The sequence below is a fragment of the Bradyrhizobium sp. LMTR 3 genome, from assembly GCF_001693485.1.
GTDB lineage: Bacteria > Pseudomonadota > Alphaproteobacteria > Rhizobiales > Xanthobacteraceae > Bradyrhizobium.
This window is the reverse complement of sequence record NZ_MAXC01000043.1, coordinates 172,479-228,296: the sequence shown is the minus strand read 5'-3', so window position 1 is coordinate 228,296 and position 55,818 is coordinate 172,479. Positions and strand designations below refer to the sequence as shown.

The window sequence follows — 55,818 nt, the reverse complement described above, 5'->3', positions numbered from 1 at the left end:
CTGATCATCGGCATTCTGCCGGTGATTTTCGCCTTCGTGATCGGCACCTCGCTCGGCCTCGTCGCCGGCTATGTCGGCGGCCGGCTCAACACCGCCATCATGCGTACGGTGGACGTCTTCTACGCTTTCCCGTCGGTGCTGCTGGCAATCGCGATTTCCGGCGCGCTGGGCGCGGGTATCGTCAATTCCATCGTCTCGCTGACCATCGTGTTCGTGCCGCAGATCACCCGCGTCGCCGAAAGCGTTACCACCGGCGTGCGTAACATGGATTTTGTGGAAGCCGCGCGTGCCTCCGGCGCCGGACCTTTTACCATCATGCGCGTGCATATGCTGGGCAACGTTCTCGGCCCGATCTTCGTCTACGCCACCGGCTTGATCTCGGTGTCGATGATCCTCGCCGCCGGCCTGTCATTCCTTGGCCTCGGCACAAAACCGCCGGAGCCGGAATGGGGCTTGATGCTGAACACGCTGCGCACCGCGATCTACATCAATCCCTGGGTGGCGGCGCTGCCGGGCGTGATGATCTTTGCGGTGTCGATCTGCTTCAATCTTTTGAGCGACGGCATGCGCAGCGCCATGGACATCAGGAACTGACGCAATGAGTGAGACGAGCTCGTCAGTTGGACATCTGGAGCAGGTCGAAGACATCGGCGGGGCGGCGCAACCGCTGCTGCAGGTCACTGGCCTGACCAAACATTTCCCGGTGCGCGGCGACCTGTTCAGCCCTCGCAAAACGGTGCGCGCGGTCGATGATGTGTCGTTCTCGATCGCCAAGGGCGAAACGGTCGGCATCGTCGGCGAATCCGGCTGCGGCAAGTCGACCACGGCGCGGCTTCTGATGCACCTGATGAAGCGCGATGCCGGCGACATCGTCTATGACGGCATGCAGGTCGGCCGCGCGCTGTCCCTGCGTGAATTGCGTCGCGGCATGCAGATGGTTTTTCAGGACAGCTACGCCTCGCTCAATCCGCGCCTGACCATCGAGGAATCGATCGCCTTCGGCCCCAAGGTGCACGGCATGGCCGACGCAGCCGCGCGCACGCTGGCGCGCGAGCTCCTCGGCAAAGTTGGCTTGCGTCCCGAAACTTTCGCCAACCGCTACCCGCACGAAATTTCCGGCGGCCAGCGCCAGCGCGTCAATATCGCGCGTGCGCTGGCATTGTCGCCGCGGCTGGTGATCCTCGATGAAGCGGTCTCGGCGCTCGACAAATCGGTCGAAGCCCAGGTGCTCAATCTGCTGGCCGATCTGAAGCGCGAATTCGGCCTGACCTATCTCTTCATCAGCCACGATCTCAACGTGGTGCGCTACATCTCGGACCGCGTGCTGGTGATGTATCTCGGTGAGGTGGTCGAGCTCGGCCCGGTCGACAAGGTCTGGGATGCGCCGGCACATCCCTACACGCGGGCGCTCTTGGCGGCCATGCCGTCGTCCGACCCTGATAACCGCACCGAGACGCCGCCGATCTCAGGCGATCCGCCCAATCCGATCGACCCGCCGTCGGGGTGCAGGTTTCATACCCGTTGCCCGTTTGCGGAGCCGCTCTGCGCAAATGCGACGCCAAAGCTCAGCGATGTCGATACAATGGGCCATCAGGCGGCGTGCTACATGGCCATATCCGGCTCCGGGCACAGCCGCGCACCGGCCAAAGAAAATGCCAAGAAAAATGACATGGGAGTAACCGCTGCATGACAAGACCCGATCCCAAGCAGGTCAAGGTAATGACCGACGTCGCGGGCGTGCCGCAAGATGCGGAAGTTTCCGCCCGCATCGCCAATTCCATCGGCCCAGCCTTTGACGGGTTTGCGCCCATTGCCGGCACGCTGCCGATGGATCTTGAGCCGGCGAGCTTCCTGCTGGTGCAGAACGCGAAGGTGTCGAAATGAGCGGCGAACCGGCCTTGATGTCAGCGGTCGCGGTCGCCAAGGCGATCGCCGGCAAGAAAGTGTCCTCGCGCGAAGTGACGCAATCCTGTCTCGACCGCATCGCGCAATGGCAGCCGCGCGTCAACGCCTTCATGATGATCGAGGCGGAGGAGGCACTCGCCGCGGCTGATGCCGCTGACGCCGCGCTCGCCAAGGGTCAAAATCTCGGTCCGCTGCACGGCGTCCCGATGGCGCACAAGGACATGTATTACGAGGCCGGCAAGGTCGTCACCTGCGGCTCCAAAATCCGGCGCGATTTCGTCGCGACGACGACCTCGACCGCGCTGCAGCGCCTGAAGGACGCCGGCTCCGTCAGGCTCGGCTCGCTGCAGATGGTCGAGTTCGCCTACGGGCCGACCGGCCACAACGTGCATTACGGCGCGGTGCGTAACCCCTGGAATGTCGATCACATCACCGGCGGCTCGTCATCCGGCTCGGGCTCCGCAGTCGCGGCGCGGCTGACCTTTGCCGCGCTCGGCTCCGATACCGGTGGCTCGATCCGGATGCCCGCGCATTTCTGCGGCGTCACCGGGTTCAAGACCACGGTCGGCCTGATCAGCCGCGCCGGCGCGATGCCGCTGTCGCAATCGCTCGACACCGTCGGGCCGCTGGCGCAAACGGTCGAGGACTGCGCGCTGCTGGTGGGATTGATGGCGGGCACCGATCCCGAGGATCCGACCACGTCCAATCGGCCGGTGCCGAACTACATGGCCGCAACCACAGGGTCGCTCAAGGGATTGAGGATCGGCGTACCGACTGCTTTCTATGTCGACGATCTCGATTCCGAAGTGGCGCGCGTGCTCGACGAGACCATTGCCACCCTCAAGCGCGAGGGCGCCGAAATCGTCAAGGTCGAACTGCCGGACCAGCGCCAGCTCACGGCCGCCTGCCAGATCGTGCTCGCCACGGAAGCCGCGGCCTTCCACAAGCGCTGGATGATCGAGCGTCCCCAGGATTACGGCGGCCAGGTGCTGATGCGGCTGCAGAACGGGCTCGCCATTCCGGCCGTGACCTATCTCGAAGCGATGCGCTGGCGCGGTCCGGCGCTGGCCGCCTACCTCGCGGCGGTGGAAGGAGCCGACGCCGTGATCGCGCCGGTCGCGCCGATGCCGGCGGCGACCATTGCCGAGAGCGATGTCGGCAACAGCCTGGAAGCGGAAGCCGTCATCCAGCGCATCACGCGCTTCACCCGCCCAATCAATTATCTCGGCCTGCCGTCGCTTTCGATTCCCGCGGGCTTCACCAAGAAGGGGCTGCCGGTCGGCACGCAACTGATCGGTCGCCCCTTCGATGAGGCCGGGCTGGTGCGGATCGGCGCGGCGTTCCAGCGCGCTACCGACTATCACCAGCAGGTACCAAAATTGGCATGAGCAACCTCGTCGATATCCGCGACCTCAACATCCGCTTCACCGGCGAACGTACGGTTCATGCCGTCAACGACATCTCGCTCTCGCTTGGCGAGGGCGAGGTGCTCGGCCTGCTCGGCGAATCCGGTTCGGGAAAAAGCGTGACGCTGCGCGCGCTGATGCGGCTGTTGCCGAAGAAGCGGACGCAGATTTCGGGCACTGTGAAGGTGTTGGGACGCGACGTGCTCGCAATGAACGACGAGGAGCTGTCGGCATTTCGCGGCCAGACCGTCTCGATGATCTTTCAGGAGCCCGCGCTGGCGCTCGACCCCGTCTACACGATCGGCCGCCAGATTGCGGAAACCGTGATCCGCCACGAAGGCAAGAGCGAAAAGGAGGGACTCGCGCGCGCGCTGGAAATGCTGGAGGTGGTGCGAATTCCCTCCGCCAAGCGACGCTTAGCGGCCTATCCGCACGAAATGAGCGGTGGCATGCGGCAGCGCGCCATGATTGCGCTTGCACTGGCCTGCAAGCCGAAAATACTGCTGGCGGACGAGCCGACCACGGCGCTGGACGCCACGGTGCAGATTCAGATCCTGCTGCTGCTCCGCGAATTGCAGCGCGAGTTCGGCATGTCCGTGATTTTCGTGACCCACGATATCGGCGTCGCCATCGAAATCTGCGACCGCGTCGCGGTCATGTATGCCGGCCAGATCGTGGAGCAGGGCCGCTTGCGCGACATCGTCCGCACCCCGGTGCATCCCTATGCCAAGGGGCTATTGGCCGCGACCGTCCACGGCGCAAAACGCGGCCAGCGGCTGGAGACCATCCCGGGCACGCCGCCCTCGCTCGACAAGGCGCCCGTCAGTTGTTCGTTCGCGCCACGCTGCACGGTTGCGCAGCCGCGCTGCAGCGAGCGTCTGCCGCCGAATGTGCAGGTATCGCCGGATCGAATGGCGCGTTGTGTGCTGGCAGAGCCGGAAGTTTCTGCTGCGACCTGAGAGGGTGGAGACTCCCTCTCCCGCTTGCGGGGGGAGGTGTAGGCGGCCTACGGCCGCCGTCCTTGGTTTAAGAACGCCGATGCGTAGCATCGGCTATGGGTGGGGGTCTCGCCGCGAGTCACGCCGTTCGTGTGGAGAACATCCCCACCTGCGTATCATCCAATCTCGCGGCGCCAGGTCCCGGCTCAGCGTCGCGTCACGCGTGCCGCGCCGCGTCCGGGACACGAGAATAATTCAGCCACCCAACCCGGGATCGGCCCATTGCTCGATCTGCGCTGGTCCCACGACCTGCTTCGGCTGATGCGGATTGAGCGTGCCGGCGCTGGCGGACCAGCCCTTGGCCAAAATTTGCATTGCAAACAGCTTGGCGTCGATTTCAGATTTGAAGGTGCGGGTCGAGCGAGCCATGCTCTCCGCAGTATTGTCCGTCTTGTCCGGACCAAAAGTCACATACCAAATATCGCTCTGTTTCATGCCGACATAACGCGGGTGACACACAAAAGTTCACTTCGCAGGTGCAGTTGACCGGCGCGCGGATTGCGGCTCGTCACATCGGACAATCGTGGATAGGCTGTCGTACGGCTTGCGCCGCAAAACCCGGGGGCTTCCCATGCAGATTTCCAACGAAGGCATTCTCGTCATTCTGTTTGTCGGCCTGGTGGCCGGCTGGCTCGCCGGCAAGATCGTGCGCGGCACCGGCTTTGGCATCATCGGCGACATTCTCGTGGGCATCGCCGGCGCGCTGCTTGCGAGCCTGCTGTTTCCCAAGCTCGGCATCCGTCTCGGCACCGGACTGGTGTCGGAGATCGTCTACTCCACCATCGGCGCCGTCATATTGCTCTTCATCGTCCGGCTGTTGCGGACTGGCGGGCGGTTCTAGCGCGGCGCTATTTCGCGCGGGCCACCGCATCTGCGATCCACTGCAGGAGGGCCGTGTCTTGATCAGCGGCGACATGCCGAGCATCACGCCAAGCTCTGTTCGGCAACCTCAAGCATCGCCAGGCCCGGCGGACTGCACCCACGGCATCGCCCGTTCCGCCGGCCTGCCGGCGGGCGTGGTAGGCGCCGGAAGCGGTGTCCTTCTCGATGCCAAGGGCGAGACCGGCCGGGTCTCGATTCGGTGATTCTGGTGCCGTTTCCGCGCCAGGCGAAGGCGGAACCCGTCAAATTAGCGGCCCAATCACGCGCATGCCGCCTCCAGCGTCATGGGGGTGAACTGGATCGGGGTTAACGTGACTTAAATAGACGGTGTCCGAAAACATCGGTAAAAGCTGCACGTCACCTGATCCTTTTGGAGAGACACGCATTTATGGCAGCCGCTCCCGGCGTCCGGCGTTCCGAACTTGGTGAGGCGCTGCGCGCCTGCCGCAACGCCTTTATCGGCGTTGGCGTCATGAGTTGCATGATCAATCTGCTGTACCTCACCGGCTCGATTTTCATGCTGGAGGTCTACGACCGCGTGCTGCCGAGCCGCAGCGTGCCCACCCTGGTCGGCCTCGTGATTCTCGCCGCCGGACTCTACATCGCCCAGGGCGGTCTCGACCTGATCCGCGGCCGCATTCTCGGACGTATTGGAACCGCGCTCGACGAAGCCATCAATGCGCGCGTGTTCGAAACCGTGGTGCGGCTGCCGCTGATGGTCGGCGCCCGTAACGAAGGCCTGCAGCCCTTGCGCGATCTCGACAATGTCAGGTCGTTCCTCGGCAGCATGGGGCCGGGCGCGTTCTTCGATCTGCCGTGGCTGCCGTTCTATCTGGCGATCTGCTTTCTGTTCCACTGGCTGCTCGGCGTCACCGCTTTGGTCGGCGCCGTCATTCTGGTGGCGCTGACGCTGATCACCGAGTTCCTGTCGCGCACACCGGCGAAGGAGGCGATGACGCTGGCCGCGCGGCGCAGCGATCTCGCCGCCACCAGCCGGCGTAACGCCGAAGTGCTGGTGGCGATGGGCATGTCCGGACGGCTGATGAGGCGCTGGAGCGAGGCCAACGAGACCTATCTGGCGGGCAATCAGCGCGCCAGCGACATCGCCGGCGGCCTCGGCGCGGTCGCCAAGGTCCTGCGCATGATGCTGCAATCGGCGGTGCTCGCGGTCGGCGCCTACCTCGTGATCCATCAGGAAGCCACCGCCGGCATCATCATCGCGGGTTCGATCTTGAGCGCGCGGGCGCTGGCGCCGGTCGATCTCGCCATCGCCCACTGGAAAGGTTTTGTCGCCGCGCGCCAGAGCTGGCATCGGCTTTCAAAACTCCTCCAGCAAATGCCGCCGGCAAATGAACAGACGCTGTTGCAGGCGCCCACGAAGCGGCTGTCGGTCGAGGCGGTCAGTATCGTGCCGCCGGGCGACCAGCGCGTCATCGTGCAGGACGTCAGCTTCGCCGTCGAGGCCGGGTCCGGCGTCGGCGTCATCGGTCCGAGCGGTTCCGGCAAGTCGTCGCTGGTGCGCGCGCTGGTCGGCGTCTGGACACCCGCCCGCGGCAAGGTGCGGCTCGATGGCGCGGCGCTCGACCAATGGTCGTCAGACGTGCTCGGCCGCCACATCGGCTATCTGCCGCAGGACGTCGAATTGTTCGCCGGCACCGTGGCGCAGAACATCTGCCGCTTCGACCCCGAGGCGAAATCGGAGGCGATCATTGCCGCCGCCAAGGACGCCGGCGTGCACGAGATGATCATCAAGATGCGCGAAGGCTACGATACCCAGATCGGCGAGCAGGGCACAGCGCTGTCGGCCGGGCAGGCGCAGCGTGTGGCGCTGGCGCGCGCGCTCTATGGCAATCCGTTCCTGATCGTGCTCGACGAGCCGAACTCCAACCTCGACAGCGAGGGTGACGAGGCGCTGACCCGCGCCGTGCGCGCCGCCCGCGAGCGCGGCGCCATCGTGGTCGTGGTGGCGCACCGGCCGATCGGCATCGAGGCCGTCGATCAATTGCTGGTCTTGAAGGACGGCCGCGTGCAGGCGTTCGGTCCCAAGGAAGCCGTGCTCGGCCAGGTGCTGCAGCGCGTCCCGTCGCCGCCGATCAAGATCGTGTCCGAAGCGGGAGCTGCGAAAAAATCATGACCGCGGACCTGAAAGGCGCGCGCCGCTCGATACGCTCGCATCTCATCGTAGGTCTGGCGCTGATGCTGGTCATTGCCGGCGGGTTCGGCGGCTGGGCCTCGACGGTGCAGATCTCGGGCGCGCTGATCGCGCCGGGTTCGGTGGTGGTCGATTCCAACGTCAAGAAGGTGCAGCACCCGACCGGCGGCGTGGTCGGCGAGGTCAGGGTGCGCGACGGCGACGTGGTCAAGGCGGGCGATGTCGTGGTGCGGCTCGACGAGACCGTGGTCAAGGCGAGCCTTGCCATCGTGGTCAAGACGCTGAACGGCTTGTGGGCGCGGGCGGCGCGGCTGGAGGCCGAGCAGCGCGGCCTCGACAAGATCAAGTTCCCGCCGCAGCTCTTCGATCGTGCCGACGATCCAGATGTCCGCGACATCATCGCGAGCGAAACCAAACTGTTCGAGGTTCGCGTGTTCGGGCGCGCCGGGCAGAAATCGCAATTGCGCGAGCGTGTTGCCCAGCTCAACGAAGAGATCGCCGGCCTCACCGCGCAAGAACAGGCCAAGGAAAAGGAAATCGCGCTGGTCGAGAAAGAGCTGGTCGGCGTCCGCCAGCTCTACGAGCAGCGCCTGATCCAGATCTCGCGCCTGACGATTTTGGAGCGCGATCTCGCCCGGCTGTCGGGCGAGCGTGCGCAATACATCGCCGCGCGCGCGCAGGCGAGGGGCAAGATCACCGAAACCGAACTGCAGATCATCCAGATCGACAAGGACGTCGTCAGCGAAGTCTCCAAGGATCTCCGCGAGACCAACGACAAGATCGGCGAGTTCGTCGAGCGCAAGGTCACCGCGGAGGATCAACTGCGCCGGATCGACATCCGCGCGCCGCAGGACGGCGTCGTGCTGCAGTCGACGGTGCACACCGTCGGCGGCGTCATCACCGCGGGCGACGCCATCATGATGATCGTGCCGAAGGCCGACGATCTCTCGGTCGAGGCCAAGGTCAATCCGCAGGACATCGACAAGCTGCAGATCGGCCAGAAGACACTTCTGCGGCTGTCTGCCTTCAACCAGCGCACCACGCCGGAACTCAACGGCGTAGTGACCCGCGTCTCCGCCGACGTCACCACTGACCAGCGCACCGGCCAGAGCTACTACACCATCCGCGTCTCGCTGCCGCCCGACGAGGTCAAGCGCCTCGGCGAGGTCAAGATCATTCCCGGCATGCCGGTGGAAGCCTTCGTGCAAACCGGCGACCGCACCATGTTCTCCTATCTGATGAAGCCGTTCAGTGACCAACTGATGCGCTCGTTCCGGGAGCGGTGAGGGTTGTCGCTGCGTAGGTTCTGTCGTCCCTGCGAACGCAGGGACCCATAACCACCTGATTTGGTTGTTGAGCCGAAGCCGTCGAACAGCGTGTCTCCAAAAAAACGCCGCGGCGTATGGGTCCCTGCGTTCGCAGGGACGACGTCTTACTTCGACAAATTCTCCAGCAGCAAATTCAACGCCGTGCTCGCAAATTGCTGCATGTTCGCCTGCCGGTCGGCGCTGCCGGTCTCCAGCGTGAACGCTTCGTTTTGCGGACCCGCGACCGCCACGCAGCTATGGCCCGCGGCATCGCCGTAGCGGTTGCCGGTTGGTCCCGTCGCGCCGGTTTCCGACAATCCCCAGTCGGTCGCAAAGCGCTGGCGGACTTGGGCGGCGAGCAATTTCGCGTATGGTTCGGATGCCGAGCGAATGCCCGTCATCGCCTCGTCCGGAATATCCATCAGCAGCCGCCGCGCTTCGCGGGTATAGACCACGGCGCCGCCGAGAAAATAGGCCGATGCGCCCGGCACCGACAACAGCGCCGCAGAGATCAGCCCGCCGGTGGAGGATTCCGCCACCGAAATCGTCTGTTTCCGCGCGATCAGTTGGGTCGCGATCTTTTCGGCGATCGTAACAAGTTCTTTCATTTCAACTCCTGCGCGCACGCCATTGGTCCAGTCATGCCTTCCTAACACAGGAGGGTTACGCTTGCCGAGTTGCGGCACGCGAGCCGCCCTGATTGAATGCCTCAAACAACTGCGTCGACGCGGCCATACGAGGAAACACCATGACGTCGCCGATCGCGGGTGGCGTGGACTGCGACCTGCATCCCGCCGTTCCGCATCTGACCAGCCTGTTGCCCTACATGAACGACTACTGGCGCGACCAGGTGACCACGCGCGGCATGACCGACTTGGTCTCGCAATCCTATCCCACCCATTCGCCGATCTCGTCGCGGCCGGACTGGCGGCCGGCGCAGGGCAAGCCGGGCGCCGATCTGGCCGACATGCAGAAGCAGGCGCTCGACCGGTTCGGCGTTCGTTTCGGCATCTGCAATCCGCTCTATGGCGTGCAGATGGTATTCTCCGAGGACATGCAGGACGCGTTCTGCCGCGCGCTGAACGACTGGCTGGCCAAAGAATGGCTCGACAAGGACGATCGGCTGCGCGGCTCGATCGTGATCCCGCCGCAAAGCGTCGAGAAGTCGGTCGCGGAGATCGAACGCTGCGCCAAGGATCAGCGCTTCGTCCAGGTGCTGATGCTGGCCATGGGCGACATGCCGCTCGGAAAACGCGCTTACTGGCCGATCTACGCCGCCGCCGAACGGCTCGGCCTCACTATCGGCGTTCATGCCGGCAGCGCCTATCACAACCCGCCGACCTCGATCGGTTGGGGCTCCTACCACATCGAGGACTACGTAGCCCAAGCGACCGCGTTCCAGACTCAGCTCACCAGCCTGATCGTGGAGGGCGTGTTCGCCCGCCATCCGAACCTGAAAATGGTGATGCTCGAATCAGGCTTCACCTGGCTGCCCGCCTACCTCTGGCGGCTGCACAAGTTCTGGCGCGGCATCCGCATGGAAACGCCGTGGGTCGATCGCGCGCCACTGGAGATTGTGCGCAGCAACATCCGCTTCTCGCTGCAGCCGGTAGATGCGCCGCCGGATCCCGCAACCCTGAACCGCCTGTTTGACCATATGCAGTCGGACGAATTGCTCCTATTCTCGACTGACTATCCGCACTGGCAATTCGACGGCGACGAGGCGCTGCCGCCGGGATTGTCGTCCGATCTGGTGCGCAAGATTATGATCGATAATCCGCTTAAGACCTACGGCCGATTGGAATTTGCGAAGGAGGCGACGCCGTGAACATTCAGTTCCGTGACCGTCCGGAGCCGTCAGCGTCTGTCAGTGTCAAATCAGCGATTGCCGATTGCGACATCCATCCGGCGCGCGCCACCAAGGACGAGCTTTTTCCGTTTATGGCAAAACGCTGGCATTCGCATCTCGAAACCTACGGCATCCAGGCCTATCACGGCATGATGGAGGGCCCGCCCTATCCGAAGGCGCAGCCCAACGCCTCGCGCCGCGATGCCTGGCCGCCGGAAGGCGGGCCACAGGGCTCCTCGCTGTCCTTCATGCAGAAGCAGCTTCTCGACCCGTACAACGTCGCGCTGGGCGTGCTCAATCCGCTCGCCACCGGGCAGGGCCTGCGCAACCAGGATCTGGCGGGCGCGATCTGCGCCGCGATCAACGACTGGCAGATCGAGAAATGGACCAGCAAGGACAGGCGCCTGAAGGCTTCGATCGTCGTTGCCAATGAGGACGGTCCCGCCGCCGCTACTGAGATCCGCAGGCGCGCGGGCGATCGGAATTTCGTGCAGGTGCTGCTGCTCAGCCGCAATGTCGAGCCGCTCGGCCAGCGGCGCTACTGGCCTGTCTACGAGGCCGCGCAGGAGATCGGCTTGCCGGTCGGCGTCCATGCCTTCGGCTTCGGCGGCAATCCGCTCACCCCGTCCGGCTGGCCAAGCTTCTACATCGAGGAAATGGTCGGCCACTCGCAGTGTCAGCAGACCGCGCTGGCGAGCCTCGTGCTCGAAGGCGTGTTCGAGCGCTTCCCGAAACTGAAGATGGTGATGATCGAGGCCGGCTTCGGCTGGGCGCCGTCGCTGGCGTGGCGGCTCGACAAGACCTTTGAGAAGCTGCACAGCGAGGTGCCGCATCTCAAGCGAAAACCGTCGGAATATATTCGCGACCACATCTGGTGGACGACGCAGCCGATGGAAGATCCGGAGCGCCGCGATCACCTGTTCCAGACCATCGAATGGATCGGTTGGGACAAGCTGTTATTCGCCACCGATTACCCGCATTGGGACTTCGATGAGCCGTCGCGCGTGTTGCCGGCCGGCGTCAGCGAAGCTAACCGCGAAGCGTTCTATCTAGGCAACGCCAAGAAGCTGTACGGAATTCCTTGATGGTTCGGCACGTCATTGCCCCGGTGGACGAATTGCCGCCGGGGACACGAAAATTCCTCGACATCGACGGCCGGCCGATCGCGATTTTCAACATCAAGGGCGAGTTCTTCGGCCTGCTGAATCGCTGCCCGCATCAGGGCGCGGCCCTGTGCGAGGGCCCGTTGATTGGCCTCGCGCAATCCTCCAACCCCGGCGAGATCGAGTATACAAAACTCGGCGAAATCATCCGCTGTCCCTGGCACGGCTGGGAATTCGACATCCGCACCGGCCAATCCTACTGCGACCCGAAACGCTTCCGCGCCCGCGCCTATCCCGTCAACGTCGAGCCGGGAGCCGCCGTGGTGAAGGGCCCGTATGTCGCCGAGACTATCGCCGTGTCGGTCGAAAGCGACTACGTGGTGGTGGATCTGTAGCGGCCGTCCGCTTCGAGGATGCAAATCCGGATGTGTAATTGCACGTCAGGAAATCCCAAGATTCCCTTCTCAGGCCCTTCGAAACGTCCTGGCTCATTGCCGATGCAATTGAGCATGCGTCGGTCATTTACACGCGGAACGCCGCGCGGCTGGTTCGGCAGCATCGGTTCGATGGCGGCCCGTTCGTAACCGCTGAGTTAGTAGCGCATGACTCGAGGAATCACGGCTACAGCGGTACGATCAACCCGAACTGGCGCCAGTAGCGCTGCCGCTAGTGCTCTGAATTGACTTCCCCTTTCGGCGACATGGCGACGTCGCCGGACCTGTCGTCGACTTGCTCCTGTCGCGAATGTGACGAAACAGACTGCGTCGCGGGCCAGCCCGCCTACCGTGCGACGGAGTGAGCTGGTAGTCTTGCAAGAGCGGAGGGCCGGTTGCCGGCAGCTCACCTGGCGGTGATAGGCCGGCGCAGCCAAGCGCGGCGTTGATGACAGGGAGTGACAAGATGATACTCAATCCGGATCATGTTACTATCGCAGTGGCAGACGCTGGCCCCGCGATCGAGTTCTTCGCGCTCTTTGGTTTCAAGAAGGATCACGTCGCGACGATCGACGGCGGCCTTCCCGCTAGGTATATGGGCATGCCGGACATGAAAGCGCAGCATATCACCCTGGCACTCGAAGGAGCGGTTCCTCATTTCGAAATCCAACTGCTTGAGTTCGACCCGCCCTCAGAGACCGATCCGGGTGCGCACCCGACGAACCTGCGAAAAAGGGGCTTCAATCACCTTGCGTTCCGCGTCGACGACATTGAGGCAGCCACCGCGCACCTCGTGGCCAACGGCGTAACCGTGCTGAGCGACGAGATGGACTACATTAGCCGAAAACTGCGGCTCTTCGAGGGTCCCGAGGGCATCACCCTCGAGTTGGTACAGTGGGGCGGCCCAGTCACTTCTGGCTAGGGCCTCTAACTAGCGATCCGAAGTCACCCTGAGCAGCCGTGCTGTCGCCTTCTGGCCCATCGCGTTATTTCGCGGCTCTGCGGAATTTGGTTGCTATCGGGGCATGGCGGACATCGATCAAGCCGCACCGATCAATCTCGATTAGTAGGTGCGCGTCCTAACCCGCGTACGGCCCGCCTCACCTGCAAGCACGCTCGGCGTGCAAAGCCGTCGGCTGTGGGCCCGCCTATTGGGCTTCCGTGTCCTTCCGCGGGGTGCTAGCGTTCAAACCGAACCCACTCTTCTGGGGGGGAAATATCGCCATGCACGAATTTGGGTGGGCCTGTATTGCTTTTTCCGACCGATCTGACCTCATTTCTGGAGCTCATCCGCCAACACGGCGATGCTGCCTACAGCCTGATGTTCGCCTATGCGGCCTCGCATAGCCTACTGCTAGCGCTGTTTGCGGGCTATGCCGCTCATTCGGGCGTGTTGGGTCTTGGTAAGCTCATCGTGGTCTGCTGGTTTGGCAGCTTCGCTGGCGACGTGATTCGCTTCTGGATCGCGCGACGTTATGGCGTCCGCTGGTTCGAACGTTTTCCGCGCATCGAGCGCACGCTGCAGACCGCGGCCCGGCTGACGGACCGGCACTACGGCTGGATGATTCTGCTTCATCGGTTCCCGCACGGTATTCGCGGGGTCGCGGGTTTCGCCTACGGCATATCGCGGCTGCCCTGGTCCACTTTCCTGGCACTCAACTTCGGCGCGGCGGGCCTTTGGTCCTGCACCGTTGTCTCGGCCGGATATGCGTTCGGTCAGTTCTCGGAGAAGTCCATCAGCAATGCCTCATCGGGGCTGGGCATCGTGATGTTGGTCGCGTTCCTCGGCCTGTCCTGGTTGCTCAGCAGGAAGCTCGATCAGATCGCAGAGCGGTACTGAAGCACGGTGCGCTCGCCTGTAATGATGTCGATGGGACGTACATACCGCCTCAGGTGCCGACGAATCCCCGTCGCAGCAATCCGGTCAGCGCGCCGCGCAGGCTGGCTTCATTGGCGATGTTGCCGCGAGATGTGCTGAAAAGCCGAACGACCAGCCGCTGATATTGTTCGGCCGTAGGTTCAAGGCGCGCCAGCACGGTCTCGCGGAATCGCGAGACCGTTGATATGTCGGTCCATCCCAACCCTTCCAGATGAATCTGATATCGCCAGCCCGCAAGCTCGAGGGCGTTGCCGGCCGGACCCGAGAAGCGCACCGAGGTCGGCGACACCGCGAGCAGGCGACACGACAGGATTTTCCCTTCGCCCGACAGCCAGGCGGGCTCATCCGTTTCGAACACGTCGCCAGGACGGGGCAATTCGAAGCAGACGAGAAGCGCGATGAAGGCGATCAGCATCGCGATGCCGGTCCACAGCAAATTGAAGAAGTCGAGCGACGAAATCTCGCTGGCCGCATAGGGCGAGATGAACGCCCAAATGATGCTGGCGGCAGAACTTGCAGCGATCAGTCCGAAGATCGCTGCAAGCCTCCAATGCACGCGTGGCGTCGAGCGGTCGCCGCCCTTGTCGGTGATCTTGAACGGGCGGCCGAACGGCTTGACGATGGCGCTGAAGAGCGTTGCGGTCACCGCAAAGCAGGTGACGGCGTGGGTGGCCTCCATGAATAACGGCAGCGTTCGCCCGCGCGAGATCCAGCCCATGTAGATGATTTGACCAAGCAGCGCCGGCACGCCGTAGCGCAGGAAGGTATGGTAGTCGGCTTCGAAGGCGGGCAGGCCGCCGAACCAGTAGATCGTCGGCGCGATCAGCAGCAACACCATGAATGGCTTGCTGAGCCAGTTCAGCACCCCGTGAAAATAGTGCCAGCGCTGGGTGAAGCTGAAGCCGCGGCCGACCAGCGGGCCATTGCGGAGCAGGGCAACCTGTACGGTGCCAAGACACCAGCGCGCGCGCTGGGTGATGTACTCAGGGATGCCTTCGGCCGAAAGACCGAAGCTGAGCGGTTCGTTCAGCCACCAGGTACGGTAGCCGTGCACGAGCATCGTGTAGGTGAGATTGATGTCTTCCGAAATCGCTTGCTGCGGGAAGCCGCCGATCTCGTCAAGCCGGTCGCGGCGAACGACAAAGGAAGTGCCGACGCAAAACGAGCAGCCCCACGCGTCCTTGGCGGGCTGAAAGACGTCGAAGAAGAAGCGTTGATCGTCGACCCAGCTCTTCCCGGCGAGCAGATTGTGCTGGATCGGGTCGGCGTTATGGTAAAACTGCGGCGTCTGCACGATCGCCACCTTTGGATCGGACAACAGCAGACCGACCGTACGTTTCAAGAAATCCCGCCGTGGCGCAAAATCGGCGTCGACCACCAGGATGACGGGCGCATTGGTCTCGCGCGCGGTCGCCGTCAGTCCGTTATTGAGATTGCCGGCCTTGGCGCCGTTGTTGTCTGGCCGCGTCACATGACGAGCACCGACTTTTTCGCAATACTCCCGCAGCCAGTCGCGCCTGGTGTCGTCGAGCACCCAGACCGTCGCATTGGGATAATCGAGCGCCAGCGCGCTGAGGATCGATCGTTCGAGGATTTCGAGCGGCTCGTCGTAGGTGCAGATGAAGATGTCGACGGCGGGGAAGCCACGCGATCCGGATAGTTCACGTTGCGCCGCGTCGGCCTGCGCGGAGCGATCGGTGCTGCGGAACAGGATGACGATCGAGATCAGCGTGTAGAGAATGGCAAGAAATTCAAACGAAATGAACAGCCGTGGCCACAGGCTTTCGGCCGACAGCGCAAACGGCGGCAACGTATCGTTCCATCGCCAGAGCGCGTAGAGGATCAGAAGGGCTGAAGTCGTGATGCCGAACAGGATACGGTCCTTGGCATGCAGCGGATCCAGCAGCCGCGCCATCACCAGAAGCCCAAGGAAGATTCCCATATCGATGGTGAGGATCGATAGGTCATCGCCGGCGCTCGGGAACATCATCGTATCTTTTCCCCGGTGAACGGATTCCAACCCGTTTCGGCCAGCGCCGCCCACGCCGTCGCGCCGAGGTGCGGGCGGCGGTAGTAGAAGAAGTCGGGCACGGTGCCGGTGGGATCGATCGACAACCCCGTCGTCAGTCGCGCGGTGCGCGCGGCGTTGAGCAGGCCGGAGCGTGTTTGATCGGCCTTCAAATTGGCCAGCAGCCGATCGCTCTGCGGCGTGTCACCGCTGATCCGGTAGGCCAATGCCGCCTGCGCCGTTCCCTCGACCCAGACGCCGTCGCGGTCGCCGTTGAAATCGAAGCCGCCGTCAACCGCCAGGTGAGCTTGCGCGAAATCAAGCGTGCTTCGCCAGGCCGCAGGCGCATCCGGCACGGCCATCCATGGCCAAAGCTGAGCGTCGAGCGCGAGCAGGCCTTCATCCGCAGGACTGCCGTCGGGCTTCGTGCCGAGCAGAAAGTGATTTCCGCGGAAGCTACGATCGAGCAGCCGCCGGGCCTGCCCGGCCGCGTCGGCGTATTTTGGCTCGCCGGTCAGGCGGAACAGCCAGCTCGCGGCGGCGTGGACGTCGGCATTGTGCTCGGTCGACATCCAGGTGAGCCTGACCTGCTGCGGATCGTAGCTATGAACGCCACCGCAGAACCCATCGCCGCAGGCGGTCGTGGCGATGATCCAATCGACCAGGCTTCTGGCGTCGGCGAGATACTGCCGATCGTGCGTCGCCTGGTGCAGCGTCAGCAGCGCCAAGGCCGCCCATGCAACGTTGCCGGTCGAGGTGCCGTCCTGCGCCGCATCCTCGGCCCAGATCCTGGCGTGCTCGTCCCACCATCCCGGCAGATTCGGAGCTCCGTTGCCAACCGGGCCCGCACGATAGGCGTTGCGAACCCGATGATCGTGAAAAGTCCGGTCCTTGCGGGCTGCCCGGCTCAACGCGTTAGCGATCGGTTTGGCATCCGGCACGTTGCCGCAAGCGATCAGCGCAATGACGGCGAGCGCGTTGTCATAGACAAACGCCGTCGTGGCAATGCCCGCCGGCAGGTTTGCTTCGCCAGCGCCGGGTTCATAACTGCGGATGAAGACGGCATCGGCCTCGCCGGTCAGCGGTGCCACCGCCTTGTTCAGCCCGGCGCAAAACGGGCCGCCCTTTTCCGGCTGCTTGCTCGCAGCCGGCGTCGAACCCAGGACCATTGCACACAACGCCATTCCGATCGCGCGCTTCATCGCGATACGAGCGTGCCGGTGCGGGACCACCAATTTTCATCGGCCTTCGGTGCCTCCGGCTGGGCCATGCCGGAACGGCGTGTATCCGCATCGATCGGGTGGCTTTGCGCGGTCTCGCTGTTGTCATCATGCGCCCACGAGGCCATGAGATTGCCGATCCGCCGCCAGGTGACCGACATCGACGGCACCACGCCGTTGTCGCGCGTGACGGTGACCCACTGGCCGACCGCGCAGGCCGCAGCATCCGAAGCCTGCGTTTCCTGCACCGGCGCGTCAGCCTCGTTCGCGCCTTCAGGCGTAATGATCGCATAGAGCTCGCGCCGTTCGGTTTGCGGAAACGGCACGGCAAAGCGCTCATCGACCTTGTCGCTGGTCTTCGGCAACACCGCGCTGACGATTCCGGTACGGAACGTACTTCCGTCGATGCGGACACGGGTGCCGGGCATCATGTTCTGGCCTTGCCGGTACGAGAAAATGGCAACCACGAAGCGTTTGTCGCAATCGACGACGGAGCTGATGGTATCGCCGGCGCTGACGTGACGCCCCATCGCAGCGCCAATGGTCAGCACCTTGCCGGAGCCGCGGGAAAGGACGTCCGCTCCTTCCAGGCTCGCAAGCCGCTTCTGCTCGGTGTCGATCAGGCGCTCCAGGTCGCCGAGGACGGCAGATTGCTGCCGCTCCTCGATCTCCATGCGCTGGGCGTCGAGATCGATGTCCCGGCGCTTCTGCGCCAGATTGTTGAGCACAACCAGTTCCTCTCCGACATAGATACCCCCGTTCAAGGCATTGAGCTGCGCAATCTTTTGATTGAGCTTGGCGCGTTCCGCGTCCGCATTGTGCATGGCCGCGGCATATTGCTGCGTGGTCGGTCTGAGCATGTCCATACTCGCCGTATTGCGCGTCACCATGTTGCTTTGCCGATCTACCAAAACCTTCTTTTCGCCGCTCTGGGCATTGGATTGCGACACGCGGGCGCGCAGCTCCTCGATCTGCGACTGGAACTGCATCTTGAGCTGCTCGGTTTGGCTGGCGAGTTCGGCCTCGAGGGAAGCAACATAGGCGCGGTCGGATGCGCCCTTTGCCCGCGTCGCGTCGAGCTTCTGGCGCGCATCGGATGATTTTTCTTCCAACGAGATCAGCGTGCTGCGGTCGAGCCTTGGATTGCTGATCTGCGCCAGTCTGTCGCCGTCGCGAACGTCGTGGCCGGGAAGCGCCGTCACCGTGTCGATCTCGCCGCCGATCGGTGCGGTCAGCAGCGTCACCGGCGCGTTGACAACGGCGCGGTCGGATTGATCGGCGGTAATCGGCGGAGCCACGGCCGTAACCATTAATGCCGACAAAAGCCCGGCCACGCCGATGGCGGAAACTCTCAGGATTGCCGGATGTCGTTGGCCGGACGATGGATTGCTCATCAGCTCTCTCTCGGTTGGTGGCGCCCGAAAGAGCGCTTCCTCAGGAATCGGCCCCCCGGTTCCATCCGGGTTGCCTTTGTGAACTTGCACTGCAAACAGTGCGGAGCTCGTTTGGTTCAAGTTGTTCTTGGGAAAAAGCTGCAGAAATGATCGACGGGAACCGCCCGATCAACTTGCATTGCGCGCGATCACATCCGCGACATCATCGACAAAGATCAGCCCCGATATCATTATCGGGATTTCTCCATGCATGACGCCATGATTGTTTCGCGTCGCTCGCCATGCCGAAGAATGCTATTCGCCTGCCCCTTGCGCCATCGCCTTGCGCTCCCGCGCATACCGCACCAGCGCCGCGAAACGATAAATGCCGTGCACGAACTTGCCATAGGGCATGGTGACGAACAGCGAAAACACCACGCCGAGATGCAGCGCCAGCAGCGGTCCCATCGCTGCCGTCTCGCGCAAGATCAGCAGCGCCATGCCCGTGAGACTCGTCAGGAACAGCATCGCGATGAACGCGACATCCATGCCGTAACGCGCTTCATCGACCAGGATGGAATCGCGCTTCCATCGTTCAGCGAGCAAACCGATCGGCCCAATCAACAGCCCGATGCCGCCGATCGTGCCGAGAACCACCGGCAGATCCCACCACGGATACGGCGCCTCGCGCGCCAGCAGATAGTGATAGAGCGTTGCGACGCAGGTCGAGGCAAAGCATAGCGCAAAACCGTAGAAGGTGAGGTGATGATAGAGCCGGCGGCGGTCGGTCGGGCGGTCGTCCTCGTTGAAGCAGCCGACGCCGCCGCCATCGAGATAGCGCAGTTCGCCGGCGTCGCGGATGGCCTGCAGCAGCGCGCGTGCATCGGTCTTCATGCCGATGGGCTCGCCGATGTCGCGCCAGAAGGCGCGCACGCCCATCGCCAGCGCTGCGATCGCGTAAAGGAACGCCGCGCCGAACAGGGCTGCCATCGCGTTGTGCGGCATCAGCTTGTAGAACGCGCCCGGCCCGGTATGGATGCCAAACAGCACCTGGCGATCGTGTAAAGCAGCAAAGCCGAAAATGAACGCGGCGACGCTGAGCGCGGCAACGAGACTGATGACAAGTCCGTTGCGCGCGAACGTGCCCGCGAAGGCGCGTGGCCATGCATAGGCCGCATAAGATTCCGCGCGCGCTACCGCGAGCGTCCTCGGCACATTGACGTTGAATTCATGCGGCGGCGAGAATTGGCAATCGGTGTAGCAGGCGCCGCAGGCGTGGCAGAGATTGGCGAGATAATTGAGATCGCCGTCGGAAAAGGCGCGGCGCATTTCCATCGCCGGAAACACCGCACAGAGGCCCTCGCAATAGCGGCAGGAATTGCAGACCGTCATCAGGCGGTCGGCCTCCTCCAGAATCTTCGTTCCGTGCATGATGCGCTGCTTCCTGCTCCCGCGGCCAACCCGGCTATTTCGTCAACCCCTTGCCCTCCAGCCACTTCTGGATCAGGGCGGCGACCTCGGCGTTGTTCTTGTCCATCATCACCATGTGCGAATTGCCCTTGATGCCTGCTTGCGGCAGATCGACGACATCGACGCTGCCGCCCGCCGCCTTGATCGCGTCCGCAAACGCAAGGCCGTTGGCGCGAATCTTCGGCCAGCGCGAATCCTTCTCGATATAGTCGCCATAGACGATCAGCGTCGGAATGTTCTTCAGCACGTCGACCTTGGCGGGATCGCCGACGCCGGCCGGCTCGATCGCAATCAGCGCTTTGACCTTGTCGGGCCGCGCCTGCGCCACCTTGAAGCCGAAACTGCCGGCCTGGCTGTGGAACAGAATGATGGAAGGGCCGACGCGGTCGATCTCGGCGATATAGGCGGCGATGATGGCATCATCCGTGGTGGTCCAGCGCGGCACATTCTGCTTGACGAAATTCTCGTAGCCCTCGTTCGGAAACTGATTGCCAGGCAGCAATTTTCGCTTCGCCGGATCCGGATCATAGGAGCCGGCGCCGTCGCCGATCCGAAATCGCTCGAACGGATTGGCGGTCGTGAGGAATACCGGCTCGCTCTTGAAGATATCTGGATATTGCGCCCAGCCGGCGCGGCCGCGCTCGACCGCGTCCGAATTGTAGACGGCCCAGCCCTTGCGCAGAAAATAGTTCAGCCAGCCCTCGCGCCCGTCGGGCGTCGTCTCATAGGTGACGCCGGTGAGCCCGCCGCCATGCCACATCAGAAGTGGATAGGCGCCCTTTTCGTTCGCGGGCAGAAAATACTGCACATACATCTGCTCGACCTGATAGGTGCCGTTGGGATCGACTTTTGCCGGCACACCGCCGGGGGTGAAGGTCACTTCCTTCACCGGCTTGCCGGAAATTTCGACCAGCCGGCCGCCGACATGGAACGAACCCATGTCGCGTAGCGCGATCGGCTCGGCGGCGTGGGCCAGCGTCGCGTTCATCAGAACGACTGCAGCAGTAGTGATCGCAAGCCGCATCACAAGTCCTCCCTTCGTTGTTCTCTCCCTCTCCCCGCAAAGGGCGGGGCGAGGTGGGCTGAGCGCGCATCTAGTTCCGCGCATTCTTCGCCGCTTCCCGTCCCGCGACCCGACCGAACACGCTGCCGATGGTCATCCCGATGCCGGCCGCATAGCCCTTGCCGAGTACGTTGCCGGCCATGATCTCGCCGGCCGCGAACATGTTGGCCGAAGGCTTGCCGTCCTTCATCACCATGCGCGCCTGCCTGTTCACGCGGGTGCCGAGATAGGTGAAGGTGATGCCGGGCCGCACCGGATAGGCGAGGTAAGGCGGCGTCTCGATCCGGCGCGCCCAATGCGTCTTCGGCGGCGTGATGCCTTCAGTGCGGCAATCGTCGAGAATGGTGTGATCGAACGTGCCGGGCTTAACCGCGGCGTTGAATTCGGCGATGGTTTTCTCCAGCGCCGCTGGATCGAGTTCGAGCTTGGCGGCCAACTCGGCAATACTCCCGCCTTCGATCGGCGGAAACAGCGTCGGCATAAAACTGTTGCGAACGGAGGCATCGAAGATGATGTAGGCGATCTGGTCCGGTTGCGCGGCCACCAGCCGCCCCCAGATCGCGTAACGCTTCGGCCAGATATCCTCGCCCTCGTCGTAGAAGCGCCGGGCGTGCTTGTTGACGACGATGCCGAACACGACCGAGTCGTGGCGGGTGATGATGCCGCCGTCGAATTTCGGTGCGCGAGCGTCGATCGCAACCGCGTGGCATTGGGTGGGATCGCCGATGTCCTGCACGCCCTTGTCGAGCAGCATTTTCAGGATCGAGCCGCGGTTATAGGGCGTGCCGCGGATCAGGAAATTATCCGCCGCCTCGCCCCAATATTCCTTCAGCCATTCGATATTGGCCTCAAAGCCGCCGGCGGCGGCGACCAGTGCGGAAGCGCGGATTTCGCTCGTGCCGTCGATCGGCTGCTTCAGTTTCGCGGAAAGAAACATGCCGTGTTCGATATCGAGGTCGATCACCTCGGCATCGTAGACGATTTCGACGCCGAGTTTTTCCGCGGTGAGATAGAGCGCGTTCAGCATCGCCCGCCCGCCGCCGAGGAAGAACGAGTTGGTGCGGCCGAGGCTCAGCGTGCCGCCGAGCGAGGGTTGCCAGCGCACGCCCTGTTCGACGATCCAGTTCAGAATGTCCTTGGACTCCCTGATCATGAATTTCGCCAGTTCCTCGTCGGTCTGACCGCCGGTCAGCCGCAACAGATCGTCCCAGAACTCCTCTTCCGTGTACGGCCCGGTGAGAATGTCGGTCGCGGCATCGTGCGCGCAGCGCATGTTGCGGGTGTGGCGCGTGTTGCCGCCGCGATAGAACTTCGGAGCGCCTTCCAGCACCAGCACGGAAGCGCCTGCGCGCCGGGCGCTGATGGCGGCGCAGAGAGCAGCGTTGCCGCCGCCGATCACCAGCACATCGAACTTAACTGTCAAATCGGCCATGCGCTCTTGTTGTCGTTGTTGGCCTGGAATCAAACCGGCGCTCGGCCAGGCAAATCCATCCGCCCGCGATTTTCTAGCCTGATGCAGCGGCCGCGTCACGCCTCTCGTGCGCCTGCATCAGTAATCAGCATAGCCGCATGCGACGATGTCGCATGCACCTGGCTAAGCGGAATATCAGCACACTCAGGAACGGTTCTGAACGGAGGCGAGCAGCCATTGCCGGAAGGCCGCGAGCTTTGGCGGATCGGCTCTACCCGCCGGCGAGACCAGATAGAATCCGGCATCGACCGGGAAAGCCATCTTGAAGGGAACGACCAGGCGTCCCTTGGCGATGTCCTCCTGCACATAGGCGGTGCGGCCCATGGCAACGCCGAGGCCGTCGATCGCGGCCTGCACCGTCATGAAGATCATGTCGAAGGTCACGCCCGGCTGTTTGGAAAAATCGCCCGGCAGCCCGGCCGCCGTCAGCCACAGCCGCCAGTCGTCGCTATTTGCGTTGCTGGTGTGCAGCAGCACGTGATCCCGGAGGTCTTCGGGGCATTTCAGCGGCTTGTTCCCCTTGAGCAGTGCCGGACTGCACACCGGAAAGAGTTCGTCCGCCATCAGCCAGTCGGCGCGAACGCCAGGCCACTGGCCGCGGCCGTAGCGGATCGCAGCATCGACCTTGTCGCGCTGGAAGTCGACGAGATTGATCGAGGTCGTGATGCGAACGTCGATCCCCGGTTGCGCTTCCTGAAAAGCCGTGAGGCGCGGCAGCAGCCATTTGGCGGCCAGCGAGGCCAGCGTCGACACCGTCAGCACATGGTCGTCGTCTTTGCGCAGCAGGCGGTCGGTCGCGAGCCGGAGATCGTTGAAAGCGGCGCGGATGCCGGGAAGGTAGTCCTGCGCTTCCGCCGTCAGCGTCAGCGAGCGGTTCTGACGGACAAAGAGGCGAACCCCGAGCTCTTCCTCCAGCCGCTTGATCTGGTGGCTGATCGCGGTCTGCGTGACGTTCAGCTCGGAGGCGGCCTGCGTGAAGCTCAGATGCCGGGCGGCTGCCTCGAAGGCGCGCAGGCCATTCAGCGACGGCAGTCTGCCGGTCATTCCCGATTCTCCCTAATACATGAGTTTATATCATCCGAAACGGTACAAAGTGTCGTTTGTGAACGGCCCCGGAAGCGCAGATATTAGCGCCAACAGATTACTACAGGAGCCGAAAATGTCTACTTACACGCATGAATCGATGATAAATCATCATGGACCTGGGATTTTGAGCCAATTGGCCGAGAAACTCCATATCTGGCGGCAGCGCTATCAGTCCCGCCGCGAACTGGCCAAGTGGTCGGAGCGGGAGCTGCACGACATCGGCGTCTCCTGGAGTGACGTGGCCTACGAGGCCGAGAAACCGTTCTGGCGGGCTTGAGTAGCAGCCGGCCGGCGCCGCCTCGTCTGGGGGGCGCCGGCCATTTTCATTGAGGACCGACGGGAGCGCGTGATGAGCAGGCTGCGTTTCGACGATCTCAGGCAGTATTCGGACGTGCTCCGCTCGCGGCACGGCCAGGCCGTGACCGTGCGCTTCGTCGAACCGCGCGATGCCGAGGCGCTGCAGAACTATTTCCGCGCGCTCTCGACGCGCTCCCGTTACAACCGCTTCCTCGGCGCCGCCAGCGAGCTGCCGCCGTCCGAACTCGAACGCTTCATCGATGTCGGCGAAGCGGACCGGTTCAGTGTGGTCGCGACCATGCCGGTCGACGGCCGCGAGACCATCGTCGGCGAAGCGCGCTATGCCTTCGACAGCCAGACTGCTGCAATCGAATTCGGCCTGTCGATCGACGATCGCTGGCAGGGCCATGGCATCGGCAGGGCGCTGTTGAAAAACCTCGAATGCCGCGCGGCCGCGTTCGGCGCCGAGCGCATCTTTGGCGACACGCTGCGTTCCAACGATGCCATGATCGCGCTCGCCCGCAAGTCCGGCTACGGCTTTACCAATACGCCCGGCGACTGGAGGCTGACGCGCTTCCAGAAGGATATCCAAAATCACGTTCGTATCGAACCGCAGGAAATCCTATGCGCCAGTTGGCGGCTCGCCGCCGTCTCTCCCAGCGCAATGTCCTCGCTTGCGGTTTGATCACTGAGCCCGGTTCTGGCCGCTCCAGAACCGGGCCATTTTCTTTAGATCCTCCAGCCGATTGATAAACCCTCGAGCGCGGTCTAGCCTCCGCGGCAAAGGCGTGAGCCATCCGCGCTTGCGCATATGCAGGGAGGGGGCGGCCATGGCAGTCGACGCCGGATTCGTACGGAAGATATTTACCGGCCTTGAGCAGGGCGACGGCGCCGGCTTCTTCGCCCATGTCGCCGATGACGTCGACTGGACCGTCATGGGCACGCACCCGCTCGCCGGCCACTACAAATCGAAGGCCGATTTTATCGCCGGCACCTTCGCCAAGCTTGGTAAGGTCTTGCCGAACGGCGCTCAATTGCATGTCGACGAGCTGATCGTGACGGGCGATGTGGCGATCGTTGAATTGCACTCGGAAGCAACTGCGAAGAACGGCTTCCGCTTCGACAACCATTATTGCTGGGTCTGCTGCTTCAAGAACGACACCATCGTGCGCGTGCGCGCCTATCTGGACTCGGTGATGGTAGCGCGGCTGTTTGCGGAGAATCCGATCTAGTTCATAGCCCGGATCAGCCAACGGGTCGCGAATGCGCGCCCGATGACAGGCTCCGCGACATCCGGGAGCAATCCTGCCGCTCCGAGGGTTCCCCCGGATTCGCTCCGCTCCATCCGGCTACAGGGTGCCCTCTACGCGCCCCTGAACACCGGCTTGCGTTTGTCGATGAAGGCTTGCACCGCCTCCTTGTGATCGGCGGTGGTGGTCAGGCGGACGAGGCGCTCGGCCTCGTGGTCGCGCGCGGTGGCGAAGTCGAATTGCAGCGCTTCGTCGAGATTGTCCTTGATGTAGCGCAGCGCGAGCGTCGGGCCGTCGGCCATGGATCTGGCGAGCGCAAAAGCCTCAGTCTGCAACTCGTCGTCGGGCACCACGCGGTTGACGAGACCGATCGCCTCGCATCTGGCGGCATCGACCTTGTCGCCGGTAAACATCAGTTCGCGCGCCCGCGACGTGCCGACCAGCCGCGTCAGCAGCCAGGCGATGCCGTAGTCGCCGGAGAGCGCCACGCGGACATAGCCGGTGGAGACGAAGGCGGATTGCGCCGCTAGTCTGATATCGCAGGCCAGCGCGAGCGCGAGGCCAGCGCCGACCGCGGGGCCGGGCAGCGCCGCAATCGTCGGTTTGCGCACCGAGGCAAGCGCGCCGGTAAGCAGGCGCTGCCGCTCCTGCAGGTCGGCGACCTTCTCGTCATCCGCCATTTCGAGCTTCTTCTTGTCGCGATGCGCGCCCATGCCCTTGACGTTGCCGCCGGCGCAGAACGCGGTGCCCGCGCCGGTGAGCAGGAGCGCTCCGACCTCGGGGTTTTCGCCGCAGGCCTTGATCATGCTGCGAAGCGCCGGCGTCAGCGTATCCGAAAACGCGTTGCGCGCTTCGGGGCGGTTCAGCGTGATGATGGCGACGCGGTCGCGGATCACGCAGAGCAGTTCCTCGGTGCCGGTGTCGATTTTGGTTTCGGAGGTCATGGCTTTCCCTGTTCCTGTCTCGTCATTGCGACTGTTGTAGGGTGGGCAACGCGAAGCGTGCCCACCATTCGACCTTGCGCTCAGCCGATAGATGGTGGGCACGGCGCAAGCGCCTTTGCCCACCCTACGCTTTCATGCCTCAAAACTTCTCCACCCAGGGCCGCAATTCCACTTCCCACGTCCAGGCGCTGCGCGGTTGCTGCAGCACGTTCCAGTAGCTCAGCGCAATCGCGTCGGGATCGAGCATCGAGTCCGGCCGATCGGCGGGCTCCGTACGCGCAGCGCTGCGGATGCCGCCGTCGATGACGAAATGCGCGACATGGATGCCCTGCGGCGACAATTCGCGCGCCATGCTCTGGGCCAGCCCGCGCAGTGCAAACTTGCCCATCGCGAACGGCGCCGACTGCGGATAGCCTTTCACGCTGGCGGAGGCGCCGGTGAACAGGATCGCGCCGTGCTTGTTCGGCAGCATGCGTGTCGCCGCCTGCTGGGCTACCAGAAAGCCGCCGAAGGCGGAGACCGCGATCGCATTCGCAACTTCGGCCGGAACCAGGTCGGTGAAGGCGCCGCGTGCGCGGCCGCTGGCGTTATAGACGACGAGGTCGGGCGTGCCGATCTCGCGTTCGACCATGCCGAACAGCCTCTCGACTTCCTCGGCTTCCGTCGCGTTGCAGGCAAAGGCGCGGGCGCCGGTCTCGGTGCAGAGCGCGCCAAGCTTCTCGATCTTGCGCGCGGCAAGCGCAACCTTGATGCCTTCGCGCGCGAACAGTCGCGCCAGCGATGCGCTCAATCCCTCGCCGACACCGACGATCAGGGCAATCTTGTATTTTGGCAATTCCATGGGCGCGGTCCTCGAATGGTGGGGATTAGGTAATCTAGGCACCCGATTCCGCCTGGCAATCGTCCGCCATGGCGGCCCTCCAATTATGGTTGTTGACGGCACGTCCGCCCGCGTTATCGATAGTTGACCAACATCGGGCGGAACGAACAAGGGCTAAAAATGCATCCACTCATGCAAGACCGTGCAGCCGCATCAGCCAATCAGCCCGGATTGCTCGCACCTGATACGACGGGGATGAATTTCTACCGCGCCGATCCGGCGTTGACGGATCTGCTGCGCTTGCATCTGCCCGATGCGCTGTTTCGCCATATCGAGCCGCATCTCGACCGGATCGGCGAACTGGCCGGCGGCTATCTCGACGAATGTGCGCGGCTTGCCGACCGGCATACACCGGTGCTGCACCAGCGCGACAAGTTCGGCCGCGATATCCAGTATATCGAATATCACCCGGCCTATCGCGAGCTGGAGAAAGCCGCGTTCGGCGAGTTCGGCATTCACGCGATGTCGATCCGCAAGGGCATCATGGGCTGGCCGGATAAATACCCTGTCGTCGCCAAGCATGCGTTCACGTTCCTGTTCAATCAGACCGAATTCGGCATGGGCTGTCCGATCAACGTCACGGATGGTTGCGCGAAACTGCTCAACAATTTCGGCAGCGACGCGTTGAAGGCAAAATATCTCGACGGCCTGACCCAGACCGACATGAGCAGGCTTACTCAGGGTGGCCAGTTCATGACTGAGAAGGAAGGCGGCTCCGACGTCGGCACGCTGACGACGCGGGCCGTGCAGGAGGGCGATCACTGGCGGCTCTACGGCGAGAAATGGTTCTGCTCCAATGCCGACGCCAAGGTGGTGATGCTGCTGGCGCGACCCGAGGGCGCAGGCCCCGGCACGCGCGGCGTCGGCCTGTTCCTGATGCCGCGGTATCTCGACGACGGCTCGCAGAATCACTACCGGATCGTTCGCCTGAAGGACAAGCTCGGCACCCGTTCGATGGCGTCGGGCGAGATCAAGTTCGAGGGCGCGATGGCCTACGCCGTCGGCAAGCTCGACCGCGGCTTCGTGCAGATGGCCGAGATGGTCAACTCCTCGCGGCTGTCCAACGGCGTCAAGTCCACTGCGCTGATGCGGCGCGCGCATCATGACGCGATGACGGTCGCGAGAAATCGCGTGGTGTTCGGCCAGAGGATAATCGATCTGCCGCTGGCGCGGCGGCAATTGATGAAGATCATGCTGCCGACCGAGCAGGCGCTGTCGATGAGTTTTCTCACGGCCGACGCGCTCGATCGCGCGGAAGCCGGCAGCCAGGACGCAGCGGCGCTGCTGCGCATCCTAACGCCGACGCTGAAGTTCCGCGCCACGCGTGACGCGCGAAAAGTCTGCGGCGATGCGTTGGAGATGCGCGGCGGCATCGGCTACATCGAGGAGTTTGCCACCGCGCGGCTGCTGCGCGACGCCCATCTCGGCTCGATCTGGGAAGGCACCGGCAACATCGTCGCGATCGACGCGCTGACCCGCGCGGTCGGCCGCCACGGCGCTGACGCCGCGCTCGCGGCCGATCTGCACGCGCGCCTCGACGACAGCACCAACGTGCCGCAGGCCTGGCGCAATCGCTTAGGTGAACTGACAGACCGTGCGGTCGGCTTTGCCCGCGAGGTCGCCAGCCGGACCGACAATGAGGGCGATGCGCGGCGCGCCACCAGCCTGCTCTACCATGTCGCCAGCGCCGTTGCGCTGGCGTGGGAGGGCGGGCGGATTCACGAGATGCGCGGCGACGCCAGGCGGCTGTTGTTGTCGCGGATGGTGGTCGACCATCGCGTCCTGCCGAGCGATCCGTTCCGGCTTGCGGAAAATGCCACCCAGCGCGCGATATCAGGCCATCTGCTCGGCGAACGCAGCGTCGGCATGGCCGAGGTTGGCGAATTGCTTGTCGCAGCGTAGGCTGCGGCCAGTACTGGTTCAAAAAATAACAGAATTGAAGGGGAAGCACCGATGAAGGCCGCCGTTCTGCATGAAGTCAACCAGCCGCTGGTGATCGAGGATGTCAGCGTGCCGAATCCCGGCCCGCGCGAAGTTCTGATCCGCACGCGCGTCGCCGGCCTCTGTCATTCCGACCTGCACTTCATGGAAGGGCTCTATCCTCATCCGCTGCCCGCCGTGCTTGGCCATGAATCGGCAGGCGTGGTCGAAAAGGTCGGCTCCGACGTCACCTATGTAAAACCCGGCGATCACGTCGTGACCTGTCTTTCGGTGTTCTGCGGCACTTGCGATAACTGCACCACCGGCCGCACCGTGCTCTGCACCGACACGACGGTGAAGATGCTGCCCGGCCAGTCAAACCGGCTGTCCTGGGCGCGTGAGGAGAAGCTTCATCAGTTCCTCAATCTCTCGTCGTTCGCCGAGCAGATGCTGGTGCACGAAAACGCCATCGTCAAAATCCGCAAGGACATGCCGCTGGAGCTGGCCGCCCTGATCGGCTGCGGCGTCATCACCGGCTATGGCGCGGTCGTGAACACCGCAAAGGTGCAGGCCGGCGAAACGGTGGCCGTGATCGGCTGCGGCGGCGTCGGCATGGCCGCGATCAATGGTGCTGCGATCGCCGGCGCCGGCCGCGTCATCGCGATCGACACCAATCCGGCCAAGCTGCAGTTAGCCACCAAGCTTGGCGCTACCGACATCGTCGATCCCTCTCGCGGCGACGTGGTTCAGCAGGTGCGTGAACTCACCAATGGTGGCGTGCATCATTCCTTCGAGGTGCTGGGCCGCAAGGAAACCGCCGAGCAGTCCTTCGCGATGCTGGCGGCCGGCGGCACCGCGACCATCGTCGGCATGATCCCGTTCGGGCAGAAGATCGAGCTGCACGGCTTCGACTTTCTACGCGAGCGCCGCATCCAGGGCTCGTCGATGGGCTCCAACCATTTCCGCGTCGACATGCCCCGCCTCGTCGAATTCTACATGCGCGGCAAGCTGCATCTGGAGGATTGGATCTCGGCCAAGCTGAAACTCTCGGAAATCAACGAAGGTTTTGCCAACATGAAAGCCGGCAAGACGCTACGCAGCGTGATCGTGTTTGATAGCTAATGCTGCTTGTCGTCGCCCGGCTTGACCGGGCGATCCAGTACGCTGCGGCGGCACGGGTGTGCCTCAACTACCGGCTCGGGTTACTGGATGCCCCGCTTGAAGCGGGGCATGACAGTGGTGGGTAGGTTATCAACGCGACACGTGCGCCGACACCGCCAGCCACTTGCCATTCTGCTTCGTCCAGCAATCGGTATAGCGCCCATGGGCCTGCTGGCCGTCCGCGGTCGTATAGCTGGTCGCGGCGTGGATGATGGCGAAGTCGCCGAGCACACGGATTTTGACGTCGTGCGCGCGCAGGTTTTTGATCGCTACCGGCTTGGCGGTCTGTTGCAGGAATGCGGCGCGGTCGACCAGCGATTTGTCGGGATTGGAGCAGTAGAAATCGGCTGCGAGGATTTCGTCAAAGCGCTTGACGTCGGAATTCTGCACGGACGCGACATAGTCGTGGTTCAGCTTTGTCAGCTCGGCGAGGTCGTTGTTCATGATTTCCTCCTGTTCTTGTTCTCAGTGCAGAGCCGCTGTTCTCGGCCAGCGTTTGATCGCGAGGCGGGCGAGCGAACCAAGCACGTAACCCGCAAGCGAGAAGGCGACTGGCGGCAAGAGCGCCTTGAGATCAAAGATGGCTCGAGACAGGAACTGTTCAAGCGCGGGTGGCGCCAGCAGAAGATCCAGGTTTAGGAAAACAAGCGGCGATATCACCAGCAACGCCAGACGCAGCCGGTGTTTGGCAAAGATGCATAGTACCGCAACGACAACGGTCGTGGCGCTGAGCAGGCCATAGGCGATCGCAAAGCCGAGAGCGTGGCGGATGTTGAAACCGGTGGTCAGCAACAGACCCCAAACAAGGCCGGCGATTAGAAGCGCGGTGTCGTCGATGCGCCGAAAAAGTGGCAGATACCCCAGTGCCAGGAATGCCAGGATCGACAGGACGGGCCACGCCGCGACGAAGGTGCCATGCATCAGCCCCCACAAATGGAATGTTGGCCAGCCGAGCGCGGCATAGGCGTAGCCAAGCGGCCACATCAGCAGGAAGCCGGCAACGACAGCGACGACGCTTCGAATGAAAGTTCGCATGGCGCTTTCAACCGGACCGCTTCAGCCTCACAGCGAGGAGATGCGCTTGCGCGCAACTCTCCGGCACGGGGGCTTCAATCATCAAACATTGGCGGCGGCTTGAAGCCGCCGAATTCGCGCTCGATCAGCTCGGCCAGATTCAGGGGAGTGCGATCCTCCAGCCACGGCCCGACGATCTGCACGCCGACCGGCAATCCGTCCGGTGAAAAGCCGGTCGGGATCGCGGTCGCGGGCAGGCCGGGTAGGGTGGCGATGCCCGGCCACGAAAGCTGATCTGGATAGACGTGCTCCTTGCCGTCGATTTTGATGCGGCGTTTTTCCTGGTCGTCGGAATGGTCGTGCGGATAGGCCGGGGTCGGCATGATCGGACAGATCACGGCATCATAGGTCTTGAACAGTTCGCGCCATTGCGCTCGCAGGCGTGCGCGCGCGACGTCGTCCATCAACCAGCTACGATGGCTCTGCGCCATGCCGCGCAGACGTTCGGCGGCGAGGCTTACGTCGCTCTCCGGCAGCGCGGCCGCCGCGGCCTGCGCGCCGGCATAGATCTCCGGCGGGAAGGAGGCGGCGAGAAACGACATCAGCATTCGCATGTAGAGCCGGGACGTCTCGGCAAAGTTCGGCAGCAGCGGGCTGTTGTGATCGACCTTGGTGCCGGCCTTTTCGAGGTTGGAAGCGAGCTTGTGGATCGTGCCGCGCACCACCTCATCGGTCGGCATGACCGGGTCGGTATCGACCACCAACACGCGAAAATCCTTCAGCGCGCCGTGGCGCGGCTTCGGCAGGGCGAGCTGGTAGCCCTTGCCGGCCACCAGCGGATCGGGACCGGCGATGGTGTCGAGCAGCAGCGAGAGATCGGCGGCGCTGCGTGCCATCGGGCCGATCACGGCAAGGTCGCGGTCGAGCGGTAGCGGCTGGAATGGCGGCGGGGTGTGACCGCGCCCCGGCACCAGCGCAAACGTCGGCTTGTGCGCGTAGACGCCGCAATGAAAGGCGGGCACGCGCAGCGAGCCGCCGATGTCAGACCCCAGCGACAGCGGGCCGTAACCGGCCGCGAGCGCCGCTGACGATCCGCCGGACGAGCCACCCGGCGTGCGGCCGAGATCGAACGGGTTGTTGGTGGTGCCGTAGACCTCGTTATAGCTCTGCCAATCGCCGAGCCCGAACGGGACATTGGTCTTGCCGAGGATGACGCCGCCGGCGTCCTTGACGCGCGAGATCGACAGCGCGTCTTCCGTCGGCGTGAAATCCTTCTGCGCCGGAATGCCCCAGGTCGTCGGCAGCCCCGCGATATTGTAGGACTCCTTCACGGTCAGCGGGATGCCAAGCAGCGGCTTCTTCACGCCGCGCGCCAGTTCGGCGTCGGCGGCGCGGGCGGCGGCAAGGCCGCGCTCGAAATCGCGAACGCAAATCGCGTTGATCTTCGCATCGTGCCGCTCGATCCGGCCGATTGCATCCTCGGCCAGTTCGACCGCAGAAACCTTTTTCGCGGCAAGTGCTGCGGACAATTCAACGGCGGTCTTGAAACTCCATTGCGATTTGGCCAAGGCGTACGCTCCGCTCTGTTTTTCGAATACGGCGCGGATGATGCTCAGTTTGGGTGCGTGCGGCAAGAGCAATGGCTGTACAGCGGCAGCCCTCTCTTGCCGGTACGCTACCGGTTCGCCTTTGTGTCTGCGTTGTCCTTTGCCTGTTGCAGGAATTGCATCAGCAACCGGCTCACTTCGCCGGGCTGCTCCTGCTGCACCCAGTGGCCGGCGCCGTCGACAAGATGGCAGCCGATCATGTTGGTGCAGGCTTTCGACTGCATCGCCTCATAGACGCCGGGGCGCTGATAGGTGCCCCAGTCCTGCTTGCCCGAGATGAAAGCGGACGGCACGTCGATGGTGCGGCCGGACCATGTCTGCAATTCCGGCACGAACGCGCGCGAGGTGCCGCAGCGATACCATTGCAGCCCGCCCTGGAAGCCGTTGCGTTCGTACTCGGCGCTGTAGAAGGCGAGCTCACTGTCGGGCAGCCACGTGTTGGCAGCGATTTCGGCGGCCGACGGCATTTCCTCGGCAACGGTGGCGGCCATGTCCTTGGCGAGATCCATCACATAATAGGTCGGCAGCTTTGCGATCTCTTCCGCGCTCCAGGACTTCAGCGGGTGGGGCTGGTTGGCTTTCCAGTCGGCGCTCTTGTGGTGGTAATAGGCACGCAGGAAATCATGCACGCCCTGCGGCGCGCGGTGCATGTCCCTGTTCGCCTCGCGCGTCGAGTAATACCACTGGTAATGTTTTCGCGGGCGCGGCAGCGCGGCGAGCGCGCGGTGGATGGGATCATCGGCCGGCTTGGCGGGCTCGTGCACCGTGTTGAACGGCAGCGATGGAGGCCCGCCGAACGGTGCACTCATCATGACGACCGAGCGAAACACGTCGGGCCGTATCAGCGCGCACCAAGCCGCGACCGACGAGCCGAAATCATGCCCGATCACGGCATCGACGCTTGCGTAGCCGAACGCCGACACCAGCCCCAGCGCGTCGCGCACCAGATTGGTGAGGCGGAACGAGGCGAGGTCGCCGTCATAGTCCGGATCCCATCCGCTGGTGCGGCCATAGCCGCGCTGGTCCGGCGCGATCACGTGATAGCCGGCGCCGGCAAGGACCGGCATCACCTTGCGCCAGGAATAGGCGAGTTCGGGAAAGCCGTGCAGGAGCAGGAGGCACGGACGGCCGGGTGTCTCGAAGCCGGCTTCCAGCACGTGCATGCGCAAGCCGTTGATGTTGTCGATGGTGCGGGAGCGGATCGAAGGGGGGAGCGGGATGTCGGGGAGGGTGGGCATGGCTTTTCCTTATGGTGCGCGGTCGGCCAAGTCTTGTCATGCCGCGACTGTAATGGCGCGAATGTCTGCGACAAGCCACGAATGATTGACGCGCTCTCTACCCTACCCTGGAGGGGTTCGAGACGAGCGAAGCTCGCTCGTGGGTCGGCTCACAGCGAGCGAAGCGAGATGTGAGGCGGGGTGGGGTGATCTCTCAACACGGGCAGCGCCCGATACGAAAGACTGTCACCCCATCTCGGTTCGCATTTCATGCGAACCGATCCTCCCCCTCCAGGGTAGGATAAGAGCGCTACCCCTTCGCCGCCGGCTTCGGCCAGTACCGGTCGCGCAGGTGGCGCTTCACCAGTTTCCCCGTCGGCGTGCGCGGCAGCTCGGCTTCGAAGTCGATGCTCCTGGGGCATTTGATCGGCGATAGATGTTTTCGGCAGAATGCGATCAGTTCGGCCTCGAGATCCTTGCCGGCTTTTGCCATGTCGTGCGGCTGCACCACGGCCTTGACCTCTTCGCCCATTTCCTCGTTCGGCACGCCGAACACGGCAACGTCGGAAACGGCCGGATGGGTGATCAGCACATCCTCGGTCTCCTGCGGGTAGATGTTCACCCCGCCGGAGATGATCATGTAGCTCTTGCGGTCGGTGAGATAGAGAAAACCTTCTGCGTCGAGATAGCCGACGTCGCCGAGCGTCGACCAGCCCTTGGCGTTGTAGGCTTTCTTGGTCTTCTCGGGATCGTTGTGATAGGTGAAAACAGGCGCGTCGGCGAAATAGACCGTGCCGATTTCGCCGGTCGGTCTCTCCTCGTCGTTCTCGTCGAGGATTTTCACCTTGCCGACCACGGCGCGGCCGACGGTGCCGCGATGGGTCAGCCATTGCTGCGAGGTCGAGACCGTGACGCCGTTGCCTTCGGAGCCGGCGTAATATTCGATCAGGATCGGTCCCCACCATTCGATCATTTTCGCTTTCACGTCGACCGGGCAGGGCGCCGCGGCGTGGATCGCGCCCTTCAGCGTCGAGACGTTGTAACGCGCCCGCACCTCGTCCGGCAATTTCAGCATCCGCACGAACATGGTCGGCACGAGCTGCGACTGCGTGACTTTGTACTTCTCGACAAGCCTCAAGAATTCCTCGGCGTCGAAGTGCTCCATGATGATGGAGGTGCCGCCGAGCGTGATCGCCATCATGTTGAAGCGCAAGGGAGCTGCGTGATAGAGCGGCGCCGGCGACAGATAGATGCTGTCGGACGACATGCCGCACATGTCGGCGCAGAGAATTTTCAGGAGCGGATTCGGCACGTCGATCGCCTTGCCCTCGAACTCCTTCTTGATGCCCTTGGGCCGGCCGGTGGTGCCGGACGAATACAGCATGTCGTAGCCGGCGACCTCGTCCGCAATCGGCGTCACAGGCATCGCGATCGCTTCCTTGTCCCAGGAGCGGAATCCCGGCGCGGGCTCATCTACCATGAAGAACAGCGGCTCGCCGGGTTCACCCTTGATCAGGCCTTTGACCTTGTCGGCGCATTGCGGCGTGGTGATGAAGACCTTGGCGCCGCAATCCCTGACGATATAGGCGATCTCCTCCTCGGTGAGATAGCGGCTGATCGCGGTGTAATAGAGCCCGGCGCGTTGCGCCGCCCAGCAGATCTCCATGACTGCCAGGCGGTTTTCCATCAGGAACGCGATGTGGTCACCGGCCTTCAAGCCGAGCTTGCGGAACAATTGCGCGCCCTGGTTCGATAGCTCGTCAAGCTCGCGATAGGTGATCGCCTTGCCGGTGCCGGCCATCTGGTAGGCGATCTTGTTCGGCTGGGTGCGGGCGTGGATGGAAGGGTGGGACACAAACGTTTCCTCGGTGTGATTATTATTTTTGTCGTCCCTGCGAACGCAGGGACCCATAATCACTGATGTAGACTTTGAAGTGAGCTGGAGCTCCAGCTCGGCATAACCACGTGCACCTGTGGTTATGGGTCCCCGCTTTCGTGGGGACGACACCATTGATGTGGCGCTTCTGTACGAACGCGACTTACAGCCTTTCCACGATCGTCACGTTCGCCATGCCGCCGCCTTCGCACATGGTCTGCAGGCCGTAGCGCTTGTTGTTCTGTTTCAGCGCATTGACCAGCGTGGTCATCAGCTTGGTGCCGGAGCCGCCGAGCGGATGGCCGAGCGCGATCGCGCCGCCATTGACGTTGAGCCTGTCAGGATCGGCGCCCGTCGTCTGCAGCCACGCCACCGGCACCGCCGCGAAGGCTTCGTTGACCTCGAACAGGTCGATGTCATTGATCGACATGCCGGCCTTTTCCAGCGCCCGCTTGGTGGCGTGCAGCGGTGCATCCAGCATGATCACGGGGTCGCCGCCCATCATGGTCATGTGATGGATACGCGCCAACGGTTTTACGCCGAGCGACTTCAGGCCCTTCTCGTTGACCACCAGCACGCCGGAGGCGCCGTCGCAGATCTGGCTGGCGCTGGCGGCGGTGTGCTTGCCGTTCTCGGCAATCAGCTTGACGCCCCTGATGCCGTCGAGGCTGGCGTCGAAGCGGATGCCTTCGTCGATATGGTGGGTGTCAGTCGAGTTGTCGGCGCGGGTGATCTGCAGCGGAACGATTTCATCCCTGAACTTGCCGGCTTGCGTCGCGGCAATCGCGCGCTGATGGCTGTTGTAGGAGTACTCGTCGAGTTGGTCCTTGGAGAGCCCGTACTTCTCCGCCATCATTTCCGCGCCGGTGAACTGGCTGAACACGATGTTCGGGTATTTCGCCTCGATGCCCGGGCTCTTGTAATGACCAAAGCCGTTCTTGGCCGGCAGCGACGAAGCAAGCCCCATCGGTACGCGCGTCATCGATTCCACACCGGCGGCGATCACGATGTCCATCGAGCCGGCCATCACCGCCTGCGCCGCAAAATGCAAGGCCTGCTGCGACGAGCCGCACTGCCGGTCGACCGAGGTGGCGGGCACGCTCTCAGGCAGCTTCGAGGCCATCACCGCGTTGCGCGCGATGTTGTTGGATTGTTCGCCGGCCTGCATCACGCAGCCCATGATCACGTCCTCGATCTGGGCCGGGTCGACACCGGTGCGGTCGACCAGCGAATTGAGCACGGAGGCGGCGAGGTCGGCCGGGTGCCAGCCTGCGAGACGTCCGCCCTTGCGGCCACCGGCAGTGCGTGCGGCGGCGACGATATAGGCCTCGGCCATGTCTGTTCTCCCTGAATGTTGTTTGTGGCTTGGAAAGATGGGCCGGATTTAAGGGGGGCAGCGGGATTTAGTCAATCAATCAATTAACTCTTGAGTGCAGTCGCGGCATGCGCTTATGTGCGGCCAGATTTCCCGCCCTCAGCAGTGATGGGATCACCGTTGAATACCAGCGTACCGGCCAGGCTCCCGAGCGGCAAAAATACCACCGCCGAGAAACTGCTTGTGGCGGCGAGCGAGCTGATGATCGAGCGCGCCTCGATCGAGGTGTCGCTGTCCGACATTGCGCAAAAGTCGGGCGTCAACGCGGCGCTGGTGAAATACCATTTTGGCAACAAGGACGGGCTGTTGCTGGCGCTTCTGGCGCGGGATGCCGCGACCGAGATGTCGCAGCTCGAATATCTGATCAGCCAGCCGATCTCGCCGACGGCAAAGCTTCGCCTGCATATCGGCGGCATCATCCGCGCCTATCACCAGTTCCCCTATATGAACCGGCTGATCCACTATCTCCTGCACGAGAGCAGCCCGGAAGCCGCCGACGAAGTCTCGCAATTCTTCGTCGCACCCTTGCTCGACTTTCACCGTCGACTGCTCGCCGAAGGCATCAAGGCCGGCGAGTTCCGCAAGGTCGATCCGGTCATGTTCTACACCAGCCTGATCGGCGCCTGCGACCACCTGTTCTTCGGCCGCCATGCGATGTCGCGCGCGACCGGGGTCGGCCCGGTCACCGACGAAGTCTGCCGCGATTACATCAAGCACATGGAAGCGCTGATCTGCGGCGGAATGCTGGAAGAAGAGAAGAGGCGAATAGCGAGTAGCGAATAGCGAATGGATCCACTCGCCATTCGCCAACTAGAGAAGAAAACATCCAAGGAAAGGTTCTCAAAATGCAGTTGAAAGACGTTGCCGTTCTCATCACCGGCGGTGGCTCCGGCCTGGGCGCCGCGACCGCCCGCGCCATGGCCGCGAAGGGCGCCAAGATCGGCGTGCTCGACCAGAACAAGGAGAATGCCGAGAAGGTCGCGGCCGAAGTGAAGGGCGTAGCCCTTCATGCCGACGTCACCAGCGAGGAGCAGATGAAGGCGGCGATCGCCAAGGCGGAAGCCGCTCATGGCGTCGCGCGCGTGCTGATGAACTGCGCCGGCATTGGCGGCTCGCAGCGCGTGGTCGGCAAGGACGGTGTCTATCCGCTGGAAAAGTTCGTCCGCATCATCAACGTCAATCTGATCGGCACCTTCAACGCGTTGCGATTGTTCGCCGAGCGGCTCGCCACCGCGGCCCCGGTCGGCGAGGAGCGCGGCGTCGTCATCAACACCGCTTCCGTCGCGGCCTATGAAGGCCAGATCGGCCAGATCGCCTATTCCGCCTCCAAGGGCGGTATCGTCGGCCTCACGCTGCCGGCGGCGCGCGATCTCGCGAGCCTGAAGATCCGCGTCAACACCATCGCCCCCGGCATCTTCTTCACGCCGCTGCTGATGGGTCTGAACGAGGAAGCCCGCAAGAGCCTGGGCGCCCAGGTACCGCATCCGGCCCGCCTCGGCGAGCCCGACGAATATGGCGCGCTCGCGGTGCACATCGTCGAGAACGCGATGCTCAACGGCGAGACCATCCGCCTCGACGGCGCCATCCGCATGGCGCCGCGGTAGGGCGATGCACTTCTTCCTTCTCCCCTTGTGGGAGAAGGTGGCTTCGCGAAGCGAAGACGGATGAGGGGTTCTCTCCGGCTGGCAACCCCTCACCGCATCGAATGCACGGCTGATGCCGGTGTAGCCCTCTCCCACAAGGGGAGAGGGCGCAGCAATGAGCGCCGCAATCCGCAGATGCAGGGAGAAGGCATCAGGGCCTTTCTCGAGAAGCGAAAGCCTGTCTATATCAGGCGATGACAACAAGATCCGCAAAAAGGACAAGAATTCCGGGAGACGCAATATGAGTGGGAGTGCAGCAAAGGTGCTGACAAAGCCGGCCTTCCGCAAGATCGAATGGCTGCCGCGCGATATCGCGGTGGAGCGCCGTCCCGATGGCGTCATCATCCTGAAGTCGCGCATTCCGCTGCAGCCTTACGAGAAGCACATTCCGGCGTCGCTTTCGAAATGGGCGAAGCAGGCGCCCGAGCGCATCTGGCTGGCGCAACGCGGCGGCCCGGACCGGCAATGGCGCAAAGTCTCCTACGGCGAAGCCAAGCGCATCGTCGACGGGCTGACGCAGGGCCTGCTCAACCTTGGCCTCACGGAGGGCCGTCCCGTTGCGATCCTCTCGGGCAACTCCATCGAACACGCGCTGATGACGCAGGCGGCGATGCAGGCTCGCCTGCCGGCCGCGCCGGTGTCGCCGGCCTATTCGCTGATGAGCCAGGATCATCTCAAGCTCAAATATCTCTTCGACCTGATCAAGCCTGCGGTCGTGATGGTGCAGGACGGTCCGACCTTTGAGAAGGCGCTCAGGGCGCTGGATCTCAACGGCGTCACCGTCGTGCATGTCGCGCGACCCTGCGAAGGTATCAAGAGTGTGTCGTTTGCCGAACTCGCCGCAACGCCGGTGACGCAAGCGGTCGAGGACTCGATTGCGAGGATCACGCCAAAAACCGTCGGCAAGCTCTTGTTCACCTCGGGCTCGACCGGCATGCCGAAGGCCGTCATCAATACGCAGGAGATGATGTGCGCCAACGCGGCGATGATGATGCAGGTGCGCCCGCGCGACCCGAACGGGCCGGTTTCCACCTATCTCGACTGGATGCCCTGGAATCACACCATGGGCGGCAATGCGTTGTTCAACCCGGCGCTGATCGACGGCGGCACGCTCTACATCGACGACGGCCGGCCGATACCCGGTCAGTTCGACGAGACCATCCGCAATTTGCACGAGATATCGCCGACCTATTACGCCAACGTCCCCGCCGGCTATGCCGCGCTCGCCGCTGCGATGGAGAAGGACGACGCGCTGTGCCGTAGCTTCTTCAGGAACCTGACCGTGATGGCCTATGGCGGCGCGCGGCTGCCGGACGATCTTTACGACCGTATGCAGGCGCTGGCGATGAAGACCACCGGCGAGCGCATCGTGTTCTACACCGGCTGGGGTTCGACCGAGACTGCGCCGACCTCGACCGGCACCTATTGGGACACCGAGCGTGTCGGCCTGATCGGCCTGCCGTTTCCCGGCGTTGAGCTGAAGATGGTGCCGTGCGGCTCCAAATACGAATTGCGCCTGCGTGGCATCAACGTCACGCCGGGCTATTTCGGCCAACCTGAATTGACGAAGAAGATGTTCGACGAGGAAGGTTTTTACTGCATCGGCGACGCCGGCGTGTTCGTCGATGAGAGCGATCCGCTGCAGGGCATCATCTTTGCCGGCCGCGTGGTTGAAGACTTCAAGCTCACGACCGGCACCTTCGTCCATGTCGGATCATTGCGCACCGATGCCATCGCGGCCGCGACGCCGGTGGTGCATGACGCGCTGGTCACGGGGCAGGATCGTCCGTTCATCGGACTTTTGGCCTGGCCCAATCTGCACGCCTGCCGGCAGATCGTGGGCAATCCCGATGCGACGTTTGAGCAGGTGGTCAAGCATCCCCAGGTGATCGCCTGCCTGAAGCGTGGCTTGGAAGCGCATAACGCTTCCGCCACCGGCAGCAGCATGCGGATTGGCCGGGCGATGCTGATGGCCGAGCCGCCCTCGATCGATGGCAATGAACTCACCGACAAGGGCTACATCAACCAGCGCGCCGGCCTCGAACGCCGCGCCGCGATGGTGGAGAGGCTTTACGCCGACAAGCCGGGAGACGACGTGATCATTTTGAACTGATCGTAGGATGGGTAGAGCGCAGCGAAACCCATCATCCGAAACCGACTCTCTCCACTCGTCATTCCGGGATGGTCCGAAGGACCAGACCCGGAATCTCGAGATTCCGGGTTCGATGCTCCGCATCGCCCCGGAATGACGGGGAATAGAACAATGCGAAGCAACTGAGGTAACCCGCCATGAACTTCGATTTCTCCGACGAACAAAAACAGATGCGCGACGCGGCGCGGAAATTCCTCACTGAGAAGTGCCCGCCAAAGGCCGTGCGCGAGGTGCTCGACGGCAAGGCGCCGTATGACAAGGAGTTGTGGAAAGGCCTCGCCGAAATGGGCTTCCTCGGCGTCGCAATTCCCGAACAGTTCGGCGGCGCCGGCGCGGGCCATCTCGAGCTTTGCGTGATCGCGGAAGAAATGGGCCGCGCGAATGCGCCGGTGCCGTTCTCCTCCACGGTCTATCTTGCCGCCGAGGCGCTGCTGCTGGCCGGCTCCGACGCGCAGAAGCAGAAATGGCTGCCGAAGATCGCTTCCGGTGAGGCGATCGGCACGCTGGCGCTGTTCGAGGGCAAGGGCAATCCGTCGCCGGAGGCGATCAAGCTGCAGGCTTCCGGCGATACGCTGAACGGCGTGAAGAGGCCGGTGCCGGATGCCGCGATTGCCCATTTCGCCGTCGTCGCCGCGCGCACCGGTTCGACCGGGCGCGATTCCGATATCTCGCTGTTCCTGGTCGACCTCAAGGCCGGCGGCGTCGAGGCGAAGCCGCTGACCAATATCGATCCGACCCGCGGGCAAGCCGAACTCACCTTCACGAAAGCCAGGGCCGAACCGCTCGGAGCGGCCGGCGAGGGCTGGAGTATCCTCACGCAAGTGCTCGACCGCGCCGCGGTGCTGCTCGCGTTCGAGCAGGTCGGCGGCTCCGATCGCGCGCTCGAAATGGGTCGCGACTACGCGCTCGACCGTATCGCGTTCGGCCGGCCGATCGGCTCGTTCCAGGCGGTGAAGCACATGCTCGCCGACATGTACGTCTCGGCGACGCTGGCGCGCTCGAATTGCTACTACGGCGCCTGGGCGCTCTCGACCAATGCGTCGGAATTGCCGGAAGCCGCAGCGGCTGCGCGCATCAGCGCAACGCAGGCGTTCCAGCACTGCTCCAAGAACAACATCCAGGTCCACGGCGGCATGGGGTTCACCTGGGAGTTCGACTGCCACATGTACTACCGCCGCGCCAACGCGTCAGCGCTGACGCTCGGCAGCCTGTCGTACTGGGAAGATCAGTTGATCGACCGCATGCGCAAGAAGAATGCGGCGTGAGCTTGTGAGAACGTAGGATGGGTAGAGCGCAGCGAAACCCATCAGAAGTCGGACGGCAAAAGAGATGGGTATCGCTTCGCTCCACCCATCCTACGAAGCAGGATGCGACCGAGGATTGAAACATGAACTTCGACGACACTCCGCAGGAAGCCGCGTTCCGCGCCGAGGCCCGCGCATGGATTTCCGGCAACGCGCCGAAGCAATATGAGGAAGAACTTCGAAAGTCCTCGCTCGGCCGCACCGTGCTGAAGGGCGCCAACATTCTCGAGGTCGCAAAGGCCTGGCAGAAGAAGAAGGCCGATGCCGGCTGGGCCTGCCTGCACTGGCCGAAGGAATATGGCGGCCGCGGCGCCTCGCCGATCGAGCGGGTGATCTGGCAGCAGGAAGAGGGACCGTTCGGCAAACTCTCCGGCATGTTCATCATCGGCCATGGCATGTGCGGCCCGACCATGATGGCCTATGCCGGCGAGGAGCAGAAACGCAACTATCTGCCGCCGCTCGCTTCCGGCGAGAAGATCTGGTGCCAGCTATTCTCCGAACCCGCCGGCGGCTCCGACGTCGCGGGCTTGCGCACGCGGGCGGAAAAGAAAGGCGACGATTGGATCATCAACGGCCAGAAGATCTGGACCTCGGGCGCGCACTATTCGGATTACGGCATCCTGCTCACGCGCACCGATCCCAATGTGCCGAAGCACAAGGGCCTCACGATGTTCTTCCTGGACATGAAGAGCCCGGGCGTCGAGGTGCGGCCGATCAAGCAGGCCAGCGGCCAGTCCGACTTCAACGAAGTCTATTTTACCGACGTGAAGATCCCGGACTCGCAGCGGCTTGGCGCCGTCAATGACGGCTGGAACGTCTCGCTGACCACGCTGATGAACGAGCGCATGTCGATCGGCGCCGGTGTCGCGACAGGTTTCCCCGAACTGTTCGAGTTCTGCAACAGCCTGATGCTGGAAGATGGCCCCGCGATCGAGGATCGCAGCGTTCGCTCTAAGCTGGCGAACTATGCGGTGAAGGCGAGCGGCCTGAGATACACCAGCATGCGTGCGATCTCGGCGCTCTCGAAGGGCGAGCGTCCGGGCCCGGAGAATTCGATCGGCAAGCTGGTCGCGGGATCGATGGTCCAGGAAGTCGCGATGTATGCGCTCGACCTGCAGGGCGCCGCCGGCGTGCTGAGCGGGCCGGAAGACGCCGAAATCGCCGGCAAATTCCAGGCGATGCTGTTGCGCGCGCCGGGCACCCGCGTCGAAGGCGGTACCGACGAGATCATGCGCAACATCATCGCCGAGCGCGTGCTTGGCTTGCCCGGCGACATCCGCGTCGACAAGGACGTGCCGTTCAACCAGATCCCGACCAAGGGAAGGGCTTAAGAGAATTTCGTAGGGTGGGTTAGCGAAGCGTAACCCACCATTGCAAGCACGACACTCGGTAGAACCGGTGGGTTACGCCTTCGGCTAACCCACCCTACGCAGAACAAAAAAGGAAGCCGCCATGAACTTCGACGACACGCCGCAGGAAGCCGAATTCCGAGCCACGGCCCGCAAGTGGATCGACGCCAACGCACCGAAGCAATACGAGGCGGAGCTTTCAAAATCCTCGCTCGGCCGCATCCGGCTGGAAAAGGAAGATATCGTCGACGTCGGCAAGGCCTGGCAGAAGAAGAAGGCCGAGGGCGGCTGGGCCTGCCTGCATTGGCCGAAGGAATATGGCGGCCGCGGCGCCAGCCCGATCGAGAAGGTGATCTGGCAGCAGGAAGAGGGCGTCTACGGCAAGCTGACGCAGCCGTTCCAGATCGGCGAGGGCATGTGCGGCCCGACCGTGATGGCGTTCGGCAGCGAGGCGCACAAGCGCTACTATCTGCCGAAGCTTGCGTCCGGCGAACACATCTGGTGTCAGCTCTTCTCCGAACCCGCCGGCGGCTCTGACGTCGCAGGGCTGCGCACGCGCGCGGAAAAGCAGGGCGACAACTGGATCGTCAACGGCCAGAAGATCTGGACCTCGGGCGCGCATTATTCCGACTACGGCCTGTTGATCACGCGCACCGATCCCAACGTGCCCAAGCACAAGGGCCTGACGATGTTCTTCCTCGACATGAAGAGCAAAGGTGTCGAGGTGCGGCCGATCAAGCAGGCCAACGGCATGCAGGAGTTCAACGAGGTCTATTTCACCGATGTGGTGATCCCGGACAGCCAACGGCTCGGCGCGGTCGGCGACGGCTGGAACGTGTCGCTGACCACGCTGATGAACGAGCGGATGTCGATCGGTTCGCGACTTGCGACGGGTTTCCCCGAGATGCTCGAGTTCTGCTCCAACCTGATGACCGATGACGGGCTCGCGATCGACGATCCCGCGACGCGCTCAAAACTCGCGAACTGGGCGGTCAAGGCGAGCGGGCTGAAATACACCAGCTACCGCGCCATCTCCTCGCTGTCGAAAGGCGAGCGGCCGGGCCCGGAAAATTCGATCGGCAAGCTGGTGTCGGGTTCGATGCTGCAGGATATCGCGACCTACGCGATGGATCTGCAGGGCGCGGCTGGCGCGCTCACCGGCGCGGATGAGGAAATGGCGCGCGGCCAGTTCCAGCAGATGCTGTTGTCCTCGCCCTCGATGCGCATTGCCGGCGGCACCGACGAGATCCTGCGCAACATCATCGCCGAGCGTGTGCTCGGCCTGCCCGGCGATATCAGAGTCGACAAGGACGTGCCGTTCAACAAGATCCCGACCAAGGGACGATAGTTCTCGTGTCCCAGACGCGGTGCAGGATCGTAGGGTGGGTTAGCGAAGCGTAACCCACCATGCTCCCACAGCGACGCGATCAAAGCGGTGGGTTACGCCTTCGGCTAACCCACCCTACGCAGATAGCAGGAAGCGCCATGGACGTTACCGTGAATCAACAAGACCGCATCGACGTGCTCGAAGACCTCTTGAACGAGCGCTACTCCGTGCGTGCGTTCCTGCCGCGAGAAGTGCCGCGCGAGACCATCGAGCACATTCTTAAGGTCTCGCAGCGCACGGCGTCATGGTGCAACAGCCAGCCCTGGCAGGTGCTGATCGCCAGCGGCGAGGCCAAGGAGACATTTCGCAAGGCGATCTATGCCGAAGCCGCCTCCGGCGCCAAGGATGATCATGATTTCCCGCCGCCGCGCGAATATCTCGGCGTCTATCTCGAACGCCGCCGCGAGAGCGGCTTTCAGCTCTACAACACGCTCGGCATCGCCAGAGGCGACAAGATGGCCTACGCCAAACAGGCGCTGGAGAACTACAATTTCTTCGGCGCTCCGCATGTCGCTGTTATCCACACCGACGAGCCGCTCGGCGTCTATGGCGCGGTCGATTGCGGCGCCTATGTCAGCAATTTCATGCTGGCGGCGCAGGCGCTCGGCCTCGGCACCATTCCGCAGGCCGCGCTGGCGCGGCATTCCGGATTGATCCGCCGTCACTTCAATCTGGCGGATGACCGCCGCGTGGTCTGCGGCATCTCCTTCGGCTATGCCGACCACGCCCACAAGGTGAACAGCTACCGCACCTCGCGGGCGAGCGTCGCCGATACGGTGACGTTCGTGGACTAACCCAGCAATTCCTCGGTAACCTCATCCGAAAACCGCTTCCTGATTCCTGCGACCATCACCCACTCGGGATCGCCTGGAATCGCCGTTGCGCCCGGCATGCCGTGATCGAGCAGGGCGCGTGCGCAGCCGAGCCAATCGCCGCCCTCGATCGGTTCGTTGCAGGAGGCCCAACCCAAGGTACCGCAGGCATTGTCGCCGTGGCCATGCTGCTCGGTCCAGTCAGCGCCGTGTTCGAGGAGGAAGCGCGTCAGCGCGGCGTCGCCGCGGAAAACCGCGAGGTTGAGCGCGGATGCATCCCAGTCACCGCCGTGCACCGCGATCGGCCATCCCAGCCCCACCATCAGCTTGACGACGTCATCGGCGCCGGCCGCGGCCATGTCAGGCAGTAATCGTAACTTCGCCGGCGACAACGAGGCTGGCAGGTCGGGCCGCCGCGAGCGGATCGCTCGCGCCTCGGTTTCATCGCAGCGCGCACATGCGGCGACGAACCGCTCTTCGTCGGAGATATCAGGTTCGCCCTCGCGGAGCAGGGCTGCGACCTCGGAGAGTCCGAACCGCAGCGCCAGCCTGTAGGGACTGATGCCGTCAGCGGTTGGTCGCAACCGGTCGGCGCCTGCTTCCAGCAATGCCTTCACATGGCGGGGGCGCCGGCGGTAGATCGCCCATGCCAAAGGCGAGCCCCAATCGGTCAGCGGCTCGTTCCGCGCCGGTTCGTTCGGATCGCCGCCATGCTCCAGAAGCAATTTCAGCGCGGTGTCGTCCTCGAGATCGATCGAGCGGTAGATCGCGTTGCTCTCTGCGATCCGCGCGCCGTGCTCCAGCAATAGCCGCGTGCATGCCGGATTCTCCAATGAATGATAAAGCGATTCGCCGTCATTGGGATCTGCTCCCGCTTCGAGCAGCAACTTGGTTAGCGCCGGATAATGGTTGTTGCCGGCCGCGCCATAGAGCGTCGAGAGCGGATAGTGTTGGTCCGGCTCGTTCAGCGATCCAGGCGGCCAGCGGCTGTAGATGTGCTGGTTGACGTCGGCGCCATCAGCGATGAGCGATTGCGCGCAGCGATGCAGGCGCTCGCGAAATTCTTCCACGCGCAGCAGGCTCGAATGCGCGACCGCGAACAGCGGCGGCAATCGCAGCGGGCCGCCGGGACGGTTGATCCAGGCCGGATCGGCCTGTGTCGCTCGCCGCAGCGCGCTTTCGTCGCCGATCGCACAGGCGAGATAAGGATCGCCCGCGACGAGTTCAGGGTCATCGGCCAGGATGCGCAGCGCGACGCGCGGGTTGGCGCGGTTGGCTGCGCCGCTGACGTCGCCGGAATAGATGAGCTGAGCCCAGTGCAGGACGCGAGCGGCGCGCTCGTTGCGCGCTGCCATCTGCACTTCGACGTATTGTTTCAGGTCGGGCCAGGAAGCAAAACCGTGCTCGCGCGCGATGCATGATTGCGCGTCGTGCAGACGAAGTTCGAGGGACGCGATCTCGCCGTCGCTGCGGCCGGCCGCCGCCGGCAGCGCATGCCGAAACCGCGCCACCGTCGCCGGGTCGCGGCTTCGATAGAGGCGGATCAATTCCTTGGCTTGTTTCTTCAGATGATCGAGATTCAATCGATCGGGAGACCGGTTCATCAGACACCTCCGTGCGTGACATCGCCGACGGCCCGCAATACCGGCTGCACAAAGGCTCTAGATGTCGCTCGAAAGCTGCAAGTGGGTTCAACCCTTCCCGCGGGCCCGGGCGCGGCTTGCACCGCAGGCGTCACAATATGGCTGCAGCGGGCAGGGGTCAACGTACCAGGCAAGCGGAAAAATCCCGGTCGCGTGGCAAGCGGCCGGGATCTTTCTTGCAAATGCTGTTCGATCAGTAGGCGCAGACGTTCACGGTGCGCAGGCGCATGCCACGGCGGGTTTCGACCCAGCGCTGCTGCAGGCAGCCGTTCAAACCGGTGTTGACGTAGACGCCGCCGAAGCCGACGCCGATGGCCGGGCCCCAACCGTATCCATGGCCCCAATGATGGCCCCAGTGATGGCCGTGGTAGAAGCCGCCGGCGGAAGCGGGCGCTGCAGCGGCAATGGTCAGCGAGGCGGCGGCAATCAGTCCGAGGGTAATCTTGCGAAACATACTCATTTTCTCCAGTTGCTTGGCACGAGGCCGTTGTTGCGTCCCTGCCCATCAGTCGGACCACAGGCGAACTGCGTTCACGCGCGAAGCGGAGAATCGTGTTTCAGGAGTGTTTCGTGATGATCGCATCAAGCGAATATCATGTCCCGGACGCGGCGCGGCATGAAATGACGCGACGCAGAGCCGGGACCCAGTGGACCCCGGCACGCAGCGCACCACGCCGCGTGCCATAGCGCGTCAAAGACGCGCGTGAACGCGCTGATGGCGCTGCGCAGCATCCGGGGAACGCAGGCCCTAGAATCTCGGCGGCCGCTTTTCCGCGAACGCCTCGATGCCTTCCTTGATCTCGGCGCTGCGCATGCTCTCGCGATGGCGGCGGTCGGCAGCTTCTTCGTCAAGCTTGCCGCGGGCGAATTCGTTGATGGCGCGCTTCATGCCGCGCATCGCCAGTGGCGCGTTGCCGGCCAGGATGGTGGCGAGACGATCAACTTCCTCGTCCAGTTTCTCCACCGGCACCATGGCAGTGAGGTAACCGATCCGCAGCATTTCCGGCGCGGTAATCGTCTGCGCGGTGAGAAACAACATTTTTGCGTTGTCGACACCGAGCCGCGAGACGTAGCGCTTAATTCCGCTCTTGTAGTAGTGCAGGCCAAGCCGCGCCGCCGGCATGAACATTTCGGCCGTATCGACCCCGATACGGAAATCGCAGGCCAGCGCCAGGTCGGTCGAGCCGCCATAGACGCCGCCATTGAGCCGGCAGATCGTGGGCACGCCGAGGTCCTCCAGCCGGTCGACCACTGCTTCGAATGCCGATCCCGCGCTCGGCTGTTCCTTCTCGCTGATCGCTCGGTCCGCGACCGAATTGAGATCATAGCCGGCGCTGAATGCGCGGCCGGTGCCGGTCAGCACCAGCACGCGGATCGCGGGATCGGCCTCGATCCGGTCGAACAGTTTCATGAGTTCGCCGAGGTCCTCGCTCTGCAGCCGGTTCAGATGTTTCGGCCGGTTGAGGCGGACGGTGGCGCGCGCGCCTTTGATTTCGAGGACCGGTGCGCTCGCCGCTTCGGACATCCTGTTCTCCATTATTCTTTTGTCTGCCTTGGCAGGCCGTCGGGCCGGGAGGACCGTCAAACGCCTTGTCAAAACCCAAGCCGCGGCTGGCACTGTCCAGCAAGCGCCATTGCGGGTGAATTTTACCCCGGAAAGGTGAGAATCCCGACAAATCGTCGCGTTTTCCTCGTATACCAAAGCAAGCCCGCGGATATTACGATAGCGGGCACGGCAACAGAAACGTGAATTAGATCACTCCCTGAAGAAAATTGGTTGGCCTCCAATGGATACGTCTCATCTGGCACAACACGCGGGAACGGCCGGTGCGCTGTTTGCCACGATCTTCGTGGTTGCCACCACGACGATGAAGACCATGATCCCCTTGCGGGTTTTCGGCATTCTCGCCAACGTCATCCTGATCATCACCGCAATTCCCGCCCGAAACTACCTGGTCATGGTGGTGCAGTTGATCATGCTGCTGGTTAATTCCTATCGGCTGCACCAGATGTTGCAGCTAGTGCGCGACGTCAAAAAATCCGTCAACAGCGACCTGTCGATGGAATGGTTGAAACCGTTCATGACCGAGCGCCAATGCCAGGCCGGCGAAATCCTGTTCTACAAGGATGAGAAGGCCGAGGACATGCTCTATATTGTCAGCGGCAAATTCAAGCTCGTCGAATCCGGCATCGTGCTGCCGGTAGGCGCCATCGTTGGCGAACTCGGTATGCTGTCGCCGTCGAACATGCGAACCCAGACGCTGGAATGCGTCGAATCCGGCCTCATCCTGAGCGTCAGTTACACCAAGGTTGAGGAGCTCTACGTGCAGAACCCGGCCTTCGGCTTCTATTTCCTGCGGCTGTCGAGTGCCCGGCTGTTTCAGAATATTGAAACGCTCGAGCGGCGACTGGCACAGCAGTCTGCGCCGGCAGCCGAGCCGAAACCCGCGTAGAGGCCGGAGCCCAAGGAGTGCGAGACCGCGGTATCCTGTCGTCGTTGCGTTATCTGTTCGCCGATTTCATCGGCGAGGATGACGACGAGCCGCCGTTCCTGCCCGAAGGACTGCCGGAGCCGGTCATGGCGGTGGCGAGTGAGGCCATTCATCTCCTCATCGACTATCAGGGCCCGGGCTACGCCCGGCTATATGTCGACCGGCTGCGGCGGTTCATCGGCAAACGAGGCGTCGACGACGTGATGCTCGGCGAAATTGCGCGGCTGATGGCGGTGCGCATGAGCTATCAGGACCCGATCCGCATTGCGCAGCTCAAGCTCGCCGAACTCAGTGGCCCGCCCGGCGCGTCGGCCGGCACCGTCGAGGTCAAAAAATTCCGGCTTGAAGAGTTGATCGGTGCACTGCCCGCCGCTATCGCCGAGTACGTGCTCGATGCGCTGGAATGGTTGGGGTGGGCGCACAAGCGTGTCTCCATCCGCTTTAGTACGGCGAGTCGCTTTGGCATTCGCCGCCTCAAGATCGAGGCGGGGCTGCGGCGATGGCGGCTGCTTTCGGTGCGTTATGCCAAGGAGCGGGTCTGGGTCGAGCGCTGGCTGCACATGATCGACCGCAGCCTGACCAAACAGCCCCAGGCTGCGCCCACGATCATCCAGACTGCGACCATGGTCGAGGGCTATGGCGACGTCTATCGGCAGGGCATGGCGGACTGGAACGCGATCATCGACGGACTTGCCAAGCCGACCTTCGATGGCGTGCTGGCCTTATCGGATCTCGCCGGCACGATAGCCGAAGCGCGCGCCGCCGTCTCGCCCGACCCGCGGCAGACCGCGCTCAAGCGCAAGATCGCCGAGATAAGGGCACGGGTGGCCGTTAATGTGTAGGGTGGGCAAAGCCACCGGGTCGCGCGAATGCGCGCCCGATGACAGGCTCCGCGTGCCCACCATTCAAGCCGCTGGCATAGATAGATGGTGGGCACGCTGCGCTTTGACCACCCTACACGGAGCTCGAGTTTACGCGCTCTGCGCGGTCTTTACGACCACGACCTTGTCGTCCTGCGGATGATCATGCGCGGCATGCCGCTTGAGATGCTCGCGGCGCAGGCCGATTTCGTCGCGCACGAATTCATAGCCGAGCTTGAAGGTATCCAGCCCGTCGCTACTGATGGTGCCGTCGCGCAAGCCGATCACCACGCCGCGCAGGATCGCTTCCAGCTTGTCCTGCAGTTCGTCGAGCGCATCGAGCGAGTTGGCGTACTCGACGCGTTCGCCGATATCGAGAATCGCGGTCGCGAGCTGGCTGGCCTTTTCCGGTGCGATCCGCGTGACCTTGGCGTAGATGGCGGCAAAGATCGAGCCGATGATGCTGAGCGCCAATAGCGCCACATACATCAAATCGCTGTAGCGCTCGACAAAGGACTTGATGTCGTCGTTGATGTATTCGGCAGCGCCCGGATGCGCCACGACGAAGGCGTCCTTGTCGGTCTCTGCGGGCTCGATCTTGGAGGCGAAGCCGTCGGGTAGCGCAAGCTCGGCCTTGTTCTCGTAGACGATCCGCGCAAGGTCGCCCACGGTGGTGGTCGAGAGCCTGGATTGGGCGACCAGCAGCCATTCGAGCCCGATCGTCTCGACGTCTTCGGCGGGCACAGCGGGGGAGGCGGACAGCATTCCGGTCGCCACCGTTTCCTCCGAGATCGCCGGGTACTTCCTGGCGATCGCCTTTGCCGAATCGATCGCGTTCAGTGTGAAGCTGCCGCGTCTGGCATATTGTGCGTAACTCTTGTCCTTCATGATCTGCGAGGCGTGCGCGATCTTGACCACGGCGCCAAAGCCCGCGGCGAACAGTTGGTCGAAGGTCGCGCCCGGCGAGGCCATCTGGACCCGCGCCGCCGTATCCGGGGTGTCGGAGAGTTCGAGAATGTTGCGCACCAGCGCAGCCCCGCTCTCGTTGTCGGCTATGACGGCAATCTTCTTTTTCTTCAGCTCCGCGATGGATTTGATCTTCTTGCCGTTCGGGCTGATCAAGAGAAGCAGGTCGTGTTCGAGGATCGCCAGCGCGCGGGCGCGGGGCGGAATTCTGGCGTCAGTACGCAGGATCGCAAGGTTGGCTTCCTTGCGGTCGAACTGCGACAATGCCCTGGCATTGTCGCCGTTCGGCACGATCTTGAGCCGCAGCCGGGAGGAATTATTCTTCAGCACCGTCGCCAGCCGGGCGGCGAAGCGCGCCTCCGGACCGCTGGTATCACCGACGGCAAATACCAACGTCTCGGAATTGCGCAGCAGCGTCCGGCCACCCCACACTACGGCGGCGGTCAGGACTAGCGTCAGGATGGAAAACAGCAGGATCTGGGTCCGGTTGCTCTTGACCGCCCGCAAGCGGCGACGCGGCATTTTCGGATGCGGCGTTGGGGTTTCGGCTCGCATGGCTCGTACCCGGGGGTCAGGGACGTGTTGCCGCCGGGCTGGGCGCCGCAGGCCGTCCGAATGGATTCGTAAATACCTAGAAAAGAACGATAATTTTGGCTGCCGGCCAATAATAGCCCGCTCTTATGGGGTTGCAAAGTGCGCCCGCCGGTAACCTTACCCGGGCCACGCTGCGCGCCCCTGCGGCAGTATCGCAGTTCCGCCACACCGTGCGATTTTCAGACTACCCACAGGTGCATTCCGCCGCGGGAGATGTCATAAATAATGCAACGTTCGAATAGTCCGGGTTAAGAACATTGCGCTGACAGCCTAGGCCCCGGTTTTTCGCCATCTCGTCAGTCCCAGCCAAAGGGCGTCAGCTTTGTTGTTCCCTTCGATGTCGTCCTCGATCCCGGTAGGTGCGCTGATCGGATGGATGCTGCTTCTTACGGTGAAGCACGTCATTGCCGACTTCATGCTGCAAACTTCCTGGATGGCGATCGGCAAGGATCAAAAAACCGGCTGGGCGCTGCCGCTGCTCGCGCATTGCCTCGTGCACCTCGCGGTATCGCTGGCGTTGATCTTGATCGTCGCGCCGCGATTCTGGTTCGTCGCGTTTATCGATTTCTTCATCCACATCACCGTCGACCGCCTCAAGGGGATCATCGCCTCCCGGTTCGGCGTCACGCTCGAAAACGAGCATCCGTGGTTCTGGACGCTGATCGGCGTCGACCAGGCGCTGCATCATCTCACCGGTTTCGGCCTCGCGATCTTCATGGCGGCGAACTGATCGCTGCCCGGCGGCATTCGCTTCGTTATTTTCAATCTTCTTCCGCGATCGGTCGGCGCGCATCCGCTTCCCGCGCGAATCAATTTGCCGGTTCTGATTCAGCCGTGGCTGGCAAGATCTCCGCAACACTACTGGTGCAGGTGGTTAACCCTTCATTAGAGAATTGCACGGCATCTTCCGGATAGGGAGAACCCGCAATGTTTTCAAGCCGCGACGCCTTCGAGAACGATTTCTGTCCGGTCCGGGACGAGCTGCTGGGCGAGATGTATCGCGCCAATCCGCATGGGCTGTCGCTGCTGGTGGAAAGCGTTTCGTCCGACGTCCGCGCCATGCTGGCGCTGTTCTGCTACCGCCGCAGCCACCTCCACGCGCTGGCCATCGCCATCGCCGCGAGCTGCACCGAACGCGAGTTGATCCATTTCGGCGGCCGGGTCGGCTCCACGCTCTACGCGTTGTCGCGCGAACCCGCCGCGCGTTCCGCCTCGTCGTCATCGCACGGCGGTCGCAAGCCGATCACTCTTTCGACCAAACCGCTCTCGACCTTCAAGCCGATCGAGGATGAGATCGACGACGAAGATTTTGCGGAAGCCGTGACGGCGTAGGCTCTATCCGTCGTCCCCGCGAACGCGGGGACCCATACGCCGCGGCCGTGGTTATTGAGCACGCGGGTCGACGGTCTTCTTCAACAACGCAACCCTGTGGTTATGGGTCCCTGCGTTTGCAGGGACGACAACTAATATCACGCCAACACTGGCAATCCGTGCCGCTTGCGCGCCATCGCACATTCGACATCGCCGGGCATGCAGGTGCGACACACCTCGGGCCGAACCGCGTAGACCAGACACGACGTCGTCTCGCCGACCTTGCCTGACAGCGCCGAACAGCGCTCGCCGTCGCAGCGCATTCCCGACAGCCTTGCGTTGACGAATTGTTCCGGGATCAGGTCGAGCGCCGCGTCGTCCTCGGTGGTGAAACGCGGCCAGTTCTGCGAGTAGCTGCAGCAGGCGCCACAGGCCTGGCAGGGGCTTTGGTTGTCGGCGGCGATTCCTTGCATGTTTCAGCGTTTAGCCCGGAATGACGGCCGCGACCAGCGGCTGGCCTCAAGTATCCTTCGGCGCTTCCCAGACCAGGCTCCGCCGCCATTTCGCCCGCAGGATATCGCGCCGTTCCGGATATTTTTCGTCGTGATAGACCGCGTCGACGACGCGGTCGGTGCGAAAACTGCGAAAATCCTTCCGCAGTTCGCACCACGCCGCCAGTATCCGCACCGCCTCGTGATAGCCGACCGCGATCGGCCAGATCGTGCGCTGGCTGTCGCGGCCATGCTCGTCGCGATAGTTCAGCGTGATCTTCTTGCCGTCGTGGATCTGCGACCGCGTCCGCACCATGTCGATGCGGTCGGGCTCCCGGTTCCATGCCCGTCGGGCGCGGCTGGCCGGCTCCAGCACGAATGGCCGCAAGCGCTCCGGCACGGTCTCGGCGACTTTCGCCATCAGGTCTTGCGCTGCGCGCGCCAGTGCGGGATCGGCGTGGCCGACCACCCATTGCGCGCCGAGCACGCAGGCCTCGATCTCATCTGGCGTGAGCATCAAGGGCGGCAGGTCGAAGCCCTTTTCCAGGATGTAGCCGACGCCGGCTTCGCCGCGGATCGGCACGCGCTGTTCGATCAGGGTCGTTATATCGCGATAGATAGTTCGCTTCGAAGTCTCCAGCTCCGCCGCGATCGCGTCCGCGGTCAAAGGCTTCCGGGTGCGCCGGAGCACCTGAATGATCTGAAACAGCCGGTCGGCCCGTCTCATGGCTCGTCTCTTTTCCTGATCGGTGGCCCGCGATGCTGACAGCATGTTGGCAGCAGGGGTTTTGTATATCGGGACAACACCTCAATTAAAGGGAACTTGTCCATGACGATTTTCAGCGAATTCGGCTTCCGGCGAAGCCGCGGACCTCTCGTGAATGCACACCGATTTGCATTGGAACAGCTCGTTTCCATCCACTGCGTCACCATCGACCTGCGCTGGGCGATGGTTGAGCTGGCATGGCGTTCGCTCGTCGCCATGTGCGCCCTGGCGCAAGAGCAGCTTGCGTCGTGGGCGCGCAAGTCCCGTTCGCCGCGGCAGGAGGAAGGCGGCCGCCGGCACTGCTGCTGCTGACACCATGGTGGCAGCAGGGGGGCGCTAGCCTCGGGCGCGTTCTTTGAGATCGGGAGACCAGCATGATTACCCTCTACGGCTTCGGTGCCGGCTTCGGCCTGCCGGAGATCAGTCCCTTTGTGACCAAGACCGAGGTCCAGCTCAAGATGGCCGGTCTTGCCTATCGCAAGGAGAAGGCCAAGCCGCCGGCTTCGCCCAAGGGGCAGTTGCCGTACATCGTCGACGAGGCCGAGACGATCGCCGATTCCACCTTCATTCGCGCGCATCTGGAGGCCAAATATGGTTTCGACTTCGATGCGCCCCTCAGCCTGCAGGCGCGGGCGCAGGCCTGGGCGTTCGAGCGGATGATCGAGCATCATATCTATTGGGCGCTGGTCGGCGCGCGCTGGGTCGATGGCGACAATTTCGCCAAGGGTCCTGCGCGTTTCTTCGACGGCGCACCGGCGCACCTGCGCGAGAAGATGCGCGAGGACGCCCAGTTCCGCGTCGCCGAGAACTATCTGCTCAGCGGCCTCGGCCGCCACGCCCCGGACGAGGACATCGATCTTGCCGCCCGCTCGCTGTTTGCGCTGTCGGTCCAGCTCGGCGA

54 protein-coding genes (2 of these 54 running past the window's edge) are annotated in these 55,818 nt (G+C 63.3%); 31 read left to right on the top strand and 23 right to left on the bottom strand.

Features of this window, described 5'->3' with window-relative positions; genetic code table 11:
* The 5 genes in view from LMTR3_RS24640 to LMTR3_RS24620 are tightly spaced (at most 4 nt apart) and all read left to right on the top strand, a layout consistent with a single transcriptional unit that may run on beyond the window.
* Positions 1 to 594 carry the 3' portion of an ABC transporter permease gene (locus LMTR3_RS24640; RefSeq protein ID WP_035728661.1) on the top strand. It extends 285 nt beyond the left edge of the window, so 594 of the gene's 879 nt are visible here — the last part of the coding sequence; its start codon lies off the left edge, out of view; the stop codon is at positions 592 to 594.
* A gap of 4 nt (positions 595 to 598) precedes the next feature.
* Positions 599 to 1,690, top strand: coding sequence for an ABC transporter ATP-binding protein (locus LMTR3_RS24635; RefSeq protein ID WP_065747584.1), 1,092 nt, complete (start codon positions 599 to 601; stop codon positions 1,688 to 1,690).
* Positions 1,687 to 1,884, top strand: a complete 198-nt coding sequence (locus LMTR3_RS24630) for a hypothetical protein (protein ID WP_065747583.1) — start codon at positions 1,687 to 1,689, stop codon at positions 1,882 to 1,884. The genes LMTR3_RS24635 and LMTR3_RS24630 overlap by 4 nt, the downstream gene beginning before the upstream one ends.
* Positions 1,881 to 3,293, top strand: a complete 1,413-nt coding sequence (locus tag LMTR3_RS24625) for an Asp-tRNA(Asn)/Glu-tRNA(Gln) amidotransferase GatCAB subunit A (protein ID WP_065747582.1) — start codon at positions 1,881 to 1,883, stop codon at positions 3,291 to 3,293. Before LMTR3_RS24630 ends, LMTR3_RS24625 begins: the two co-directional genes overlap by 4 nt.
* A complete protein-coding gene (locus LMTR3_RS24620; protein ID WP_065747581.1) occupies positions 3,290 to 4,270 on the top strand; it encodes an ABC transporter ATP-binding protein in 981 nt (326 codons plus the stop codon). Before LMTR3_RS24625 ends, LMTR3_RS24620 begins: the two co-directional genes overlap by 4 nt.
* Positions 4,271 to 4,504: 234 nt before the next feature.
* Here LMTR3_RS24620 and LMTR3_RS24615 read toward each other — a convergent pair whose 3' ends face one another.
* On the bottom strand, positions 4,505 to 4,744 hold the full coding sequence (locus tag LMTR3_RS24615) for a Sec-independent protein translocase family protein (RefSeq protein ID WP_065747580.1): 240 nt from the start codon (positions 4,742 to 4,744) through the stop codon (positions 4,505 to 4,507).
* 136 nt (positions 4,745 to 4,880) lie between these two features.
* Between LMTR3_RS24615 and LMTR3_RS24610 the strand changes: the two genes are divergently transcribed.
* From LMTR3_RS24610 to LMTR3_RS24595, 3 genes are all read left to right on the top strand, one after another.
* The gene (locus tag LMTR3_RS24610; RefSeq protein WP_065747579.1) at positions 4,881 to 5,150 is read left to right on the top strand and encodes a GlsB/YeaQ/YmgE family stress response membrane protein; all 270 of its coding nucleotides are present in this window, start codon (positions 4,881 to 4,883) and stop codon (positions 5,148 to 5,150) included.
* A gap of 429 nt (positions 5,151 to 5,579) precedes the next feature.
* Positions 5,580 to 7,325 carry a type I secretion system permease/ATPase gene (locus tag LMTR3_RS24600; protein ID WP_065747577.1) on the top strand — a complete coding sequence of 582 codons (1,746 nt, stop codon included), beginning with the start codon at positions 5,580 to 5,582 and terminating at the stop codon, positions 7,323 to 7,325.
* Positions 7,322 to 8,629, top strand: coding sequence for an HlyD family type I secretion periplasmic adaptor subunit (locus LMTR3_RS24595; protein ID WP_065747576.1), 1,308 nt, complete (start codon positions 7,322 to 7,324; stop codon positions 8,627 to 8,629). Before LMTR3_RS24600 ends, LMTR3_RS24595 begins: the two co-directional genes overlap by 4 nt.
* 146 nt (positions 8,630 to 8,775) lie before the next feature.
* On the opposite strand, the gene LMTR3_RS24590 is transcribed toward LMTR3_RS24595, so the two are convergent.
* A complete protein-coding gene (locus LMTR3_RS24590) occupies positions 8,776 to 9,258 on the bottom strand; it encodes a CinA family protein (protein ID WP_065747575.1) in 483 nt (160 codons plus the stop codon).
* Positions 9,259 to 9,398: 140 nt separating this feature from the next.
* Here LMTR3_RS24590 and LMTR3_RS24585 point away from each other — a divergent pair, with 140 nt between their 5' ends.
* The 5 genes from LMTR3_RS24585 (at position 9,399) to LMTR3_RS24560 (ending at position 13,876) form a co-directional block, all read left to right on the top strand.
* Positions 9,399 to 10,478, top strand: a complete 1,080-nt coding sequence (locus LMTR3_RS24585) for an amidohydrolase family protein (protein ID WP_065747574.1) — start codon at positions 9,399 to 9,401, stop codon at positions 10,476 to 10,478.
* Positions 10,475 to 11,584: an amidohydrolase family protein gene (locus LMTR3_RS24580; protein ID WP_065747573.1), complete on the top strand. Its 1,110-nt coding sequence runs from the start codon at positions 10,475 to 10,477 to the stop codon at positions 11,582 to 11,584. Before LMTR3_RS24585 ends, LMTR3_RS24580 begins: the two co-directional genes overlap by 4 nt.
* Positions 11,584 to 11,997 (top strand): Rieske (2Fe-2S) protein, encoded by a 414-nt coding sequence (locus LMTR3_RS24575; protein ID WP_065747572.1) that lies wholly within the window; start codon positions 11,584 to 11,586, stop codon positions 11,995 to 11,997. Before LMTR3_RS24580 ends, LMTR3_RS24575 begins: the two co-directional genes overlap by 1 nt.
* Before the next feature lie 505 nt (positions 11,998 to 12,502).
* On the top strand, positions 12,503 to 12,958 hold the full coding sequence (locus LMTR3_RS24565) for a VOC family protein (protein WP_065747844.1): 456 nt from the start codon (positions 12,503 to 12,505) through the stop codon (positions 12,956 to 12,958).
* Between the two features lie 327 nt (positions 12,959 to 13,285).
* Entirely contained in the window at positions 13,286 to 13,876 is a 591-nt protein-coding gene (locus LMTR3_RS24560; protein ID WP_065747570.1) for a DedA family protein, read from the top strand.
* A 49-nt stretch (positions 13,877 to 13,925) separates the two neighbouring features.
* On the opposite strand, the gene LMTR3_RS24555 is transcribed toward LMTR3_RS24560, so the two are convergent.
* From LMTR3_RS24555 to LMTR3_RS24525, 7 genes are all read right to left on the bottom strand, one after another.
* Positions 13,926 to 15,902 (bottom strand): glycosyltransferase family 2 protein, encoded by a 1,977-nt coding sequence (locus tag LMTR3_RS24555; RefSeq protein ID WP_084029806.1) that lies wholly within the window; start codon positions 15,900 to 15,902, stop codon positions 13,926 to 13,928.
* A complete protein-coding gene (locus tag LMTR3_RS24550; RefSeq protein ID WP_176721983.1) occupies positions 15,902 to 17,107 on the bottom strand; it encodes a hypothetical protein in 1,206 nt (401 codons plus the stop codon). Before LMTR3_RS24550 ends, LMTR3_RS24555 begins: the two co-directional genes overlap by 1 nt.
* Before the next feature lie 14 nt (positions 17,108 to 17,121).
* Positions 17,122 to 18,537 (bottom strand): HlyD family secretion protein, encoded by a 1,416-nt coding sequence (locus LMTR3_RS24545; protein ID WP_084029788.1) that lies wholly within the window; start codon positions 18,535 to 18,537, stop codon positions 17,122 to 17,124.
* Between the two features lie 294 nt (positions 18,538 to 18,831).
* Positions 18,832 to 19,947: a tricarballylate utilization 4Fe-4S protein TcuB gene (tcuB, locus tag LMTR3_RS24540; protein ID WP_065747568.1), complete on the bottom strand. Its 1,116-nt coding sequence runs from the start codon at positions 19,945 to 19,947 to the stop codon at positions 18,832 to 18,834.
* 34 nt (positions 19,948 to 19,981) lie between these two features.
* Complete coding sequence (locus LMTR3_RS24535; protein ID WP_065747567.1) at positions 19,982 to 21,013, bottom strand: alpha/beta hydrolase; 1,032 nt, start codon at positions 21,011 to 21,013, stop codon at positions 19,982 to 19,984.
* A 67-nt stretch (positions 21,014 to 21,080) separates the two neighbouring features.
* Positions 21,081 to 22,472 (bottom strand): FAD-dependent tricarballylate dehydrogenase TcuA, encoded by a 1,392-nt coding sequence (gene tcuA / locus LMTR3_RS24530; protein ID WP_065747841.1) that lies wholly within the window; start codon positions 22,470 to 22,472, stop codon positions 21,081 to 21,083.
* Positions 22,473 to 22,664: 192 nt separating this feature from the next.
* A complete protein-coding gene (locus LMTR3_RS24525) occupies positions 22,665 to 23,564 on the bottom strand; it encodes a transcriptional regulator GcvA (protein WP_065747566.1) in 900 nt (299 codons plus the stop codon).
* A gap of 115 nt (positions 23,565 to 23,679) precedes the next feature.
* On the opposite strand from LMTR3_RS24525, the gene LMTR3_RS24520 reads away from it, so the two are divergent.
* The 3 genes from LMTR3_RS24520 to LMTR3_RS24510 all read left to right on the top strand — a co-directional run bounded on the left by LMTR3_RS24520 (position 23,680) and on the right by LMTR3_RS24510 (position 25,135).
* Positions 23,680 to 23,883, top strand: coding sequence for a DUF1127 domain-containing protein (locus tag LMTR3_RS24520; RefSeq protein ID WP_065747565.1), 204 nt, complete (start codon positions 23,680 to 23,682; stop codon positions 23,881 to 23,883).
* Between the two features lie 72 nt (positions 23,884 to 23,955).
* Positions 23,956 to 24,588 carry a GNAT family N-acetyltransferase gene (locus LMTR3_RS24515; RefSeq protein WP_065747564.1) on the top strand — a complete coding sequence of 211 codons (633 nt, stop codon included), beginning with the start codon at positions 23,956 to 23,958 and terminating at the stop codon, positions 24,586 to 24,588.
* A gap of 145 nt (positions 24,589 to 24,733) precedes the next feature.
* A complete protein-coding gene (locus LMTR3_RS24510; RefSeq protein ID WP_065747563.1) occupies positions 24,734 to 25,135 on the top strand; it encodes a nuclear transport factor 2 family protein in 402 nt (133 codons plus the stop codon).
* Between the two features lie 131 nt (positions 25,136 to 25,266).
* Here the strand turns inward: LMTR3_RS24510 and LMTR3_RS24505 are convergent, their stop codons facing one another.
* Both LMTR3_RS24505 and LMTR3_RS24500 read right to left on the bottom strand, forming a co-directional pair.
* Positions 25,267 to 26,097, bottom strand: a complete 831-nt coding sequence (locus tag LMTR3_RS24505; protein WP_065747562.1) for an enoyl-CoA hydratase — start codon at positions 26,095 to 26,097, stop codon at positions 25,267 to 25,269.
* A 139-nt stretch (positions 26,098 to 26,236) separates the two neighbouring features.
* Entirely contained in the window at positions 26,237 to 26,938 is a 702-nt protein-coding gene (locus LMTR3_RS24500; RefSeq protein WP_065747561.1) for an SDR family NAD(P)-dependent oxidoreductase, read from the bottom strand.
* A gap of 171 nt (positions 26,939 to 27,109) precedes the next feature.
* Here LMTR3_RS24500 and LMTR3_RS24495 point away from each other — a divergent pair, with 171 nt between their 5' ends.
* Entirely contained in the window at positions 27,110 to 28,879 is a 1,770-nt protein-coding gene (locus LMTR3_RS24495) for an acyl-CoA dehydrogenase family protein (protein WP_502686668.1), read from the top strand.
* 51 nt (positions 28,880 to 28,930) lie between these two features.
* Positions 28,931 to 30,019 (top strand): Zn-dependent alcohol dehydrogenase, encoded by a 1,089-nt coding sequence (locus LMTR3_RS24490; RefSeq protein ID WP_065747559.1) that lies wholly within the window; start codon positions 28,931 to 28,933, stop codon positions 30,017 to 30,019.
* A 129-nt stretch (positions 30,020 to 30,148) separates the two neighbouring features.
* On the opposite strand, the gene LMTR3_RS24485 is transcribed toward LMTR3_RS24490, so the two are convergent.
* From LMTR3_RS24485 to LMTR3_RS24460, 6 genes are all read right to left on the bottom strand, one after another.
* A complete protein-coding gene (locus LMTR3_RS24485; protein WP_065747558.1) occupies positions 30,149 to 30,502 on the bottom strand; it encodes a nuclear transport factor 2 family protein in 354 nt (117 codons plus the stop codon).
* Between the two features lie 21 nt (positions 30,503 to 30,523).
* On the bottom strand, positions 30,524 to 31,093 hold the full coding sequence (locus tag LMTR3_RS24480) for a hypothetical protein (RefSeq protein ID WP_065747557.1): 570 nt from the start codon (positions 31,091 to 31,093) through the stop codon (positions 30,524 to 30,526).
* Positions 31,094 to 31,167: 74 nt separating this feature from the next.
* Entirely contained in the window at positions 31,168 to 32,640 is a 1,473-nt protein-coding gene (locus tag LMTR3_RS24475; protein ID WP_065747840.1) for an amidase, read from the bottom strand.
* Between the two features lie 107 nt (positions 32,641 to 32,747).
* On the bottom strand, positions 32,748 to 33,917 hold the full coding sequence (locus LMTR3_RS24470) for an alpha/beta hydrolase (RefSeq protein WP_065747556.1): 1,170 nt from the start codon (positions 33,915 to 33,917) through the stop codon (positions 32,748 to 32,750).
* 289 nt (positions 33,918 to 34,206) lie between these two features.
* Complete coding sequence (locus tag LMTR3_RS24465; protein ID WP_065747839.1) at positions 34,207 to 35,751, bottom strand: acyl-CoA synthetase; 1,545 nt, start codon at positions 35,749 to 35,751, stop codon at positions 34,207 to 34,209.
* Between the two features lie 184 nt (positions 35,752 to 35,935).
* Positions 35,936 to 37,108, bottom strand: coding sequence for an acetyl-CoA C-acetyltransferase (locus LMTR3_RS24460; protein ID WP_065747555.1), 1,173 nt, complete (start codon positions 37,106 to 37,108; stop codon positions 35,936 to 35,938).
* A 147-nt stretch (positions 37,109 to 37,255) separates the two neighbouring features.
* Here LMTR3_RS24460 and LMTR3_RS24455 point away from each other — a divergent pair, with 147 nt between their 5' ends.
* The 7 genes from LMTR3_RS24455 (at position 37,256) to LMTR3_RS24425 (ending at position 45,776) form a co-directional block, all read left to right on the top strand.
* The gene (locus LMTR3_RS24455; protein ID WP_065747554.1) at positions 37,256 to 37,930 is read left to right on the top strand and encodes a TetR family transcriptional regulator; all 675 of its coding nucleotides are present in this window, start codon (positions 37,256 to 37,258) and stop codon (positions 37,928 to 37,930) included.
* Between the two features lie 62 nt (positions 37,931 to 37,992).
* Complete coding sequence (locus LMTR3_RS24450; RefSeq protein ID WP_065747553.1) at positions 37,993 to 38,751, top strand: SDR family NAD(P)-dependent oxidoreductase; 759 nt, start codon at positions 37,993 to 37,995, stop codon at positions 38,749 to 38,751.
* Between the two features lie 280 nt (positions 38,752 to 39,031).
* Positions 39,032 to 40,903: an AMP-binding protein gene (locus LMTR3_RS24445; RefSeq protein WP_065747552.1), complete on the top strand. Its 1,872-nt coding sequence runs from the start codon at positions 39,032 to 39,034 to the stop codon at positions 40,901 to 40,903.
* A gap of 176 nt (positions 40,904 to 41,079) precedes the next feature.
* Positions 41,080 to 42,207 (top strand): acyl-CoA dehydrogenase family protein, encoded by a 1,128-nt coding sequence (locus tag LMTR3_RS24440; RefSeq protein WP_065747551.1) that lies wholly within the window; start codon positions 41,080 to 41,082, stop codon positions 42,205 to 42,207.
* A 122-nt stretch (positions 42,208 to 42,329) separates the two neighbouring features.
* Entirely contained in the window at positions 42,330 to 43,577 is a 1,248-nt protein-coding gene (locus tag LMTR3_RS24435; protein ID WP_065747550.1) for an acyl-CoA dehydrogenase, read from the top strand.
* 121 nt (positions 43,578 to 43,698) lie between these two features.
* Positions 43,699 to 44,943, top strand: coding sequence for an acyl-CoA dehydrogenase (locus tag LMTR3_RS24430; RefSeq protein ID WP_065747549.1), 1,245 nt, complete (start codon positions 43,699 to 43,701; stop codon positions 44,941 to 44,943).
* A gap of 137 nt (positions 44,944 to 45,080) precedes the next feature.
* Positions 45,081 to 45,776 carry a nitroreductase gene (locus LMTR3_RS24425; protein ID WP_065747548.1) on the top strand — a complete coding sequence of 232 codons (696 nt, stop codon included), beginning with the start codon at positions 45,081 to 45,083 and terminating at the stop codon, positions 45,774 to 45,776.
* On the opposite strand, the gene LMTR3_RS24420 is transcribed toward LMTR3_RS24425, so the two are convergent.
* The 3 genes from LMTR3_RS24420 to LMTR3_RS24410 form a co-directional block, all read right to left on the bottom strand.
* The gene (locus tag LMTR3_RS24420; RefSeq protein ID WP_065747547.1) at positions 45,773 to 47,398 is read right to left on the bottom strand and encodes an ankyrin repeat domain-containing protein; all 1,626 of its coding nucleotides are present in this window, start codon (positions 47,396 to 47,398) and stop codon (positions 45,773 to 45,775) included. The two genes, LMTR3_RS24425 and LMTR3_RS24420, sit on opposite strands and share 4 nt — an antisense overlap.
* A gap of 232 nt (positions 47,399 to 47,630) precedes the next feature.
* Positions 47,631 to 47,891, bottom strand: a complete 261-nt coding sequence (locus tag LMTR3_RS24415) for a hypothetical protein (protein ID WP_065747546.1) — start codon at positions 47,889 to 47,891, stop codon at positions 47,631 to 47,633.
* A 294-nt stretch (positions 47,892 to 48,185) separates the two neighbouring features.
* A complete protein-coding gene (locus LMTR3_RS24410) occupies positions 48,186 to 48,962 on the bottom strand; it encodes an enoyl-CoA hydratase/isomerase family protein (protein ID WP_065747838.1) in 777 nt (258 codons plus the stop codon).
* A gap of 262 nt (positions 48,963 to 49,224) precedes the next feature.
* Between LMTR3_RS24410 and LMTR3_RS24405 the strand changes: the two genes are divergently transcribed.
* Positions 49,225 to 49,890 carry a Crp/Fnr family transcriptional regulator gene (locus LMTR3_RS24405; protein WP_028351732.1) on the top strand — a complete coding sequence of 222 codons (666 nt, stop codon included), beginning with the start codon at positions 49,225 to 49,227 and terminating at the stop codon, positions 49,888 to 49,890.
* Positions 49,891 to 49,907: 17 nt separating this feature from the next.
* A complete protein-coding gene (locus LMTR3_RS24400) occupies positions 49,908 to 50,771 on the top strand; it encodes a DUF6537 domain-containing protein (protein ID WP_065747545.1) in 864 nt (287 codons plus the stop codon).
* 129 nt (positions 50,772 to 50,900) lie between these two features.
* Here the strand turns inward: LMTR3_RS24400 and LMTR3_RS24395 are convergent, their stop codons facing one another.
* Entirely contained in the window at positions 50,901 to 52,310 is a 1,410-nt protein-coding gene (locus LMTR3_RS24395) for a TAXI family TRAP transporter solute-binding subunit (protein WP_065747544.1), read from the bottom strand.
* Between the two features lie 415 nt (positions 52,311 to 52,725).
* On the opposite strand from LMTR3_RS24395, the gene LMTR3_RS24390 reads away from it, so the two are divergent.
* Together LMTR3_RS24390 and LMTR3_RS24385 are read left to right on the top strand one after the other, a co-directional pair.
* On the top strand, positions 52,726 to 53,079 hold the full coding sequence (locus LMTR3_RS24390; protein WP_084029805.1) for a DUF3307 domain-containing protein: 354 nt from the start codon (positions 52,726 to 52,728) through the stop codon (positions 53,077 to 53,079).
* A gap of 197 nt (positions 53,080 to 53,276) precedes the next feature.
* Positions 53,277 to 53,681 carry a hypothetical protein gene (locus LMTR3_RS24385; protein ID WP_065747542.1) on the top strand — a complete coding sequence of 135 codons (405 nt, stop codon included), beginning with the start codon at positions 53,277 to 53,279 and terminating at the stop codon, positions 53,679 to 53,681.
* Positions 53,682 to 53,818: 137 nt separating this feature from the next.
* Here the strand turns inward: LMTR3_RS24385 and LMTR3_RS24380 are convergent, their stop codons facing one another.
* Both LMTR3_RS24380 and LMTR3_RS24375 read right to left on the bottom strand, forming a co-directional pair.
* Entirely contained in the window at positions 53,819 to 54,133 is a 315-nt protein-coding gene (locus LMTR3_RS24380; RefSeq protein WP_065747541.1) for a YkgJ family cysteine cluster protein, read from the bottom strand.
* A gap of 46 nt (positions 54,134 to 54,179) precedes the next feature.
* Positions 54,180 to 54,878 carry a helix-turn-helix transcriptional regulator gene (locus LMTR3_RS24375; protein ID WP_057858268.1) on the bottom strand — a complete coding sequence of 233 codons (699 nt, stop codon included), beginning with the start codon at positions 54,876 to 54,878 and terminating at the stop codon, positions 54,180 to 54,182.
* Between the two features lie 102 nt (positions 54,879 to 54,980).
* On the opposite strand from LMTR3_RS24375, the gene LMTR3_RS24370 reads away from it, so the two are divergent.
* Positions 54,981 to 55,229, top strand: coding sequence for a hypothetical protein (locus LMTR3_RS24370; protein WP_065747540.1), 249 nt, complete (start codon positions 54,981 to 54,983; stop codon positions 55,227 to 55,229).
* Between the two features lie 62 nt (positions 55,230 to 55,291).
* Positions 55,292 to 55,818: the 5' portion of a glutathione S-transferase family protein gene (locus LMTR3_RS24365; protein WP_065747539.1), read on the top strand. 205 nt of this gene lie beyond the right edge of the window; 527 of the gene's 732 nt are visible here — the first part of the coding sequence; the start codon lies at positions 55,292 to 55,294; its stop codon lies beyond the right edge, outside the window.

Coding starts and splice junctions, on each gene's coding strand:
- LMTR3_RS24635 (WP_065747584.1), top strand. CDS start 599: ATGAGTGAGACGAGCTCGTCAGTTGGACATCTGGAGCAGGTCGAAGAC.
- LMTR3_RS24630 (WP_065747583.1), top strand. CDS start 1,687: ATGACAAGACCCGATCCCAAGCAGGTCAAGGTAATGACCGACGTCGCG.
- LMTR3_RS24625 (WP_065747582.1), top strand. CDS start 1,881: ATGAGCGGCGAACCGGCCTTGATGTCAGCGGTCGCGGTCGCCAAGGCG.
- LMTR3_RS24620 (WP_065747581.1), top strand. CDS start 3,290: ATGAGCAACCTCGTCGATATCCGCGACCTCAACATCCGCTTCACCGGC.
- LMTR3_RS24615 (WP_065747580.1), bottom strand. CDS start 4,744: ATGAAACAGAGCGATATTTGGTATGTGACTTTTGGTCCGGACAAGACG.
- LMTR3_RS24610 (WP_065747579.1), top strand. CDS start 4,881: ATGCAGATTTCCAACGAAGGCATTCTCGTCATTCTGTTTGTCGGCCTG.
- LMTR3_RS24600 (WP_065747577.1), top strand. CDS start 5,580: ATGGCAGCCGCTCCCGGCGTCCGGCGTTCCGAACTTGGTGAGGCGCTG.
- LMTR3_RS24595 (WP_065747576.1), top strand. CDS start 7,322: ATGACCGCGGACCTGAAAGGCGCGCGCCGCTCGATACGCTCGCATCTC.
- LMTR3_RS24590 (WP_065747575.1), bottom strand. CDS start 9,258: ATGAAAGAACTTGTTACGATCGCCGAAAAGATCGCGACCCAACTGATC.
- LMTR3_RS24585 (WP_065747574.1), top strand. CDS start 9,399: ATGACGTCGCCGATCGCGGGTGGCGTGGACTGCGACCTGCATCCCGCC.
- LMTR3_RS24575 (WP_065747572.1), top strand. CDS start 11,584: ATGGTTCGGCACGTCATTGCCCCGGTGGACGAATTGCCGCCGGGGACA.
- LMTR3_RS24565 (WP_065747844.1), top strand. CDS start 12,503: ATGATACTCAATCCGGATCATGTTACTATCGCAGTGGCAGACGCTGGC.
- LMTR3_RS24555 (WP_084029806.1), bottom strand. CDS start 15,902: ATGTTCCCGAGCGCCGGCGATGACCTATCGATCCTCACCATCGATATG.
- LMTR3_RS24550 (WP_176721983.1), bottom strand. CDS start 17,107: ATGGCGTTGTGTGCAATGGTCCTGGGTTCGACGCCGGCTGCGAGCAAG.
- LMTR3_RS24545 (WP_084029788.1), bottom strand. CDS start 18,537: ATGAGCAATCCATCGTCCGGCCAACGACATCCGGCAATCCTGAGAGTT.
- tcuB (WP_065747568.1), bottom strand. CDS start 19,947: ATGCACGGAACGAAGATTCTGGAGGAGGCCGACCGCCTGATGACGGTC.
- LMTR3_RS24525 (WP_065747566.1), bottom strand. CDS start 23,564: ATGACCGGCAGACTGCCGTCGCTGAATGGCCTGCGCGCCTTCGAGGCA.
- LMTR3_RS24520 (WP_065747565.1), top strand. CDS start 23,680: ATGTCTACTTACACGCATGAATCGATGATAAATCATCATGGACCTGGG.
- LMTR3_RS24515 (WP_065747564.1), top strand. CDS start 23,956: ATGAGCAGGCTGCGTTTCGACGATCTCAGGCAGTATTCGGACGTGCTC.
- LMTR3_RS24510 (WP_065747563.1), top strand. CDS start 24,734: ATGGCAGTCGACGCCGGATTCGTACGGAAGATATTTACCGGCCTTGAG.
- LMTR3_RS24505 (WP_065747562.1), bottom strand. CDS start 26,097: ATGACCTCCGAAACCAAAATCGACACCGGCACCGAGGAACTGCTCTGC.
- LMTR3_RS24500 (WP_065747561.1), bottom strand. CDS start 26,938: ATGGAATTGCCAAAATACAAGATTGCCCTGATCGTCGGTGTCGGCGAG.
- LMTR3_RS24495 (WP_502686668.1), top strand. CDS start 27,110: ATGCAAGACCGTGCAGCCGCATCAGCCAATCAGCCCGGATTGCTCGCA.
- LMTR3_RS24490 (WP_065747559.1), top strand. CDS start 28,931: ATGAAGGCCGCCGTTCTGCATGAAGTCAACCAGCCGCTGGTGATCGAG.
- LMTR3_RS24485 (WP_065747558.1), bottom strand. CDS start 30,502: ATGAACAACGACCTCGCCGAGCTGACAAAGCTGAACCACGACTATGTC.
- LMTR3_RS24480 (WP_065747557.1), bottom strand. CDS start 31,093: ATGCGAACTTTCATTCGAAGCGTCGTCGCTGTCGTTGCCGGCTTCCTG.
- LMTR3_RS24470 (WP_065747556.1), bottom strand. CDS start 33,917: ATGCCCACCCTCCCCGACATCCCGCTCCCCCCTTCGATCCGCTCCCGC.
- LMTR3_RS24460 (WP_065747555.1), bottom strand. CDS start 37,108: ATGGCCGAGGCCTATATCGTCGCCGCCGCACGCACTGCCGGTGGCCGC.
- LMTR3_RS24455 (WP_065747554.1), top strand. CDS start 37,256: ATGGGATCACCGTTGAATACCAGCGTACCGGCCAGGCTCCCGAGCGGC.
- LMTR3_RS24450 (WP_065747553.1), top strand. CDS start 37,993: ATGCAGTTGAAAGACGTTGCCGTTCTCATCACCGGCGGTGGCTCCGGC.
- LMTR3_RS24445 (WP_065747552.1), top strand. CDS start 39,032: ATGAGTGGGAGTGCAGCAAAGGTGCTGACAAAGCCGGCCTTCCGCAAG.
- LMTR3_RS24440 (WP_065747551.1), top strand. CDS start 41,080: ATGAACTTCGATTTCTCCGACGAACAAAAACAGATGCGCGACGCGGCG.
- LMTR3_RS24435 (WP_065747550.1), top strand. CDS start 42,330: ATGAACTTCGACGACACTCCGCAGGAAGCCGCGTTCCGCGCCGAGGCC.
- LMTR3_RS24430 (WP_065747549.1), top strand. CDS start 43,699: ATGAACTTCGACGACACGCCGCAGGAAGCCGAATTCCGAGCCACGGCC.
- LMTR3_RS24425 (WP_065747548.1), top strand. CDS start 45,081: ATGGACGTTACCGTGAATCAACAAGACCGCATCGACGTGCTCGAAGAC.
- LMTR3_RS24420 (WP_065747547.1), bottom strand. CDS start 47,398: ATGAACCGGTCTCCCGATCGATTGAATCTCGATCATCTGAAGAAACAA.
- LMTR3_RS24415 (WP_065747546.1), bottom strand. CDS start 47,891: ATGTTTCGCAAGATTACCCTCGGACTGATTGCCGCCGCCTCGCTGACC.
- LMTR3_RS24410 (WP_065747838.1), bottom strand. CDS start 48,962: ATGTCCGAAGCGGCGAGCGCACCGGTCCTCGAAATCAAAGGCGCGCGC.
- LMTR3_RS24405 (WP_028351732.1), top strand. CDS start 49,225: ATGGATACGTCTCATCTGGCACAACACGCGGGAACGGCCGGTGCGCTG.
- LMTR3_RS24395 (WP_065747544.1), bottom strand. CDS start 52,310: ATGCGAGCCGAAACCCCAACGCCGCATCCGAAAATGCCGCGTCGCCGC.
- LMTR3_RS24390 (WP_084029805.1), top strand. CDS start 52,726: ATGCTGCTTCTTACGGTGAAGCACGTCATTGCCGACTTCATGCTGCAA.
- LMTR3_RS24385 (WP_065747542.1), top strand. CDS start 53,277: ATGTTTTCAAGCCGCGACGCCTTCGAGAACGATTTCTGTCCGGTCCGG.
- LMTR3_RS24380 (WP_065747541.1), bottom strand. CDS start 54,133: ATGCAAGGAATCGCCGCCGACAACCAAAGCCCCTGCCAGGCCTGTGGC.
- LMTR3_RS24375 (WP_057858268.1), bottom strand. CDS start 54,878: ATGAGACGGGCCGACCGGCTGTTTCAGATCATTCAGGTGCTCCGGCGC.
- LMTR3_RS24370 (WP_065747540.1), top strand. CDS start 54,981: ATGACGATTTTCAGCGAATTCGGCTTCCGGCGAAGCCGCGGACCTCTC.